Here is a 41,770-nt window from a genome sequence, read left to right on the forward strand (position 1 = left end):
TGCCTGTTCCCAGAAGCCCACAAGAAACCACCCACAAGAAAATTCACTCTTTGTGGAACAGGCATCTTGCCTGTTCCCAGAAGCCCACAAGAAACCACCCACAAAAAAACTCACTCTTTGTGGAACAGGCATCTTGCCTGTTCCCAGAAGCCCACAAGAAACCACCCACAAGAAAATTCACTCTTTGTGGAACAGGCATCTTGCCTGTTCCAAAAGGAAACTTATATTTCATTTCACAGGGTACATTTACTTAGCTAACTTTTTTTCCAAACGCAAGATATTTCCCCTAGCATTAGTACGGTAAACCCAAGTTTGCCTACCATCCGAAACCACAACCCGCCAACCTTCAACAATCATTTGACCGCAAATTTCATCGGCTTTCGAGAGTCCTAAACAAGTATTCGGCCAACTTTGTCCGCTTGATTCAGTTACTTTCAACTTGTCAGCAGCAATGCCAGTGGAGTCCGACAACTCTCGGCGAACTGCTTCTGCTACGGTTGCGGGCAATTGCTTCGGGGGATTTTTGCGCGTACCCTCGGCAAAATTCCTCGGTTCGGAAGTGAGAGTATTAAGTGCCAATACCGAATAGCTGATGTTTTGGGGCACCGCGGCTGAGGAAAATTGCTGCGCGGTTTGCTGCTGTTGCTTTTCCAACTGGGCCAGGGAATCTTTGAGAGCGCCCGCGTTAGCTGCTGCGGTGTGTCTTAGCGCCGGATACATTTCCCATACCAGAATTCCTGTGAGCACCAAAGCCAAGATTACTGGATTGGGCTGCTTTTGGTCTCGGTTTTTATTTTTTTGAAATTTATTTTGGGAGATTCTTTTCATAATATGCCCTCTGCCTCACTTTACACAATGCGCGATCGCTCCTGAACACTCAACTGCAGATACTTACTTAGACACTATTGCTGGTGCTATTGGTTCCTTTGTGCAGAACCGATTTGACTGCTGGTGCGTGGGGCGCAAGTATTTTCTACTCGCCGCCTGCAGTTGTGTTTCAGGAAACTTGCACTACCCAGTTATTACTTAATTTTTACTTGTTGTCTCCGGGTATTAAGAAAAATTTATGCTTAAGTAAATATTCTTAAAAGCCTCTACTCCTGCCCCCGAATCTCAGTACAAATTACTATTCTTCGTTCCAAAACTGCTAAACGTGTTTTAGACTGGAGGAGGCGAGCTCAGCCAAGGATATCACAGGGATGCCACAAAAATTGTTGCCACTGGACGAAAACGCATTAGAAATTAAATCAGCTAAGCTGTTCGGCATTTAAAAGAGGATAGTAGGGTGCGTCATTACAGAATTGTTTCTCGCATAAGCGCATAAGTGTTCACTCCTGACGCACCCTACAAGCCTCGTTACTGGTTTAAATGCTCCACAGCTTATCGCTGATTAATTATATTAGCATTCGGGTTTTCTAGAGTGATCGTCCCCGCAACTACTTTAGTAGCGATCGCTACTTTTTTAGTACAATATTCTTAAAATCTATCGATTATGAACAGAAAATCCCTGGGAATCCATTTAATGAATCGGCTGAGCTATCCTCAAAAATTTACCTTAATTGGTTTTCTATTTGCAATACCGTTAACCTTGGTCATGTACCTGCTAATTTCCGAAATTAACAGCAGAGTTGATTTTGCCCAAAAAGAAATCTACGGAAATGAATACCTGCGGCGACTGCGCCAGTTGAGGGAATATATACCGAAACTTCAACTCTTAAATTATCCGAATCAGAGGTTAAATCCTAGTTTAAGCAATTCAGAATTCAGAACAGATTTAAAAGCCAAGATAGACAATAAATTTCAAGCGATGGCTAATACAGATAGCCAGCTTGGAAACACATTAATATCCAGTAAAAAATTTAATAATATTTATCAAGATTGGCACAACTTCAAACTTCGCCACAGCCATTGGAGTTTAGAAAGTTACGATTTTTTCTATCAACGTTTAGCTACAGATATTGATAGACTGAGCGCTCGCGTCGGCGATACTTCTAATCTCATTTTAGACCCGGATCTAGATACCTATTATTTGATGGATGCTACTTTGCTGAAACTTCCAGAAATCCAAAAAATATTGTCAGAGATTAGGCTGATCTCTCAAATAAACAACTTGCGTTCCGATGCCACACCTGAAGAAAGAGCGAAACTGATTACTTTGGCAGGCAAATTGAGAGAAATTAATCAGGATTTAGCTATCAATATGGAGGTAGGATTTAGCAATAATCCTCACGGGAATCTGATCCCGAAATTAAGGGAGTATTTAACAAACTTTAACTCGGTAGTAGAGCAGCTAACTGAGCAACTAGATAAACTGATTAAGCCCACAGCATTAGTGGAATATTCTGCCTATCTTGATGGGAGCGATCGAGTTCTGAATTATAGTTTTGAACTGTGGGATAAAACTATCAAGGAATTAGACTTTCTCCTGCAAAAACGCATTGATAGTTTCGTTGCCAAGAAACGCATAATTTCTATTGTTGTGTTAATAACCTTAGCCATAGTTATTTATTTATTTGTAAGTTTTTATAGAAGCGTTATGCAAACTGTGTTTGTCCTTGACGAAGCTGCAAAAAAGATGGCAAGCGGCAATCTTGACCACAAAATTATTTTGGATAACAGAGATGAACTGGGGCAAGTTGTGGGTGCTTTTAACAAAATTGCCGATGCCTTAGTTGGTGCAAATCAAGAAATTACTGTTCTCAACGATCGCCTAAAAGCAGAAAATATGCGAATGAGCGCTGAACTAGACGTTACTCGCAAGATTCAGCAGATGCTGCTGCCCAAAGACTTAGAACTCAATGAAGTTGTGGGGTTAGATATTGCGGGATTTATGGAAGCTGCTGAGGAAGTAGGGGGCGACTATTACGACGTACTCCAACACAAAGGTAGAGTGAAAATTGGCATTGGAGATGTGACGGGACACGGATTGGAGAGCGGTGTTTTAATGATTATGGTGCAAACGGCAGTAAGAACTTTGCTCGCCTACAATGAACCAGACCCAGTAAGATTTTTAAGTGCTATTAACAGTGTAATTTATGATAACGTGCAGCGGATGAAATGCGACAAAAATGCTAGCCTTGCCTTGCTAGACTATGAGGAGGGGATGCTGAAGTTGAGCGGCCAGCACGAAGAAATGATTGTTGTGCGGTGTAACGGTTGTGTAGAGCGGTTTGATACAATCGATTTGGGTTTCCCGATCGGGCTGGATGTAGATATTGCTGAATTTGTTGCTGAGAAAATTGTGCATTTGCATTCAGGAGATGTGGTTGTGCTTTACACTGACGGGATTACGGAAGCTAAAAATATGGATAAACTGCTTTATGGTTTAGATAGGTTAATTGAGGTAATAAAAATTCATTGGCAGCGTTCTGCTGCCGAAATTAGGCACGCTGTAATTAAGGACGTGCGATCGCACATCGGCGAACAAAAAGTTTTTGATGACATCACATTGCTGGTACTCAAACAAAAATAACTACTTGAATATCCCTCCTAAAGTTTAAAATATATTCAGTGATCCCCCTCATCTCAAACTTTAGCTCTCACATCGATATGACTCAGATTTTCGGAGATTTCATCGAGCAGCCCGCTAGCCAAGAATACTTAATAATTGGATTTTCTCCGAGTTCGGTTCCTCTCAAGCAGCGGTGGCGGAACAACGGTTTGTCTGCTGATTTTCTGGCTGATTACCTGACGACTTTTTTTCCGGGCAACCAAGATGAACCCTCGACAATTGAAAGACAAGCTGAAATAAAAAGTGCTGTTAGCTACATTGCCAACGAGTTATTGGAAAATGCCATGAAGTTTAATGATGAAACCTCCGACTACCCGATCGATATTAAACTGCAATTAGAGAGCGAGGGAGTGATTGTCTCAGTGGCTAACAGCATCTCTCCGCAAGCGGTGGACAAGTTTCAGGCTTATATTCAGGAGTTGCTGGCCTCGGAGCCAAGCGAACTTTACCTTCAGCGGTTGGAAAAAAATGCTGCTGACGACAACAGTACCAATTCGGGATTGGGTTTGTTGACCATGCTCACCGATTATACCGCCAAACTTGGCTGGAAATTCCAGACCGTGCACAAAGACCCGGAAGTAATTGCGGTGACAACTATGGTGCAATTAACAGTTTGACATACCTCCTCGTCCTTTCATGAGCGAAGATTCCTTAACGCTTCACAGCAACGCGCTACCAAAGTAGTCTTACCGTTGCTCCACGTCCGTTTATAGTCTCCCAATGCCCGCTAGGCGACTATGTTTCGTTGTACTCAAGCAAAAAGCTTGGTGTCTTCAGGGTTGCAGTTAAGCATTGCCCCTCCGAACTGTCTAGGTGCGCTCCGCTCTCATCGTAGCTATTTCAACGCGTCTTGAGCCTGTAGACTTCTCTATTCTAGCTCAAAGCCCTCGTAGAAGGACGGGGTTTTAGACCCATTTCTTTGATAAGCAACGCTAGCGATCGATAATATCTAAGGGACTTTTTTTTGTGGCTATGGAAATTAATACAGAAGATTACCAGATCTGTTACGATCCAGCAACGGCAACCGTGAGTTTTATTGGATCTCTAAGGCTGAGCGGGCCTGCTGAGTACGCGCCGATAGCGCAGTTTCTGACTAAAGTTGCCGACTTGGAACCGACGAAAATTACCCTCAATTTGCAGCAGTTAGAATTTTTGAACAGTTCTGGCATCAATATGCTATCGAAGTTTATTATCGAGATCCGCAAAACAGCCAGGGTGCAAATGGCGGTGCAAGGCTCTCAAAGCATAGCTTGGCACGGTAAATCTTTGAGGAATTTTCAGCGCCTGATGCCTGGTTTGCAGTTGGAATTTCTATAAAAACACGATTAATTTTAGGGTGCGAGATGTTAAGCAATTTTTTGTTAGTCGAGGCGCAAATTCTCGAGTTATGCTGGAAGAACAACCATCTAGAGAACAGCTACTTTTAGAGATAGAAAGATTGCGCCAGCAAGTGGAAGACTTGAAGGAGGAAAAAGCGGATCTGGAAATCTTGCTGGAAACTACTGCTGAACATTCCGATACGGTTGAAACTGAGTTACGCTCTCGCGCATTCGAGGCGGTGCGCGAAGGCGAAATCAAGCTGGCTCAATTTCTCGAAGCGATTCCGGTAGGCGTGGTAGTGCTCGATTCTCAAGGCAAACCTTACTACGTAAATCACGCCGGACAGCAGTTACTCGGTCAAGGAGTTTTGCCCTTAAATTCTGTTGAGGATTTGTCAGAAAGTTATCAAATTTATATCGCGGGAACGGAGACAATTTATCCTTTCGAGAATTTGCCGCTCGTCCGAGCTTTAAGGGGCGAAAACGCGACTGCTGACGATCTGGAAATTCATCGAACCGACAAGAAAGTTCCCCTAGAAATTTGGGGAAGGCCAATTTTTGACGATGGTGGCAAAGTTGCTTTTGCGATCGCAGTTTTTCAAGATGTCACGGAACGCAAAGAAGCTGAATCCCAGCGCCATTTATTTATTAAGGAACTATTTGACCTCAACCAAAATTTAGAAAAATCCCTGGATGCCGAATCAGACTTAACTGATGCTTACGGTAGATTTGTGCCGCACCAATTTCTAAATTTGTTGGGATATGAAAGTATTATAGATGTCCATTTAGGCGACCAAGTGCAGCAGGAAATGTCGGTGCTATTTGCGGATATTCGCGACTTCACGACGCTTTCAGAAACTATGACTCCCCAAGAAAATTTTAAATTTATCAATGCTTACCTTTCGCGAATGGAGCCTGCAATTACTAGCAATAACGGGTTTATTGACAAATACATTGGCGATGCAATTATGGCTTTGTTTAGTGACTTTGCAGATGATGCAGTGAAAGCGGGTATTGCAATGCTAAATATCCTGAAAAATTATAACGAATACCGTCAAGGCGTCGGCTACGTCCCGATTCAAATTGGCATTGGCATTAATTCGGGTTCTTTGATGCTGGGGACAGTCGGAGGTATAAGCCGAATGGACAGCACTGTGATTAGCGATGCCGTTAATTTAGCATCTCGGATTGAAGGATTGACCAAAGATTACGGCGTACCTCTTTTAATTTCTCAGCAGACTTTGGAACGGTTGCGAAATCCCACCGATTATGCAATTAGAATTGTGGATAAAGTACAGGTAAAAGGAAAATCTCAATATGTCGTAGTCTATGAGGTATTTGATGCAGATCCGCCGGAAAGTTTGTCGGCAAAGCTAGCAAATTTGTCTGTATATAATGAAGCTATGTTACTGTGCGAGCGGAAAGAATTCCGAGAAGCAGGAAAATTATTTGAAGAGTGTTTGCGAACAAATCCCAGCGATCATGTAGCTCGCATTTACCTGAAACGCTGTCGGGATTGGCGATCGCTCCTCAAAGGAATTTAAAGCAGCTTACTCGATTTTAGATTTTAGATTGACTCCATATAGCAATTCTCGCATCACTTGTGAATTTCTTACTTTCTCCCCGCAGGTTCGGGGAGGGTTGGGGTGGGATAAAAAATTTACGACTCCTGTAAGGATTGATATATATCTTAAGAGTGATGACTGACCTCTGGAATCTGTCAAAGGTTTGACATACTCCCCAGCTATCAAGGCGAGGGGATTCTAAGCTCAAACAGCAATTGCAGGCACAGCCTGTCTAACATCGCCTAACTTAACGGTTGACGCCCCAACCGCACAAATATTTATTGCAGCGTTCTCGTCTCTGCTGTTCACCTTCTGGCAGGACGGACATCGCCATTCACGAACTGATAAATCCAATTCTTTCAGAACGTGTCCACAGTGGGAACAAGTTTTACTAGATGGATACCAGCGGTCGATAAAAACTAATTGTTTTCCTTTCTTTTTGGCAACCCATTTGAGAATTTGGAGGAAATCGCCAAATGCAAGGTCTGAGATTTTACGTCCCCAAAGCCGTTGCATTCCTTTTAGATTCAACGTTTCAAAACACAGCACGTCAAACTTATCAGTTAATTCGTGAGCCAATTTCCAGAACCAATCAGAGCGACGATTTACTACGTCCTCGTGCTTGCGAACTAGATTGAGTCTTGCTCTTTCCCGGTTAGCTGAGCCTTTCCGTTTTTTGGAATGTTGACGATTCGCTTTCTTAATAGCGCCGAGGGATTGTTTCAGGAATTGTGGTGATTCGATTTTCGTTCCATCTGAGCAGGTGAGAAACGTTTTCAAGCCGAAATCAAAGCCAGCGATTCTACTCGTCTCGACTTTGGTTTCAGGTTGTTCAACGCTGTCAACGACCACAACCATGAATAACTCTCCCAATGGAGTGCGCTTAATGGTTAAGGTTTTGACCTTCCCCGCTATCTCTCTGGAATTCCAATACTGATAAACGCGATTCCCAATTTTAATTAGATTACCACCTAAAAATTTATAGCCAGCTTGCTTGAGAGTGAACGATTTGTATTTGCGAACTTTCTTGAAACCGGGAGGTCTAACTCCTTTCTGGTGATGCTTAAAAAACAGTTGGTAGGCTTTCTCGATTCGCTGGCAGATATCCTGTACAGCCTGAGATCCAACCTGCTGCCAGAACGCTTTACGCTTTCTGATTTTAGCAATATGACTTTGAAGCTTGCTGCAATTCAAATGCTTGCCCCACATCCGGTAGTACCGTTTATGGAGTGCAATGCAATGGTTGTAGATCACCCCGGCAGCATTGATACTTCGCTTGAGATGTCTATTTCGCTTGCTTTGATATAGCTTAAACTTCAATGTTTTCATGCTAACCATGATCTCATAACGGGTAGCGATTGGGTAGCAAAATGATTAAAGAAAGATTAAGTATTCGCATTGCCGTGAGTCGGTTAAAAAAGTTACGGAGAATTGCCAAACAGAAAGAAAAAACAATGACCCAGCTTGTAGAGGACTGGATTGATACACTTAAAGAGGAAAAGCCGTCAAGCGAAGGACGGGGCTTTAGACCCAGTTCTTTGGTAAAATATAAATAGCTTTATACCTGTTACTTCTGAGGCTTCTCAAAATAGAACGGCTGAGGGCGGCAAAACCAGCGATCGGTAATTTGGTGCCAGAACGGTGGCAAGGGCTGAAGCTGTCTCAGAAAAAGTTGGCGGATGAATTAGGGTTTAAAGCTGTAACGTGATTCTTGGACAAAGTTACCCATTGATGGAATTGTTGGGTAACTCTCTAGCAAGTCTCTCGATAACGTCACTAAGACTGCTTGCGGTAAGCTGAACTCGTTTTTCCTCTAGCCACTTAGTAGCAGTCTCGGTTAGGCTGAGGTTGACCTTACGCTTAGGCTCGCTGTAAATCTTTTTTCTAGGCATTTTCTTGTTCCGTATTAATTCCGCATACAATAAGAGTAAGGCAGAAATGAGGTAAAAGCAAATGTTACTTAGTTTCAAGACGGAATTAAAACCTAATAACAAACAGGTGACTAGATTTCGGCAGCATTGCGGAGTAGCAAGACACGCTTACAACTGGGCAAATTCAATCATCCTTGAAACATTGACACTCAGGAAGACGGATAAAACTATTAAGATCCCTTCTGCAATTGATCTACACAAGCGTTTAGTGGCAGAAGTCAAACATGAGCATCCCTGGTATTACGAATCTTCCAAAGCCAGCCCACAACAGGCTCTAACTGAATTGAGAATAGCTTGGGATAGATGCTTCAAAAAGGTATCTAAACAACCTAGATTCAAAAAGAAAGGTGTATCGGGGGACTCCTTCTACCTAGAACAAGGAACCAAAGCAAAGCCAGGAATTAATAACGACGGCAAGCGTGTCAAGTTACCTAAGATTGGCTGGGTTAGGCTGCACGAACCATTACCAATTACGGCAGTTCACAACTGCGTAATCAGTCGAAAAGCTGACAGATGGTTCATTGCTTTTAAATACGAAATTGAGCAGCCCGCAACTCTACGTGACCGTCCTACTGTCGGAGTTGATATCGGCATCAAGCAGCTAGCTGTTTGTTCTAACGGCGAAGTCTTTGCCAACCCTAAAGCCTATCGTCGGATGAACCGTAAAATGAAACGTCTGCAACGGCGTGTCTGTGCGCGAGTCAAAGGGTCTAACAACCGCAAAAAGGCAATCGCTAAACTAGCCAAGCTGCACCTAAAAGTGTCAAACATCCGAAAAGATGCTATTCATAAGCTAACAACTTACCTCGCCAAAAACCACGGTGAAGTGAAGATTGAAGATTTGAATGTTAAGGCATTTTTGAAGAACCACAAGTTAGCTGGTGCAATCGCCGACTGCGCCATGTACGAATTCAAGCGTCAACTTGAATATAAAACCGAAAAGTTTAACTCAAAATTGACGCTCATAGATCGATTCTTTCCTAGCAGTCAAATCTGTTCAAATTGCTGTAATCATCGGCATAAAATGCCATTAAGAGTCCGAGCCTTTGAATGTCCCAGTTGTGGAAATATTCAAGACCGTGACTTGAATGCGTCGAAAAATATAGAACGTTGGTTTGAAGGAATATTTATTCCAGAACGTTCAGAATTGGCGGTGAGTTCCACCGTGTCAGCCTGCGGAGTAGACAAACCCGACAGCAGTCATGTTGTCGCTACTGTGAAACAGGAAGTTAACACCACAAGCACTCATGTCTAGCTATGTCAAGATTTGGGTAGCTATGGGTAAGTTTTTCAGAACGGATGACCTTTCCCACGATTAATCGTTGGGAAAATGGACAGGCTAAGCCTTCTCGCTTGGCACTCAAGCAAATTTAGATATTGCTGGATGAGTTAGGTAATTCCCCAGATGCAACGCTTGGCGAATGCAGTAAGGCGCTGCGAGCAAGATATTTTTCGGATAAGGAGTACAAAGGGTGAGTGTAGAGGAAATCAACAGCATTTTCAGAGATATTCGACTACTTCCCTATGGTGTGGCCACCCTATCCGTGGCTTTGGCACTGGCGCTAACCCGATCGCTTTTACCGTGGCTCTACCCAACCACGACGCCCCTGTTTTTCATCGCCGTGATGGTGAGTGCCTGGTATGGCAGTTTCGGGGCAGGGTTTCTGGCAACAATTTTATCCACGCTGGCAATCAACTATTTTTTTATTGAGCCGTTCTATTCCTTACAGATAGTTAATGTAGAAACAATTGTTCGGCTGGGTATGTTTTCGATCGCCGCAGGATTGAGCGCTTCACTCAGTTTATCGTGGCGCAATGCTCTAAAAAATGCGAAAGCAGCCTTGCAAAATTTACAGGAGGCAAGGTTCCTAGAACAAAAAGCCCAGGTTCGGGGCCAAGTCGCACAAGCTGCGGCGAGGGAGACAAAAGAACAGCTAGAAACGGTACTTTCTACCATCAACGATGGGTTTTACATCCTCGATCGCGATTGGCGCTACACCTATGCCAACGATCGCTACTGTGAAATGGTTGGAATGCCGCGGTCAGCGATTCTGGGTGAGAACGTTTGGGAGCTATTTCCTGCAGCCGTTGACACCGATGCTTATGTGCAATTTCATCGGGCAATGCGGGAACAAACGCCACTCCAGTTTGATTATCTGTACTCACCTTTGAAAGGTTGGCATGACCATCGAATTTACCCTTCGCCCAGTGGACTGACCGTTTTGCTTGCTGACATTACCGATCGCAAACAGGCGGAACTCATCCTAATCGAGCAGAAACGACTGCTGGAGTCGATCGCATTCGGACAGCCACTAGACGACTGTCTGGCAGCCGTGTGTGACTCAGTATCCAGGCTGAATCCGGGTACCCGCGCGGGCTTCATGCTAGCGGATGCTCAGGGGCTGACTTTTAACAGATCGATTACTCCAGACTTTCCACCGTCTTTTGCTGAAGGACTCCAAAATGCTCCGATTAACGATTTGTGCATTGGAACGTGCGGCGAAGCAGTGTATAGCGGTCAGCCCGTGACCTGCGCCGACATTGCCAAGGACGATCGCTGGTCGCAAGCATGGCGAAATTTATGCGTGGCTCATGGCATTCTAGCGTGTCATTCTCAGCCCGTGTTCAGGCAGGACAATCTACCTATGGGGTCGCTGATGCTTTGCTTTAGCGAGGCGCGGATGCCGACTGATTGGGAACATAAACTCGCGGAGTTCGGCACCCAAGTTGCCAGCATCGTCTTCGAGCGCGATCGATCGTTCCAGGCGTTGCGCGAGAGCGAAGAACAGCTCAGACTGGCTTCCGAAGGCGGCAATTTGGGTTTGTGGTATTGGCATAGGGAAACTGACACCCTGAGTTTGACGGACATAGCCAAAGGGATGTTTGGTTTACCCGTGGATCGGGGAATTTCCATGAAGGTGTTTTTAGAAGCGGTGCATCACGACGATCGTCCATTCGTTCACACCGTACTCAATGAGCTCAAAGCGAATCAACCGCATACTGAAATTGAGTATCGGACGCTGTGGGCAGATGGCACCGTTCGTTGGATTTTGGCAAAGGGCGATTGCGCCTATAACGCTGAGGGCATGATAATTTCGACGCGCGGCGTATTAATCGACATCAGCGATCGTAAACAAGCAGAAGAAGCTTTGCGTCAAAGCGAAGAGCAGAGTCGCAACATTCTAGAGAGTATTGATGATGGATTCTTTTCCCTTGATGAGAATTGGTGTTTCACTTATGTGAATCGGTCAGCGGAAATTCTGCTAGACCGGACTGCCAGCGATCTGATTGGGAAAAATGTGTGGGAAGAATTCCCCGGACTTAATGGCAGCGAGTTTGAGCAGGTTTATCGGCGCGTGGCAAACGAGCGCGTGGCTTTGTCAGTCACGGCTTTTTATCCCGATCACGATCGGTGGTATGACGTTCGCACCTACCCTGCAGCCAACGGGATTACCATTTATTTCCGAAATGTCACCGCTCAAAAACTGGCCGAGGAGGTATTGCAACAACGAGAAGCAGAACTTCGTTTAGTCACCAATGCCGTGCCTGCCTTGATTTCCTTTGTAGACTCAGACCAGCGCTATCGCTTCAACAATCGAGCATATGAAGAATGGTTTGGACATCCGGCAGCGCAAATCTATGGCAAGCACCTTCAAGAGGTTTTAGGCAAAACTGGCTATGAAGGGATTCGTCCTTATGTTGAGCAAGTCTTGGCAGGACAGGAAGTGACCTTTGAAAGCCAAATTCCCTACAAAGATGGTGGAACCCGTTATATCAATGCCACCTATGTTCCCCGCTTCAATAGCCAGGGAAAAATTGAAGGGTTTGTAGCATTCGTCAACGATATCACCGATCGCAAACAAGCCGAAGCCACACTACGGGAGAGTGAGGCACGGTTCCGGCTGATGGCAGATGCCGCCCCTGTGCTGATTTGGATGGCTGGCACCGATAAACTCTGTAATTACTTCAACCTCCCGTGGCTAAACTTTACGGGACGGACGATCGAGCGAGAAAAGGGCAATGGTTGGACAGAAGGAGTCCACCCCGACGACCTCGATCGCTCTTTAGACACGTATGTGACTGCCTTTGATGCCCGTCAACCGTTCAAGATGGAATATCGCTTGAAACGCTGTGATGGCATATACCGTTGGGTTATGGATGAAGCTGTTCCTCGCTACGGATTGGAAGGTGAGTTCTTGGGCTACATCGGCTCCTGTGTTGATATTGAAGACCACAAACAAGCTGAGGAAGCCCTGCGCGAGAATGAATCCCGCCTCCGTCTGATCTTTGAAAGCGCCAAAGATTATGCCATCTTCACCCTCGACCTTAACGGCATCATTGCCAGTTGGAACTCAGGGGCAGAAAGGTTGTTGGGCTATACCGAGACAGAAGCAATTGGTTGCTCGAGTCGGATGATTTTCACGCCCGAAGATAACGAACAAGGACAAGCCGAGTACCAGAGGCAAATGGCTCTACTGCAAGGACGGGTCGAAGACGAACGCTGGCACGTCCGCAAAGATGGGAATCACTTTTGGGCCAGTGGATTGATGATGCCCCTGCTTAATGAAGCGGATTGTCCGCAGGGATTTGTCAAAATCATGCAGGACAAGACTGCACAACGGCAAGCAAGTGAGCGCCTGCAATTGCTGTATGAAACTACCCGCGATCTGATGAAGACAGAACAGCCTCTGGCTTTGATGGACACGCTATTCCGCAAACTTGCAGTGCAACTCGATCTGCACTCTTACTACAATTTCATGGTGGAAGAAAAAGACAACCGCCCGATGTTGCATTTGAGAAACTATGATGGCATCTCTGAAGAAAGGGCGCAGGCGATCGACTGGATCGAAGTAGGGGACTATCTCTGTGGACTGGTTGCCCAAACGCAGCAGCAACTTGTCTTGAATCAAGCCGAACTCTTCACTCATCCGAATGGTAAAGCCGTCTCTGAACTGGGCATCACGGCTTACGTGGGTCAACCGTTAATCGCTCAAGGACGGTTATTAGGAACGCTCTCCTTTGCCAGTCTGACTCGGACGCACTTCACGCCTGCTGAAATCGAGCTGCTGGGATCTATCTGTGACCAAATCGCGATCGCTCTGGAACGGGCAAATCTGAACGATTCACTGCAGCAGCAAGCGGAACAGCTAAGACAGGCAAATCGGATCAAGGATGAGTTTTTAGCGGTACTATCCCATGAATTGCGATCGCCCCTCAATCCTATTTTGGGCTGGTCAAAGCTGCTGCAAACTGGCAAGCTGGATGCGGCGAAAACCGCCCAGGCGTTAGCGACGATCGAACGGAATGCCAAGCTGCAAACTGAATTGATTGAAGATTTGCTTGATGTCTCGAAAATTCTCCAAGGCAAGCTTAGTCTTAATATTCGTCCAGTTGATTTAGCTTTAACTGTGGAATCGGCGATCGAAACTGTCAATTTGGCTGCTGTTGCCAAATCCATTGACATTCGGACTGTGTTAGATCCTCAGATCGGACAAATTTTGGGAGATTCGGGCCGTTTGCAGCAAATAGTCTGGAATCTTGTTTCCAATGCGGTCAAATTCACCTCGGCCGGGGGGCGCGTTGAGGTGAATTTGACTCGTGTTGGCGATCGCGCTCAAATTACGGTGGCGGATACAGGGGTTGGCATCGCACCGGAGTTTTTACCCTACGTGTTTGACTACTTCCGCCAAAAAGATGGCGCTACAACCCGCAAGTTTGGTGGCTTGGGATTGGGGCTGGCGATCGTGCGGCATTTAGTCGAACTGCACGGTGGCACGGTTGGGGCAGATAGCGCCGGTGAAGGGTTAGGAGCTACCTTTACCGTAAGACTGCCCCTATCACCGAAGGTAAGACAAGAAAACTCTCTTGCAAGACTTTCGGAACGATCGACTGCGGATGAACCGTTATCGGGGATGCGGATAGTTGTGGTTGATGATGAGCCGGATATGCGAGAGTTGATTTCCTTTTTGCTAGAAGATGCAGGTGCAGAGGTACTGACTCTTGCTGTCCCTCAAGAAGTCCTCACAGCGTTGACTAATTTCCAGCCAGATGTCCTGTTGAGCGACATTGGTATGCCGGGGATGGATGGCTATATGCTGTTGCGGCAAGTGCGAGCTCTGCCGCCCGAACGGGGTGGGCTGATTCCCGCGATCGCCCTGACTGCCTATGCGGGCGAGGTTAATCAACAGCAAGCTTTGCAAGCTGGATTTCACCGACATCTGGCAAAGCCGATCGAACCGGATGAATTAATTAAGACGATCGTCGCACTTCTTAGCAAGAACACTGATGGCCCAGCAAGCTCTAAGGATTGATGCGAAGGAGTTCCAACCGATCGAACATTACCAAGCTTTTAAGTTGCTGTGGTTAGGCAGCGATATTTGTATTATCTTCTGTCCGGTCGATTCCCTCCGCTTCGCTTCGCCCGAAATGAGGTAGGGGCGGGTTCAACAACCATATCTGCCAATAATTGACAATCTCAAAAACCCGCCCGGCCGGGATATTATGGTCAATCGCTCGGACGTGATATTACAGGAGAATCTATCAATAAATCCGGTTTCTAGTCTAATAGTGCGTAAGTCCTGATAATATAATCAATAATTTGGAGTGTCAAAAAAAGACGATGGGAATTAACAAGCAGCAGCCTAGAATACATATAAAACCTTCAGTGATTAAAGCGATAGCTCTGTTCTTTCTGTGCTGCTTGTTAACTGCAAGTTGTGGACAAAGAACACGTCCATCGGTCACTGCGACCGGCGAAAATGCTAATAACCGCGTTACTATTGGCACAACCTTGAAATTGCGGACGATCGACCCTGCGGACGCTTACGAAATTATCTCAGGGCAACTGCTGCAAAATTTGGGCGACACTCTCTATACTTACAAGTCGGGGACTACTGAGTTAATCCCCCATTTAGCCACAGCAATGCCAAAAGTTAGCCAAGACGGATTGACATATACCATCCCCTTGCGTCAAGGAGTTATTTTTCACGATGACACACCGTTTAATGCCGCAGCAATGGAGTTCTCCTTGCAGCGGTTTATCAAAAATGGCGGTCGTCCGGCTTTCTTGTTGAGCGATGCCGTAGAATCTGTGAAAGCGACGGGCGAATACGAATTAACTTTTCAACTCAAAAAGCCTTTTGCTGCTTTTCCTTCTCTCTTGACATTCGCTGGTAGTTGTGCAGTTTCTCCAAAAGCTTACGAGATTGGGGAGGGTAAATTTAAACCCGATACGTTTGTGGGAACGGGACGCTACAAGTTGGCAACTTACGGCAGCGATTCTCTCAAGTTTGATGTGTTTGACAAGTATTGGGGCGAAAAACCAGTTAATCAAGGAATTGACCTTTTGCTGCTTTCTAGTTCGTCAAATTTGTTCAATAGTTTTCGGACTGGTGCAGTTGATGTGGCTTATTTGTCTCTGGATGCAGACCAAGTTCAAAGCTTGGGCGAGGGAGCAAAACAAGGGAAATGGCAGGAAATTGCGGGGGAAAGCAGTACGGTTAGTTACATGACGCTGAATACTAAGTCTAAACCGTTGGATAAGTTAGAAGTGAGACAGGCGATCGCAGCAGCGATGGATCGCCCCCTGATTAATGAGCGCGTACTGCGCGGACAAGCACAACCGCTTTACAGTCTGATCCCTACAACCTTCGACGTTCAAAAACCGGTTTTTAAAGAACTGTACGGAGATGCCAACAGTACAAAGGCTAAGGAACTTTTAACGAAAGCTGGATACTCAGCCACCAATCCTTTTGTTCTGCAACTTTGGTATCCTTCAGCTTCCACAAAACGAGCTTTAGTCGCGAGTCTGATCGAGGCGCAAACTAAACTCAAAATGGACGGGATAATGCAGGTAGAAATTAACAGCGTTGAATCTCCGACTTTGTTTCAAAACATAGAGAAGGGAATTTATCCTGCGGTTTTAGTGGATTGGTACGCCGACTTTTTCGATGCCGATAATTACATTCAGCCGTTTTTAGATTGTGCGACGGGTTCGGCGGCTGGGGGCTGTGAAAAGGGTGCTAGCCAAGGTCAGGGTTCGTTCTATTATAACGATCGGGTCAATGAACTGATCGACAAGCAACGAAAAGAAGCAAATCCTGAAACCCGCAAAGCTCTGTTTGCGGAAATTCAAGACATACTAGGTCAAGATGTACCTTTCATCCCTCTTTGGCAGGATAAGGACTATACCTTTGCTCAGAACAGCATCACCGGAGTCCGTCTCGAACCGACGCAATCTTTTCCTTTTTGGTTCCTGAAAAAGCAATAATTATTTACAATAATTTTGGGGGAGTTGAAACGTCAATAATTATTGCATATTTTGTGCACAACAGGGTGATGATTGTCACAGTTTATCAAAGAGACTGATCACCCAACCCTCTTTAATAATGTGCGATATTATTAACAGAGAGATATTGCTGAGGGTGGTATATGAAATTTGGGATTTTAACAACAACAGGGGTGCTAATTGCGATCGGTTTGGCATCGGGAGTAAAGGCAGAAAACGTATCCCACGTCAAGCAATTATTAGAAACTAAAAAATGTAGCCAATGTGACTTGACAGGAGCGCAGCTTGCTGGTATCAATCTGAGCGGGGCAGATTTGAGCGGTGCGAATCTGAGCGGTGCAAATTTGAACGGTGCAAATTTGAACGAAGCCAAACTGAACGAAGCAAATCTGAAACAAGCTAAATTGCAAGGTGCGAGTTTAATTGCGGCTAAAATGCACGGGGCTAATTTGGAGGGTGCTGATTTGAGCCGCGCTAATCTGAGTTTGGCGGGTTTAGTGATTGCGAGTTTGAAAAATACCAACCTCACCAGCGCTAATTTAATCGGTGCTAATTTAGAAAGCGCCAATTTGGCGGGTGCAAATCTGAGAAATGCTCGCCAGTCTGTAGCCAATTTAGCGAATGTCAGCCTCAGAGGTGGCAGTTTGTCGGGAATCGACGTACAGGGAGTCAACTTGCGGGATGCAAATTTGACCAATGCAAATTTGAACGGTGCAAATTTGAACGGTTCGGACTTGACAGGTGCCAATTTAAAGAATGCCAATATGGCAAATGTAGATTTGAAAAACGCTTCTTTGCCGTAGGACGATCGCCACTTGCTATATCAAATTCTGGTGCTTAACAAGCTTAATATAATAAGGTAGGGGCAATTCTGAAATTGCCCCTAAATTTTTAATTGTAGGATTTATCTTGTTTCCCGTCGCTGCGTAGCGTAGATGATTGTTCGGTGTGCGAAGCTTTTTCTTGGCGTCTGCGATTGCTTCATATTTGGATCTAGGATCAATCTGCCTCGTGAGCATCTTGGGCGAAGCGGATAATGTCATCATCGCCGAGGTATTCACCATTTTGGATTTCAATCATCACCAAGGGAATAACTCCTGGATTTTCTACGCGGTGAGCAGTATTCATGGGAACGTAGGTTGACTGTTTCTGCATGAGAATCGTCTCTTTGTCGTCGCAGATAACTTTAGCGGTACCGGAGACGACAACCCAGTGCTCGCTGCGGTGATAGTGCATTTGGGTGCTGATGTGATGCCCCGGCTTGACTTCAATGCGATTGATCTTATAACGATCGCCCGCGTCTATGACTGTAACTTGACCCCAGTAGCGGGTTTGTGTGCGATCGTCAATTTTTTCGCTTGTCTCCACTGTTTCCACCATGCTGTTTATCTCGCTAACGGTGTCTGTAAAAATATCTGTAGTTGAAAGTATAGCAGGGATTGGCTAAGTGCGATGGATTTAAACATCACTCAATTAGCCGCCACTCGCGAGCATCCACAAATTGCGACAAATGCCCCACATTTGTTGTAGCAATTACCACCTGATTTCCTTCACTAGCCTCCAATATTGCTTGAGCCGCCAAAATCACATCCCCGTCAAGTGCATTGGCTTCTGCGGTTGGTCTTCCTCTCATTCTCGCTTGCGCCCACAACTGAGCGGCAAAAAGCATGACTTCTGTAGTCAAAGGACGATATGTAAGTTGTAATTTCAGTTCATCAAGCCGTTGAATACCTGCTAATTTACCTGCGCGGATCAACTCCCGTCGCACTTCGTAGTCAGCAATTTCAGGCATAATTATTATTTCGCCCCTCCGCATTAAAGAGTTTAGCCAAACTTGGCACTCTTGAATTTCAGCAGAGGATGCTTTAGGGTTTGTCACCATTCCTAATGGGCCAGAGTCGAGAATAATTACTCTACTCATGGGAATAATGGCCGATTAGAAAGGCGGTCTTCATCTAAAGCTTTACGGAGATATTCAGCGGTTTCTGTTTGTTCTTGTTCATCTCCCTCCTCAATCCATGAATTGATTAATTCAATTGCACCTTTATTTCTTTGTATCCGTTCCTCCAGCGACAGTTTAGTAATGTCTATTTTCTCAGATGTCTGGGGAGGCTCGGACAATATGGGCGTTACTGTCACCGTTTCCATAAATAAGCGCATCATCTGAAGTAAATTCGGCCAATATTCTCTGGGAGTTTGCTGAATTACGCGGAGAAATTCCGCGATGGGCTGGCTTAAGGGGCGATCGCTTTCTTTGTCTTCAACCGTAGGAGTTTCGGGCGCTGATTCTACTGTCCCTGGGCTTTCGCTGCTTAAACCTTGTTCGGACATAATTACTTTTTTCCTTTCTCTCATTTACTCATATTATAAACAAAGGGCGGGCAATAGCCCGCCCCACTTTTTACTTGCTCAGCACACCATCGGGAATCCCCAAAATATCCTCAATGCGAGGCATATCTTCCAAAGCAATCACTCGTCCTTCATCCTCAAAACCAGCAATTTGATCGAAATTCAAATAGCGATACAAATCACCAGCAAAAGGATCGATTCTCTTCGACACAATGTCATTGTATTCTTGGACTGTAGGAATGCGACCTAACAGCGAACAAACGGCCGCCAATTCTGCTGAACCGAGATAAACTTGCGCGTCTTTGCCCATGCGGTTGTTAAAGTTACGAGTAGAAGTTGAAAACACAGTTGTCGCATCTTTAACCCGCGCTTGATTGCCCATACAAAGACTGCAACCGGGCATTTCTGTACGCGCTCCAGCGGCTCCAAAAATGCTGTAATAACCTTCTTCTTTCAGTTGCTGTTCATCCATGCGAGTTGGCGGACAAATCCACAGGCGAGTTTTCACTTCCCCTGCACCTTCCAACACCTTCGCTGTGGCGCGGTAGTGACCGATATTTGTCATGCAGGAACCGACAAATACTTCGTCAACCCGATCGCCCGCAACCTCACTCAACAACTTAACATTATCCGGGTCATTGGGAGCAGCCACAATTGGCTCTTTAATCTCGTTCAGATCGATTTCGATGATTTCAACGTATTCGGCATCAGCATCCGCCTCCATCAGCACCGGATTAGCCAGCCATTCCTCCATTTTCGCCACCCGGCGCATCATCGTCCGCGCATCTTGATAGCCCCGCGCCACCATGTTTTTTAGCAGCGCGACATTGGAGCGAATGTACTCGGAAACAGTCTCCACGCTCAATTTAATCGTGCATCCGGCGCAAGAACGCTCGGCCGACGCATCGGTCAATTCAAAAGCCTGCTCGACCTTCAAATCGGGCAAACCTTCAATCTCCATAATCCGCCCAGAAAAGACGTTTTTCTTGTTCTGTTTCGAGACGGTTAGCAAACCTTTTTGAATTGCTACATAGGGAATTGCATTCACAACATCCCGCAGCGTTACTCCGGGCTGCAATTCGCCTTTAAACCGCACTAAAACTGATTCCGGCATATCCAAAGGCATGACGCCCAATGCCGCAGCAAATGCCACCAATCCCGAACCAGCAGGAAAGGAAATTCCCAAAGGAAAACGAGTGTGAGAATCGCCGCCAGTTCCCACTGTATCTGGCAATAACATCCGGTTCAGCCAAGAGTGAATAATGCCGTCTCCGGGGCGCAAAGCTATGCCGGCGCGCTCTGCCATGAAATCGGGCAATTCATGGTGAGTTTTGACATCAACTGGTTTTGGATAAGCGGCGGTGTGGCAGAAACTTTGAATTACCAAATCGGCGCTAAATCCCAAACAAGCAAGTTCTTTCAATTCGTCGCGAGTCATTGGCCCTGTGGTATCTTGCGAGCCGACTGTTGTCATGACTGGTTCGCAAGATGTACCGGGACGAACGCCGGACAAACCGCAAGCTTTGCCTACCATTTTTTGTGCTAAAGTGAAGCCTTTGCCCGTATCTACTGGGATTGTAGGACGGGTAAAAATAGTGCTAGGTTCTAGTCCTAAAGCTGCGCGGGTTTTGTCGGTTAAAGTTCGTCCAATTAATAGCGGAATTCGGCCGCCGGCGCGAACTTCGTCTAGAATTGTGTCGGGTTTGAGGGTGAAGGTGGAGATAATTTCTCCGGCTTCGTTGGTGATTTCGCCTTTGTAGGGATGGATGGTAATTACCATTCCTGTTTCCATTTTGGAGACATCACATTCGATCGGCAATGCGCCGGAATCTTCAGCGGTATTGAAGAAGATCGGGGCGATCGCACCTCCTAAAATATAACCGCCACTGCGCTTGTTGGGCACAAACGGAATATCATTGCCAATGTGCCAGAGCACGGAATTAATCGCCGATTTCCGTGACGAACCGGTACCGACAACATCACCAACATAGGCTACGGGATGACCTTTTTGCTTCAATTCTGCAATGGTTTGCAAAGCCCCTGGCATCTTACTTTCGAGCATCGCCAAAGCGTGTAGGGGAATGTCCGGCCGCGTGGTAGCATGAGGTGCAGGCGACAAGTCGTCAGTATTGGTTTCTCCAGGAACTTTGAAGACTGTAACGGTAATCGCTTCTGGCAATACAGGACGGCCTGTAAACCATTCGGCATCCGCCCAAGAATCGACTACCTGCTTGGCGTAGGGATTGGTATCAGACAAAGCTATAACGTCGTGGAAAGCGTCGAATACTAACAACGTTTTGCTCAGTGCCCGGGCGGCGGTGGCGGGAATGGCGATTTCGGCAGTAGGATTGAGCAAATCGATTAAAGATTGGACGTTGTAACCGCCCATCATTGTCCCCAGCAGGTAAACTGCCCATTTGGGAGCAATTAGGGGGCTGTGGATTTCGCCTTTAGCAATGCCAGTTAAAAAACCAGCTTTGACGTAGGCGGCGCTGTCTACGCCTGGGGGGACGCGATCGCGCAATAATTCTATTAAGGTTTCTTCTTCTCCTGCCGGCGGATTTTTCAGCAGTTCACACAGTTCCGACGTTTGCTGGGCGTCTAGGGGCAGCGGTGGAATTCCCTCATGGGCCCGAACGGCCGCGGTACGGCGGTAAGATTCAAGCATTTGTCCTCTCTCCTCGGATAGTATTCGGTGGTTGGCAAGTAGGTGGCTTTACTTTTTAGATTAGGAGCTTCCGCTGCACATTGGGTAAAGTACCTCGCCATACATCAAAACTTAACGCAACTTTAAAAACAGTAGATTTTCATACCAAAGACAGATGTGGTCTTTAACGAGAGAGCAGCGTATCAAACTTCAGTCGAGCAGTTTAGGGCCTTCAGTTGCATAGTTCTGGTTAAGATTAATGTGTTGTGGGCTACTGTAGATCCTCCTCTGCATCTGAAATCGTCATTTACCAATAGTCTGGACTGTTTGTAGTTCGTAGTGTGAAACCCTTGATTTTCCGTTGGTAGCTCCATTGGCGAATCGCCTTGAAACTTTTATTCTACGAATGCTAATTAAAAACCGTCCGCAGTATTGATTGACCACAAGTTTAAAAAAGTTGTCCTGCTAATGGATCGATTAAACAATGGAAAGTTTTATCCCTGAAAAGTCTGAAGACTGTCACGGCTGGGCCTCCAAGCCAGACTTGTACAAAGAGCTGCAAGGAGCCAAAGAATTACTGCTGACGATCGCCAACTCGATGCCAATACCCCTGATCGTGAGCAGTCTGGCGGACGGCACAATTATTTATAGTAACGATTTATGTCGTCAGGCTTTCGGGTTCACAGGATTTAAGTCGATCGACCGCCAAAAAGCCGAAACGCTCTACCACAGACCTGCAGAGCGCCAGGAATTGCTGTTGCGGCTCGCCCGCAACGGACACGTCCGCGAGACAGAAGTCCGGTTTAAAAAAGCTGACGGCACGCTGTTTTGGGCAAGTGTATCGATGCGGTATCTGACATTGGTGTCGGGGAAAGCTGTTCTGTCGGTGTTCACCGACATTACGGATCGGAAGCGAGCGGCCGCCAAGGAGCAGGAATTGCTCACGTCAATCCACTCGCGAGCCCGCCAGCAAGCGGCCGTCGCTTACTTGGGGCAGCAGGCCCTGGCCGAAACAGATTTGTCCGCACTGATGGACAAAGCTGCGGTTTTAATTGCTCAAACCCTGGACGTTGATTATTGCCAGGTGTTAGAACTGTTGCCCTCTGGTCATGCTTTTATGCTGCGAGCGGGGGTTGGCTGGCAGCCGGGCCTCGTCGGCAGCGCTACTGTTGCCGCTTCTGCTCGATCCCAAGCAGGTTACACATTGCTAGTGGGCGAACCGACGATCGTCGAAGATTTGCGGGTGGAAACGCGCTTTAGCGAGTTGCCGCTACTGCATAACCACCGGGCTGTCAGCGGCGTTACTGTGATCATTCCCGGCAATCGGGGACTGGGGAGGAACTGGGGACAAGTAGAACCAGCGGACAGTTCATCCTCGCAGGCCTGGGGCATTTTGGGGGTTCATACCAGCCAAGGGCGGGTTTTCAGTCAAGATGACGTTTATTTTGTAGAAGCGATCGCCAACGTGTTAGCTGCGGCGATCGAGCGGATTATATCGCAAGAGCGCTTACAAATGATGGAACGGGCGATCGAAAGTTGCAGCAACGGCATTGCAATCACCGACGCAACCGTAGCAGATAATCCGATTATTTATGTCAATCCCAGTTTTGAGCGGATTACGGGTTATCGCAGAGACGAGTTAATGGGCAAAAATTGCCGATTTTTGCAAGGCACAGACACTGACAGCCCCGCTGCCAAAGAATTGCGAATTGCGATTGAAGAAGGCAGAGAAGCTCAAGTTATATTACGCAACTTTCGGAAAGACGGCACGCCTTTTTGGCACGAATTGTCGATCGCTCCGGTTTACAACTCGCGGCGACACTTAACCCACTTTATTGGAGTACAAACAGACATTACCGACCGCCAGCGTTCGGAAGAAGAATTATTTTTAAAATCTCAAGCTTTAGCAGCTTTTAGCGCTAATCTCAAACACTTGCACCGGATTACAACTTATCATTATCAAAACTTTGAAGAACTGGTTGACGATTATCTAACAGCCGGCTGTTTGATGTTTGGACTTTCTATGGGCATCATGGCTGAAGTTGACCGCGAAACTTTTATTGTCCAGGCAGCGAAAACAGATTTAGGATACTTCGTGCGAGGCTTAGAATTGAACCTCAGCGATACTTACTGCGCCGCAGTAATTAATCTCAACAAAACAGTTGCGTATTCTCATATAGGAGCAAATATTGAGATGCGCGAACATCCTGCTTATCTAAGCTGCAAATCAGAATCTTACATCGGAACGCCGATATTTGTCAACAATAAAACTTACGGTACGTTAAGTTTTAGTTCGCCAGAAATAAAGAAAAGAAAGTTCAAGTACGAGGAAATAGAAATTATAGAATTGATGGCTCAAAGTATTGGTAAAATTCTGGCGGTTCACCAAATGGAAATCGAACGCCAGCAAGCTGAAAAAGAGCGATGCGAGTTGATAGTATCTCTCAAAGAAAGTGAAGAACGCTATCGCCGTTTAGTAGAACTATCTCCCGAAGCGATCGCCGTTCACAGTCAAGGGAAAATCGCCTACATCAATGCTGCCGGCGCGAAACTCCTCGGTGCGAGTTCTCCCGAAGCGCTGATTGGCTTTCCCATATTGCATTTCGTCCATCCAAATTATGTGGAAATAGCCACAGAGCGCATTCGGCTAGTCGAGACAGAAAATCAGCCACTCGACCTTGCCGAACAAAAACTAATGCGGCTCGACGGACAAATAATAGACGTTGAAATGGCCGGTATCCCCGCTATTTATCAAGGCTCGACGGCCGGCCAGATTATTATCCGAGATGTCACCGAGCGCAAGCGAGTAGAACGGGAACTGCTGCACGGCGCTTTTCACGATGCGCTGACGGGTTTGCCCAACCGGGTTTTGTTCATCGACAGGCTAGGACAAGCCATCCGCCGATCCAATCAGTCCCCCGATTACAAATTTGGTTTACTTTTCCTAGATTTAGACCGCTTCAAAGTCGTTAATGATTCTTTAGGACACGTTTTAGGAGACAAACTGCTAATCGCCCTCGCCCAGCGACTGCAAACCTGCGTCCGGGTTTCGGATACCGTCGCCAGACTGGGGGGAGACGAATTCACGATCCTGCTAGACCACATTCAGAGCCTCAGCGACGCCACCCTCGCAGCTAAAAAGATACAAAAAGAACTGACGAAGCCGTTTCATCTCGAAGGGCACGAAGTATTTACCACCGCTAGCATTGGCATTGTTTTCAGTCGAGGCGAAGCCACCCCCAGTGGCGAATTAAATTCGTACACTCACCCGGAAGAATTCCTACGCGATGCTGACATCGCTATGTACCGCGCTAAAGCTTTGGGTAAGGCCCGCCACGAAGTGTTTAATTTGGCGATGCACGACCAAACTATGTCGCTGTTGCAGTTAGAAACTGACCTGCGGTTGGCTATTTTGGGCAAGGAGGAATTAGGAGAGAGCAAGAATCAATGTTCGCACTTTATTGTGCACTACCAACCGATTGTTTCGATCGCCAGCGGTGCGCTCGAAGGTTTTGAGGCCTTGGTGCGCTGGCACCACCCGGTTCGGGGTCTAGTTCCGCCGTCTACTTTTATCCCTGTAGCTGAAGAAACAGGTTTGATCGTGCCTCTGGGAGCCTGGGTGTTGCGGGAAGCTTGTCAGCAATTGCGGATTTGGCAAGAAATGTTAACCGAGCAACAGGGAAGAAGTCCAATGGAAGTCGGAACAAGGCCCTTTGACTCGCTTCGGCTGCACTCAGGGCAAGTCGCTCAGCGTAACCAGAAGGAAGAAGGCGCTTCGACTTCGCTCAGGGTAACAACAGAGGAGAGGGCAACGGGCAATTTAGGGGATTTAACTGATGTAACAGATACAGGGCATGAGGAACACGGAACTTTTACTGAGCGTAGCCCCAGTATTGGTCACAGGGAAGAAAGAATCGGTAAAAAATTACCAATTCCCAGTTACCAATTCCCGATTACCGATTTCCACTCCTCTATTACCAATTCCCAATTCCCAATTACCAACTCTTCGGCTACGTTCAGTACAACTTCCCAGCTACCAATTGCGAATTTTAAATTACCCATTATTGATCCTTCGCAATTAACAATGAGCGTCAATCTCTCTCCTAAACAGTTAGGTATGCCGAATTTAATCGAGGAAATCGATGAAATTTTAGCAGAAACTGGCTGCGATCCGAGCTGTTTAAAATTGGAGATTACTGAAAGTGCGATCGTAGAAAATGTGAAAAAAGCCAATATTGTGCTAGCCGAATTAAAAGGTAGGAATATTCGATTGTCGATCGACGATTTCGGTACTGGCTATTCGTCTTTAAGTTACTTGCACCGTTTTCCGCTGGATACACTGAAGATCGATCGATCTTTTGTGAGCCGCTTGGGGGCTGTCGAAAATGGTGACGACGGGGGTCAGCCTTTGCAGATTGTGCGGGCGATCGTAACTTTGGCTCACAATTTGGGATTAAATGCGATCGCCGAAGGTGTAGAGACAGGCGAACAGTTAGCACAGCTTCGAGAATTAGACTGCGAATTAGCTCAGGGATATTGGTTTTCTAAACCTTTGGACAGTTCTGCCGTGACCGAAATCCTGATAAATCTCGGTAATATAGAAATTAGGGACTGATTGAGCTACAGATTGGTAAATAGTGCCTCACCCTGTGAAGACATTTTTGCTACAAACTCCTAATCTCAAAACTGATGCACCAGGGAATAAATTGTGCATCAAAATTAGATTTTAGGTGATGATATCAAATCTGTTAGGATCGGAATTATTCATCTGCGTGAATCCGCGTCCATCCATTGTCATCTGCGGTTAATACATTCTCTTTTTTTAACCGCAGATGAGGGCAGATTAACAGATATTCACGCAGATAAATGAGTTCAATTCCGGTTGTACCGTCCGTGATTGTTGAGTATTGATATCGTTTCCGGTTGCATCGGAATGATTTAACCGCAGAGGGCGCAGAGAACGCAGAGGGAGAGAATACAGAGAGGAGTAATTCCGATGCTACCGGATTTGATATGACTGGATTTTATCGCAGAAGGAAGCAGGAAGAAGCAATATAATCAATCGTTTCAGCCATTAACAACGTCCTAACTGTCTTGGCGGTTGCTATATCAGGACGATGCTACCGGATTTGATATGGTTGAAAATTACCAAACTGACCACGAATTTCAAAGGTGGTACCGGCCACGTGGTTTATCCGTGGAATCAATCCAACATCGGAAATCGAAAATCCTCAAGAAAGAGCATTTATCTCGCGCAAGTCAATCCAAAATCTAAAATCTAAAATCTAAAATCGAATGACGCACAGTAACGCTTTCGCAATTGCCAATTACAACTTACCAATTCCCTATTAACAATTAGCTTTGAGGGGAATCTCGATCGCCAATTCTGTACCCTGGCCCGGCGAAGAAGTGCATTTCAGCGACCCGTTGTGTCTGTCTGTAACAATTTGATAGCTAATTGACAAGCCCATCCCGGTGCCTTTACCCACAGGTTTAGTGGTAAAAAACGGGTCAAAAAGCCGAGTGCCGACAGTCTCCGGTATTCCCGGCCCGTTGTCAGCAATCCGAATGATTACTTTGCCGACTGGCGATAGTTCAGTGCGGATGCGGATGTTGCTGGGCTTTTGCCGCTTTTCCTCAGCAGAACGGCGCATATCCCGTTCTTCTAAAGCATCCAAAGCATTGCTCAAGATGTTCATAAATACTTGATTTAATTGTCCGGCATAACATTCTACCAAGGGCAGTTGAGCGTATTCTTTAATTACCTCAATTTCTGGATGGTTGTGTTTAGCTTTGAGCCGGTGCTGCAAAATCATCAGGGTGCTATCTATGCCCTCGTGGATGTTGACGGCTTTCATTTCCGCTTCGTCCATGCGGGAAAATGTGCGGAGAGAAGCAACAATTTGTTGAATTCTGTCTGCACCGACTTTCATTGAAGAAAGCAACTTTGGCAAGTCTTTCATCAGAAAGTCGAGTTCAATATTGTCTACTTCTTCTTGAATTTCCGGGACTGGATCGGGATAGTGGTTTTGGTAAAGTTCGATCAGGTGTAGCAAGTCTTGGGTATAGTCGTTGGCGTGACTGAGATTGCCGTAAATAAAGTTAACTGGGTTGTTTATTTCGTGGGCGACTCCTGCCACAAGTTGACCGAGACTCGACATTTTTTCATTTTGAATTAACTGCGATTGAGTGCTGGTTAATTTCTTCAATGTTTTTTCTAATTCGAGAGCTTTATTCCGAGTTTGGGCGTAAAGATCGGCTTGGTTGAGGGCGATCGCCAATTGAACTGTAACCGCTTGCAATAATTCTACTTCGTCGTCACTCCAGGGTCGCACAGCAGCGGAGTGGGCGCAGGTAACAACGCTCACTACTCCCGAAAGTGCCTGCATGGGAATTGCCAAGACAGATTGGTAGCCCAGAGAGTTAAGAGAGCTTCTCCAAATAGGGTCTGCGATCGCTCCGACATCATCGATTTGCAGCGTTTCTAGACGCAACATCTGTTCTCCTATAGTTCCGAAATCAGAAGCTTTATAGCAACCTATTAAATCTGGAAGTTCTCTTGTGCGAGATTCTTGAATAATTTCCCAGTATGGTTCGTCTCCGTCGCAACGATACCAGCTAAAGTTGCAACGATCGATCTGCATGAAAGCCCGAATTTCTTGGACGGCGACAGCAATAATGCTGTCGAAATCGAGGGAATTGCGGATTTGAGTAGTGAGGTTGTTGAGCAGTTTTTCTCGCTCGGCTTGCTGTCTGAGTCTGGCTGACGATTGCCTTAAGGCAATTTCTCCCCGCTTGCGATCGGTAATGTCTTCGGTGACAGCTAATAGATATTGCGGTTTGCCATCAGCATCGAGTATTGCTGTTTTCTTGCTATGAAATATCCGCGTTTCTCCTTGGCTAGTTTCAATTTCTTCTTCGGCGATTTCTAAAATTTGCCCGCTATCGATCACTTCCCGGTCTTTGGCGGTGAAAAAATCAGCTTGTTCTGTTGGGAAAAAGTCGTAATCATTTTTGCCGATTACTTCTGCTGCACTGAAACCGAGTAACTGTTCAGCTACTGGGTTCCACAGAACAAACCGCAGTTCTTGGGCATCCTTGGCAACCACTCCTACGGGTATGGTTTTGAGCACTGACTCCATAAAATTTTGAGCGTGTTGCAGTTCTGCTTCTGCCTGTTTGCGATCGCTAATATCTCGGACGTTGGCAATGACGGTGAGATTGCCGTTGAGATTAATTCTCGACAGGGCAACTTCTGCATCAAAGGTTGAACCGTCGTTGGGACGCCTCGCTTTCCATTCCACGCGGGGTGTTTCGCCTGCTAATACTCTTTCCCAAAGTTCTTCCATTTGTTCAATGGGATTGTCGGCGCTTGAATAGTCGTTTTTAATTGATAATTTTTTTGCTTGTTCGGGGCTCACTCCGTACATTTCTAACATTCGATTATTGACATCGAGAATGTTTCCTTCTAAATCGTGAATGAAGATAGCATCGTAGACATTGTTAAATATGGTTCGCAGGTTTTGCTCGGAAACTTGCAGCGCTGCTTCTGCAAGTTTTCGATCGCCAATTTCTTGTTCTAATTGGGTGACTGCTTGGGAAAGTTCGGCCGTGCGATCGCTCACTCTGTCTTCTAACTCGACTGCTGCTTGCCGCAGGGCTGCTTCGGCGGCTTTGCGATCGGTAATGTCGATCACCGTACCGAACATTTTTACCACCTTGCCGTTGACATCGGTTTCGGCTTGACCCACGGCGTTCACGTGTCGCAAGATGCTGTCGGGACGGTAAAGGCGAAAGTCAAAATCAAAGGGGATGCCCGCTTCGAGTCCCCGCTGCACTTGAGTTTGCCACAATGCCAAATCTTCTGGATGAATCTGAGCGACCTGTTCGGCTAGGTTGGGCGCGATGGGGGCTGGTTCGAGTCCGAAGATGCGGAAAAGTTCTTCCGACCAAGTGATGGTTCCGGTGGCTGCGTCGAGTTCCCAATTTCCGACGTGGGCGAGTCTCTGGGCTTCTTGTAGCTGTCGCTGGCTGTTGCGGATGGCGGTTTCGGCAACTTTGCGATCGGTAATGTCGAACAATACGCCGCAAAATACGATTTCGCCGTTCTCGCTGCGGGTGGGCATGGAGTCGCCCTGCCACCAGCGAATCTCGCCGTCGGGCTTGACTAACTGCCCTTCGTAGTGCCACAGGGAGAGGTTTTCTATGGCCTGGTTCACCGAAGCGATGTAGCCTTCCAAGTCTTCGGGATGGACGCGGGAAATGAATGTATTGATGTCTTGCATCATTTCTGCTGCGGTAACGCCACTGATATCGAAGATGCGATCGCTCATGTAGTCAATGCGCCAAATTCCGTCACGGTTGCAAAACTGGAACAGAGCTCCGGGCATGGTGGCTGCGATCGTCCGAAACTTGGTTTCGCTGGCACTGAGTGCGGCAAAAGTCTGTCGCAGTTCGGCTGTGCGCGCTTCTACTCTGCGCTCTAGTTCTGCGTTGGCGTGTTGTAAGGCTGCTTCTGCTCGCTTGCGATCGGTAATGTCGGCGGCTGTACCTGTGGTGCCGAGGAAGTTTCCGGTTTCGTCGTACAGGGCGATCGCGTTAAACATCAAATGTTTCATGCTGCCGTCTTTGGCGATTTGGGTGGTTTCGTACTGGAAAATTGATTCTCCGGCAAACAGGCGGGCGAAAACTTCTAAATCTTTCTGGCATTGTTCTGGTGTCACAAAGTCGGAGAAGGGCCTACCGATCATTTCTTCTGGTTCGTAACCGTAGATGTACTTAACTGCTGGGTTGACGAAGGTGTAGCGTCCTGAAGCATCTACCGACCAAATCATGTCTTGGGAGGTTTCTACCAGGCTGCGGTATTTGCTTTCGCTGGCTTTGACGGCTTCTTCTGCTTGTTTGCGTTCCGTCATGTCGCGGGAGACGCCGACAGTCATGACGATTTGGCCGTCTGCGTTGCGGATCGGTGTTTTGACGGTGCTGAACAGCCGCACTTCTGAGTCGTAGCGCGTCACTGGTTCTTCGGAAATTTGCAGAGTCTGTCCGGTTTCAAATACGAAGGCGTCATCTCTGACGTACTGGAGGGTATTGTCGGGATCGGCGAAAGGTGCGTCTAGGATGTCTTGAAGTTCCTCTTGAGTCATGCCGTAATAGTCGCGGAATGCTTGATTTGCCCAAACAATTTTGGATTTGGGGCCTTTGACTAATACCATATCGGCGATCGAATCGAGAATTTGGTGATATTTTTGCTCGCTGTCGCGGAGTTTCTGCTGTGCTGCTTCGATTTGTGCTATTTGCCTCTGAGTTTGTAAGTGCAGTTCGGCTTGGTGGATGGCAACTGCTAAATGATCGCCTACTTGTCTGGCAAATTCGATTTCGTCTTCTTGCCAATCGCGGGGATTGCCGCAGGAGTGAATGCACAGCAATCCCCACAAATGTTTCCCTTGCAGCAGGGGTACGACTAAGTTGGCTCGGATTTGAAACCGCTTGAGGATTTTGAGGTGACAAGGGCTCAACCGGGCTTTGTAGATGTCCGTGACAGCTTGAACGTAACCTTTGGCATACTTGGCGGCAAATTGTTCGCCGAAACAGTAGTCGCGGACTCTTGCTCCCAAAGATGGGCTGTATTGGGGCAGTACGTCTTCGGACACTACTTCGCCCTCATTCCATTCGGATTCGGGAAAGAATCGGTAGACGGCGACTCGATCGGCATTTAGGAGTTGCCGAACTTCGGTGGCTGTGATTTTGAATATTGTTTCTAAGTCTAGGGATTCACGAATTTTGCCAATCACTCCCATCAGCGCTTGCAGCTTTTTGAACCAGGTTTGAGACTGCGTTTCTCTTTCTAGGTGAGCTAGTTTCTCGCGCAGGTTGCAAACTTCGTAATACAGGTATTCATGAAACATAATGCTTTTTCTTTAGTTATTTTGCGGTTTGGTATCGAGGTTGATGGCATCTCAATAGCGCTCTGCAAGTTGAGTCTGGTAAGTCAAAAAGGCAAAGAACCTATTCTCCTCCTTCTGCTAGCACTTAGCAGCTACTCACACTGCATTTCCGTATTTTTTCGAGATTTGGAGGTCTATCGACCATCTTAGCTCCCGTATATTTACTGAAAAAGTGGCATAATTTGCTACTTCATTAAGTATCAATTATTGAGAATAATGCTAACAAAACTTACACATAAACCCGGTTTATTAACGTAATCAAGTCAGGGAATCTCCGAAAGTGGAAACAAGAAACCCGGTTCCATTTCGCGATCGGGAGGAGCGTCTCTGACTAATTTTGACATTTTTTTTGCTCGCCTTCGGTTTCAATTGTCACCTTTTTATTATTACCCCAAACCCGATTAATGGTTTCCTTGTTTTGGCGATGGAATATTCTGTTGGGCTCGCCTATTTTAAAATTTGTTTGAATTTAGGCGATCGCCTTTTCTAGAGTTTTAAGTAATGCTCGATTTATCTCTCCTAAATTAGATTTTTTACAATCTTTAGGATCTGCCAACGTTTTAGATATTTTTCCTTGCCTTCTCGTTATTTTATCCGAGAGATGGGATTTTTAAAACTGATTTAAATTCACCGAATCAGAGGTTAGTTTTCGGTAAAACAGTTGAGGTAGTTGCAGAATATGGTTAAATTTGCTTAACTCAAGGCCCATTTCCTACCGCAACGCGCCCGCACGCGCGGAGACTTTTTGCCTCCCGATTTTTGCGATTTTAGACAAGTGTAAAAATTTTAGATAATACAAATATTTAGGGTATCACATTTTGGGAGAAAGTAAAGGTATTTCAAGCTGGAGCAATAGAAATGGCGATCGCGAATATTAAAGTTTGGGCAAATTAATAATAAAATCCGTAGAAAGTCGCATTTCGCTTTCTACCTTTAAAGTGCCATGGTGTTGTTGGACAATCAGATCGCGAGTGAGAGATAATCCAAAACCGACTGCTTCTGCTGTTGGTTTAGTAGTAAAGAAAGGATGGCAGTTTTTGGCTTGAATTTCTAGAGAAACTCTGATGGTATTGTCGCGCAGACCAAGTTCAACTACTTTTGCCCTTTTTTGCATTTTCAGCAAGTTTTTGAGAGTAAATTTTATGTTTATCGATCGGTTCCTTGCTACCCATTTTTCGGCGTTTGAAATACAGCCTAACAAACATGATCAATGATATTTATCAAAGGGCGGTTTAAATCAGAGAAGCCTACTTTCGACAGAGCGATCGCACTATCATACTCAGTATAAATTACTATATAGCAATCCTTGCAGGAGTCGTAAATTTTTGACCCCACCCCAACCCTCCCCTTATCAAGGGGAGGGAGTAAGAAATTCACAAATGATGCGAGGATGGCTATATTGAAGCGACGAGCGATCGGCTGCTATGATCAACCAACTCCTACAAGCTTAAGAAGCAGTTTTCAGTATAGCCCTGGCTTCCTCAATATTTTGGGCAACCAATTTGCCCGACTCGATAAAGGCCGATCTTTCGGTATCGCTGAGTTCAAGTTCCACTACTTGTTCGACTCCCTGAGATCCCAAGCGGCAGGACACTCCTAAAAAGATATCTTGCACGCCGTATTCGCCGTGCAAATAAACGCAGCAAGGCAAGAGTCGCGACTGATTAAATAAAATAGATTCTACCATCAAACAGACAGAAGATGCGGGTGCAAAATAAGCACTACCAGTCTTCATCAATTTTACAATTTCTGCGCCACCGTGGCGAGTCCGCTGTACGAGTCGATCGATCGCCCCAGCATCCATAAGTTGATTGATGGGAATACCGTTGACAGTAGAATAGCGGGGCAAAGGAACCATCAAATCGCCATGAGAACCGATGACAGTGGCATTGACTTGAGCATTTGAAACGCCCAATTCCATTGCAATAAAAGTTTGAAAGCGGGCGGAGTCGAGAACTCCCCCCATCCCCATGACTCGGTGTTTGGGCAAATCCGCAGCTTCCCAAGCTAAATAAGTCATGATATCTAGGGGATTTGTGACTGTGATTAAGATTGCTTCGGGAGAATGCTCGATCGCCTGTTTTGTGGCTTCGGTGACAATTCGAGCATTGATTTTAATTAAATCTTCCCGATTGATACCGGGTTTGCGCGGCACTCCGGCGGCAATTACTATGATATTTGAGTTGGCCGTATCTGTATAATTATTTGTACCGACAATTTGGCGATCGTGGCGTTCCACTCCCCTGGCTTCCATCAAATCCAAAGCCACGCCTTGGGGCCAACCCTCCACAATATCTAGCAATACTACATCTGCCAGATTTTTCTCAGCAATTCGCTGGGCTAAGGTACTGCCGACTTTGCCTGCACCAATAATTGATACGCGGTTTGATGGAGAATTCATTGGGTTTTAGGTTTTAGATTTTAGATTTTAGATTTTAGATTTTAGCAATCAGCTTAATTGGGGAAAGGTGCGCGGTGTGCACCCTTCGCTACATTAAGAACAGTGTGTTTAGTTTTGGTGAGTTACTGAAAATCTTCGAGTTGGTCTACCCGCAGCCAAATATTCGGGGTGGGAACTTTGCCAAATTTGACGAAGGCATAGTCGCCGCGAACATCCATCACTTCGCCCTTTGTTTCAAATATATAGGAGGAAAAGCGCTGGTCGCTGGCTTTGGCTTCTAGACTGTTTTCCAATTTTTCGCGTACAGCGCGAACTATGCTGCCTTTCTTGATTGCCATAACTTGCTTGGTTTAGTTTAAAAAACTATACAAATTTTAATCTAGATTTGGCTGCAAAGTCACTCGGCGATTGAAATCGCTACTAAACAAACGAAGTCACTCCAAGCTGACTAAGGAATAAAGGAGTCCGATTCGTGGGGTATATCTAAAATCTAAAATCTCAAGCCTAAAATCCCTTGACTGCTTCCTATGTCTGACAAAGGGGGCAAAAATGAGTCGATCGCCCTGCTAATTTTATACGTTCGATGGTTGCGGAGCAAGTGCGGCAGGGTTGACCGGCACGATTGTACACCCAAGCGACGCCGCCGTAGTTGCCGTTGACACCTTGGACGTTGAGAAAATTGCTAAAAGTGGTGCCGCCGGATGTGATCGCCTTCTGTAAAACTTGAATAATAGCGGTATGGATGCGCCCAATTTGCTCTGCGGTCAAATCCGCGCACAGAGTTGTGGGCATCACTCCCGACAAAAACAAAGTTTCGTCTGCGTAAATATTGCCCAAACCAGCTATCAGTGACTGGTCTAGCAAAGCTGTTTTTATGGGTCGCGCCCGCCGGTGCAGCTTGCGGGCAAAATATTCGGTTGTAAATTCGTCTGAAAACGGTTCGGGGCCTAAGAGTTTCAGACCGATGACAGTGCTCGAAACCTCGGTTTCTGCGGGCACGTACCACATTTGCCCGAAGGTGCGCTGGTCTACAAAGCGCAATTCTTGGTTTCCCTCAAAAAACAGCCGGACTCGCGCGTGTTTTTGCAGGGGCTCGGATCTGTTCACCCACAGCAGTTGTCCGGTCATCCGCAGGTGAACGCCCAGCCAGCCGGCTTTTGAAGGAGGGAAGAAGGCGGGCGCGGGGAGGGCGGGCACGGGGGCACCGCCCCTACATTGAGATAGTTCTGCCAGTAGATATTTGCCGCGTCTGTACCAGCGGGCGATCGACTTTCCTTTGACTTTTGTCAAAAAATCGGTCGCAGAGATTGAGCGGGCGATCGTGCTGTTTAACAACACGTCCCCGTCCAAAATTTCTCGATCGAGGGTTGCTTGATTCAATCCCCGGCAAATAGTTTCAACTTCTGGCAGTTCTGGCACAATTAGCGTTGTTCTGTTCCTTGATTTGGCGAACCTTCGACGCTGCCGGTCACTTCGGCACCGGGTTTGCTGTCGGTTGAAGTTTTCGGCTGCTGGGGGGCGCCACCGCTGCCGGTTTTCCGCGTTTTCTCGTCCAGCGTGGTTTGTTTGCCGCCGGAAGCTACTGGAGTCCCTGTTTTCGCTTTTGCTTTGGGTGCTGACACTTCCACTAATTCGCTTTGGGCGAAGTTGTTGGTGTTGACGCCTGCATAATTTACGCTGTTAAAGCGAACGATAACTGGGTATTTAATGCCGCTTTGGTCTACCGTAGCAACGGTGCCCACTTCTTGATACCAGAAGGATTCTTTGCGGAGAATCCGAACTGTAGAACCGCGTTGAACCATGAGCTTTGTTTCCTTTGCGATGAATAAACGGATAAAGCCATTTTTTTTACTCTAGTCGATCGCGCGACGCATTTGAAGTCTGCAAGGAAATTTTTACCTGTCGCGCCGTTTTTTGATCTGCTTTTTGTAAAGAAAAGTAAATACTTTGCTAGGGCGATCGCTGGGGTTGCAAAATAAATAAACAGACATTATCCGTTAAATACAAGCTGTGCGATCGGATCTATAAAAAACTTTACAAATTGTTGTGGGTGGCGAGTTTGTTACGGGGGTGTGAGGAGGTTGTCGGGGCCGTTAGGTTGTTGCGGGGGCCGCCAGGGGTTTTAAACCCCTGTCTCATAGCTAAAGTCGTCTAAAGACGACTGAATATACAATTGTATTTTTGGGGCTGATTGTATTTTGGGGCGGGCTGATTGTATTTTGGGGCGGGCTGATTGTATTTTGGGGCGGGCGAGACGCCCAACCCCTACTCCCCACAAGAAAATTTAGTTTTTGTGGAACAGGCATCTTGCCTGTTCTTAAGAATCATTGTGGAACAGGCATCTTGCCTGTTCCTAAGAATGGTGCAAGAGGTGAGATTAATTAACCTTGTATTTAATTATATTGTCGCGCTAAAGTATTGCAAAGCGCGGGGAATATTTACAGTATGTCGTTAGTTGATTTAGCTAATACTAAAGTTAGGGTTCTTGGATGGAGTGCGGTGATGGGTGTTGCGCCAATGATTGCCAGCGCGATCGCCAATCCGGGAGTGACAGCAGCATTAGGTGTGATGGCCAATCCAGCCGTTGGGGGCATTTCGATATTAGCAACGATCGCGGGCGGTATAGCGGGGAATATGGCGGCTAACGACTTGGGAAATCTGATCGCCGAAAAGTTGGGAAAAAATCCGAATATTCTTGACAATCGCGATTTGATTGAGGCGGCGGGTGAGGCGATCGCCTATATTTTGAAAGATGTTGCTTCGTCAGATGAATTAATTGCGATCGCCCTGAGTAAAAATTCGTCTGCCAGGGATTTAGATCGATTAGCCGAAAAAACTCCTGAATATTGGCTGAATATTAACACAGAAGGGGTTGATTTGTCAAGGGGTTTAAATATTTCTGAAGACCAACTGACTCGGATTTTTTCGGCGGATGCTGCGGAGTTCGATCGAGTTACGGGATTGACACCGGAAGATTGGGCAAGATTCATCGGGGAATTCGCGGCCAGTGAGGGGAAATCCTTTGATGCAGAAATCGTGGAATTTGCGGCGCAAAGACTGTATGCAACTTTTCCGAAAGCGTACCGCAAAGTGCTGACACAAGATGCAGCCAAGGGAGGAGAAAAGTTTGCGGCGATGCTGTTGAATCTGCACCAAATTGCTTTGGCGGATCTCAAGGATTTGAAGCTGCAAAATCGGGAGATTATCGATAAGTTGGAGGCGGTAGCAACTAAGCAGCAGATTTGTCAAGTGATGGCGAAATTGGGCGCGATCGAAATTGGCATCCGATCTGATTTGGCGCAGATTCGGGCGTTGCTGCAAAGATATATCGATCCTGCCGCGCCGAGTTTGCCGATTTCCCTCAAATCCGAGACGATTATTCAGGACAGAATTAAAGACTTTACCGGTCGGAAATTTGTGTTTGAAGCAATTAACGAGTTTCTGAATAAAAATCGGAAAGGCTATTTTGTTTTGCAGGCGGAACCGGGTGTTGGGAAAAGCGCGATTATGGCAGCCTGTGTGGTGCTGCTGAAGCGACGCTGCGTTACTCATTTCAACTCGCAACCGGACGGGATTGTCAGCGCTAAAACTTTTTTGGAAAATGCTTGCATTCAGTTAATTGAAGGTTTTAATCTTAAAGAGAAGTACCCGCGACTGCCGGAAAATGCCCTGGAAAACGGCAACTTTCTAGGCAGGTTGCTGGGGGAAGTTAGCGCTAAAGTGGGCGGCAAAAAGTTGATTTTTGTGGTGGATGCGCTGGATGAAGTTGATTTGAAGGAGCAAAGTAGCGGCAGCAATGTCCTTTATTTGCCTAATGATTTGCCCGATAACGTTTATTTTATTGTCTCGAAGCGACCAGAATTTCTGCCAATGCCGGCAGCTAACCGGACAGTTTTTGATTTGATGAAATACGATGGAAAAAGTCTCGAAGATGTCGAGGCTTATCTGAGAAAACGCACGGAGAGAAGCGAGTTAATTCAGGATTGGATTAAAGGTCGAAATTTGCAGCGGGAAGAGTTTGTGACGGCGGTAGCCCAAAAAAGCGAAAAGAAATTTATCTACCTCCGCCACGTACTTGATGAGATTGAAGGCGGCACGTACAATGATGTGAATTTAAATGATTTGCCAGCGGGTTTGGAGGAATATTATCAAAAACACTGGGTACAGATGATTGGTCACGAAGACGATCCTCTGCTGGAATTGAAAGTTAATATTATCTACGTGCTGTCGAAAGCTCACGAGCCTGTTGCTCGCCGCTGGATTGCCAAATCGGTGCGCGAGACGGATTTTAAAGTACAGCAGGTACTAAAGAAATGGGATTCTTTTTTGCGACAGGAACAGGTAAACGGGGAAATTCGCTACAATATTTATCACAACACCTTTCGCGAGTTTCTCGAAAAAGATGAAACTGTGCAATCTGCTGGGGTGAATGTGGAAGAACTTAACCGCCAAGGTATTAATAACAGGTTGGAAGGAGCGCCGATATGAGCAAGTTAGGTGTGTGGTTGGCGCAGCAGAGTCAAGGCGATCGGGAATATTTATTGAAATATCAACCCAGGGATTTCGTTCAGGGGTTGAAGGATTTTAATCGTTATTGTGCTTGGTTGACTGATTTCGGTTTTATTGAGATGAAACTGGAGGTGTTGGGGGTACAAGCGCTAATTGATGATTACGATTTGGCGAGAATTTCTGATGTGTTGCTGTCGGATGGGCAAGGTGAAACTCTGAGATTGATTCAAGGGGCAATTCGCAAGTCGGCGCACGTTTTGGATAAGGATAAAACGGAACTGGTAGAGCATTTATGGGGGAGGTTGTTTGATTTTGAAACACCTGAAATTCAGGGGATGCTGGCACAAGCAAAGCAGTCGAAAGATCGTCCTTGGTTGCGACCTTTGAAGGCTAATTTAGAACGGCCTGGAGAAGGCGCACTGCGGACGCTTGTCGGTCATAGTTCCTTTGTAACAGCAGTGGCGATCGCACCCAACGGAAAAACAGCGATTTCGGCTTCCGATGATAATACCCTGAAAATCTGGGACACCGAGACAGGCCGGGAACTAAAAACTCTCACGGGTCATAGTTCCGTAAATGCAGTGGCGATCGCACCCGATGGCAAAACAGCGATTTCGGCTTCCGATGATAATACCCTGAAAATCTGGGACACCGAGACAGGGCGAGAACTGAAAACTCTCATAGGTCATAGTTTCCATGTAAAAGCAGTGGCGATCGTACCCGACGGAAAAACAGCGATTTCCGTTTCTAATTATCCTACCCTGGGAATCTGGGACACCGAGACAGGCTCAGAACTGAAAACTCTCACAGGTCATAGTTCCGTAAATGCAGTGGCGATCGCACCCGACGGTAAAACCGCGATTTCGGCTTCTTACGATAAAACCCTGAAAATCTGGGACACCGAGACAGGCCGGGAACTCAAAACTCTCAGGGGTCATAGTAACAGGGTAAATGCAGTGGCGATCGCACCCGATGGCAAAACAGCGATTTCCGCATCATCTGATAATACCCTGAAAATCTGGGACACCGAGACAGGCCGGGAACTCAAAACTCTCACGGGTCATAGTTTCCATGTAAAAGCAGTGGCGATCGCACCCGACGGTAAAACAGCGATTTCCGCATCATCTGATAATACCCTGAAAATCTGGGACACCGAGACAGGCCGGGAACTCAAAACTCTCACGGGTCATAGTTTCCATGTAAAAGCAGTGGCGATCGCACCCGACGGTAAAACAGCGATTTCCGCATCATCTGATAATACCCTGAAAATCTGGGACACCGAGACAGGTCCAGAACTGAAAACTCTCACCGGTCATAGTGGCGAGGTAAATGCAGTGGATCTCGCACCCGACGAAAAAACAGCGATTTCCGCATCATCTGATAATACCCTGAAAATCTGGGACACCGAGACAGGCCGGGAACTCAAAACTCTCACGGGTCATACTGACAAAATAACAGCAGTGGATCTCGCACCCGACGGTAAAACAGCGATTTCCGCATCATCTGATAATACCCTGAAAATCTGGGACACCGAGACAGGCCGGGAACTCAAAACTCTCACGGGTCATACTGACAAAATAACAGCAGTGGATCTCGCACCCGACGGTAAAACAGCGATTTCCGCATCATCTGATAATACCCTGAAAATCTGGGACACCGAGACAGGCCGGGAACTCAAAACTCTCACGGGTCATACTGACAAAGTAACAGCAGTGGATCTCGCACCCGACGGTAAAACAGCGATTTCCGCTTCATGGGATAGTACCCTGAAAATCTGGGACACCGAGACAGGCCGGGAACTGACAACTCTCACGGGTCATAGTTCCTTTGTAACAGCAGTGGATCTCGCACCCGACGGTAAAACAGCGATTTCCGCTTCTTACGATAAAACCCTGAAAATCTGGGACACCGAGACAGGCCGGGAACTGACCACTCTCACGGGTCATAGTAGCGCGGTAAATGCAGTGGCGATCGCACCCGACGGTAAAACAGCGATTTCTGCTTCTTACGATGAAACGCTGAAAATCTGGGACACCGAGACAGCTTCAGAACTGAAAACTCTCGCGGGTCATAGTAACTCGGTACTAGCAGTGGCGATCGCACCAGACGGAAAAACAGCGATTTCGGCTTCATGGGATAAAACCCTGAAAATCTGGGATTTGCTCACAGGTAAAGAGGTTGCTAGTTTCAGCGGAGAAGCTGCGTTTAATGGCTGTGCTTTTGCGCCTGATGGAGTGACAGTTGTAGCGGGCGATGCGTCGGGCCGGGTGCATTTCCTGCGTTTGGAGGGAATGGGGGATTTGGGCGATGCTGCTGCGCCAAATAATCCCGTTTCTTTGTTTTACAGTGGTTTGGCCCTGGCAAAACAAGGGCAGTATGAAGCCGCCCTAGCAAAATTAACTGAAGTTGCAGAAATAAGACCGGATGCGCTGATTGTTTGTTTGGAACAAGGTAAGGTTTTGTGTGAATTGGAGCGCTATGCAGAAGCTGTTGCTAGTCTCGACCAAGCAAAAGAAATAGCAGGCAAAGACCGCGATTTTTGGTTTTGCCGAGGCTTTGCACTGAGCAAGTGCGACTGTCAAGAAGCCGCGCGAGAAAGCTGGGATTTTGCCATTAACATTCAGCCCGATGACTGCGATTTCTGGTCAGAAAAAGCCGAGGCGCTATTCGAGTTGGAACGCTACGAGCAAACTATTTTATGTCTGGATTTAGCGATTAACATTGAACCCAATCAAGCCTATTTATGGGATTGGCGCGGCAGGGCGCTGCAAAAAAACGGACGCGCTCAGGAGGCAATCTCCAGCTACGATCGCGCTTTAGAATTGCAGCCTGATGATGCTGGTATATTGGCTAATAGAGCTTGGGCTTTACTAACATTAGGTCGTCATGAGGAGGCAATGGCTAATTTGGATAAAGCTTTACAAATAGATCCAAATTGTACAGGTGCTTATTATTATAAAGCTTGCTATTTTGCCTTGCAGAATCAGATTGAGTTAGCGCTGGTAAATTTGCAGCGCGCGATTGAATTGGAACCGGAATATCGAGAGTTGGCAAAAACTGATACCGATTTTGATGGGATTCGCGGCGATGTCAGGTTTCAGGAGTTGTTGGGAAATGGAGTTACCGAAAATTAGGACAGGGCAGTGCCCAGTGTCAATTTAAGGTCAAACGTACTCATAGATTGCTGTTTACCGCCCAGGCCAGATCCCCCCTAGCCCCCCTTAAAAAGCAGGGTGGATTAATTGTCCCCAAGTAAATTATAATAGTCGAGCGCGAGCGGCTCGAGTCCGCTCGCGCTCGACTA

General features: G+C 46.5%; 25 protein-coding genes. 11 read left to right on the forward strand and 14 right to left on the reverse strand.

Annotation, left to right across the window (positions count from 1 at the left end; translation table 11 throughout):
* Positions 1-246: 246 nt before the first annotated feature.
* The gene (locus QUB20_RS16480; RefSeq protein WP_333247436.1) at positions 247-828 is read right to left on the reverse strand and encodes a hypothetical protein; all 582 of its coding nucleotides are present in this window, start codon (positions 826-828) and stop codon (positions 247-249) included.
* Positions 829-1,492: 664 nt separating this feature from the next.
* Between QUB20_RS16480 and QUB20_RS16485 the strand changes: the two genes are divergently transcribed.
* The 4 genes from QUB20_RS16485 to QUB20_RS16500 all read left to right on the forward strand — a co-directional run bounded on the left by QUB20_RS16485 (position 1,493) and on the right by QUB20_RS16500 (position 6,374).
* Positions 1,493-3,472, forward strand: coding sequence for a SpoIIE family protein phosphatase (locus tag QUB20_RS16485; protein WP_333247434.1), 1,980 nt, complete (start codon positions 1,493-1,495; stop codon positions 3,470-3,472).
* 77 nt (positions 3,473-3,549) lie between these two features.
* The gene (locus tag QUB20_RS16490) at positions 3,550-4,128 is read left to right on the forward strand and encodes a DUF6272 family protein (protein WP_333054011.1); all 579 of its coding nucleotides are present in this window, start codon (positions 3,550-3,552) and stop codon (positions 4,126-4,128) included.
* Positions 4,129-4,483: 355 nt separating this feature from the next.
* Positions 4,484-4,828, forward strand: coding sequence for a slr1659 superfamily regulator (locus QUB20_RS16495; protein WP_333156933.1), 345 nt, complete (start codon positions 4,484-4,486; stop codon positions 4,826-4,828).
* 70 nt (positions 4,829-4,898) lie between these two features.
* A complete protein-coding gene (locus tag QUB20_RS16500) occupies positions 4,899-6,374 on the forward strand; it encodes an adenylate/guanylate cyclase domain-containing protein (RefSeq protein WP_333247432.1) in 1,476 nt (491 codons plus the stop codon).
* A gap of 225 nt (positions 6,375-6,599) precedes the next feature.
* Here the strand turns inward: QUB20_RS16500 and QUB20_RS16505 are convergent, their stop codons facing one another.
* Together QUB20_RS16505 and QUB20_RS16510 are read right to left on the reverse strand one after the other, a co-directional pair.
* Positions 6,600-7,724 (reverse strand): transposase, encoded by a 1,125-nt coding sequence (locus QUB20_RS16505; protein ID WP_333247430.1) that lies wholly within the window; start codon positions 7,722-7,724, stop codon positions 6,600-6,602.
* 392 nt (positions 7,725-8,116) lie between these two features.
* Complete coding sequence (locus tag QUB20_RS16510; protein WP_333291488.1) at positions 8,117-8,287, reverse strand: hypothetical protein; 171 nt, start codon at positions 8,285-8,287, stop codon at positions 8,117-8,119.
* Between the two features lie 61 nt (positions 8,288-8,348).
* On the opposite strand from QUB20_RS16510, the gene QUB20_RS16515 reads away from it, so the two are divergent.
* From QUB20_RS16515 to QUB20_RS16530, 4 genes are all read left to right on the forward strand, one after another.
* Positions 8,349-9,581, forward strand: coding sequence for an RNA-guided endonuclease TnpB family protein (locus tag QUB20_RS16515; RefSeq protein WP_333247428.1), 1,233 nt, complete (start codon positions 8,349-8,351; stop codon positions 9,579-9,581).
* A gap of 217 nt (positions 9,582-9,798) precedes the next feature.
* Complete coding sequence (locus tag QUB20_RS16520; RefSeq protein ID WP_333247426.1) at positions 9,799-14,637, forward strand: PAS domain S-box protein; 4,839 nt, start codon at positions 9,799-9,801, stop codon at positions 14,635-14,637.
* A gap of 308 nt (positions 14,638-14,945) precedes the next feature.
* Positions 14,946-16,595, forward strand: a complete 1,650-nt coding sequence (locus QUB20_RS16525; RefSeq protein WP_333247424.1) for an ABC transporter substrate-binding protein — start codon at positions 14,946-14,948, stop codon at positions 16,593-16,595.
* Positions 16,596-16,756: 161 nt separating this feature from the next.
* Entirely contained in the window at positions 16,757-17,416 is a 660-nt protein-coding gene (locus tag QUB20_RS16530) for a pentapeptide repeat-containing protein (RefSeq protein WP_333054004.1), read from the forward strand.
* A gap of 196 nt (positions 17,417-17,612) precedes the next feature.
* Here the strand turns inward: QUB20_RS16530 and QUB20_RS16535 are convergent, their stop codons facing one another.
* From QUB20_RS16535 to acnB, 4 genes are all read right to left on the reverse strand, one after another.
* Complete coding sequence (locus tag QUB20_RS16535; protein WP_445242800.1) at positions 17,613-17,993, reverse strand: cupin domain-containing protein; 381 nt, start codon at positions 17,991-17,993, stop codon at positions 17,613-17,615.
* An 85-nt stretch (positions 17,994-18,078) separates the two neighbouring features.
* Positions 18,079-18,534: a nucleic acid-binding protein gene (locus tag QUB20_RS16540; RefSeq protein ID WP_333247422.1), complete on the reverse strand. Its 456-nt coding sequence runs from the start codon at positions 18,532-18,534 to the stop codon at positions 18,079-18,081.
* Complete coding sequence (locus QUB20_RS16545; protein WP_333291490.1) at positions 18,531-18,968, reverse strand: hypothetical protein; 438 nt, start codon at positions 18,966-18,968, stop codon at positions 18,531-18,533. The genes QUB20_RS16540 and QUB20_RS16545 overlap by 4 nt, the downstream gene beginning before the upstream one ends.
* Positions 18,969-19,014: 46 nt before the next feature.
* A complete protein-coding gene (acnB, locus tag QUB20_RS16550; protein WP_333247418.1) occupies positions 19,015-21,630 on the reverse strand; it encodes a bifunctional aconitate hydratase 2/2-methylisocitrate dehydratase in 2,616 nt (871 codons plus the stop codon).
* A 463-nt stretch (positions 21,631-22,093) separates the two neighbouring features.
* On the opposite strand from acnB, the gene QUB20_RS16555 reads away from it, so the two are divergent.
* Entirely contained in the window at positions 22,094-26,224 is a 4,131-nt protein-coding gene (locus QUB20_RS16555; protein ID WP_333247416.1) for an EAL domain-containing protein, read from the forward strand.
* A 733-nt stretch (positions 26,225-26,957) separates the two neighbouring features.
* On the opposite strand, the gene QUB20_RS16560 is transcribed toward QUB20_RS16555, so the two are convergent.
* From QUB20_RS16560 to QUB20_RS16590, 7 genes are all read right to left on the reverse strand, one after another.
* Positions 26,958-31,517 carry a PAS domain S-box protein gene (locus QUB20_RS16560; RefSeq protein ID WP_333247414.1) on the reverse strand — a complete coding sequence of 1,520 codons (4,560 nt, stop codon included), beginning with the start codon at positions 31,515-31,517 and terminating at the stop codon, positions 26,958-26,960.
* A 913-nt stretch (positions 31,518-32,430) separates the two neighbouring features.
* Positions 32,431-32,757: an ATP-binding protein gene (locus QUB20_RS16565; protein ID WP_333242186.1), complete on the reverse strand. Its 327-nt coding sequence runs from the start codon at positions 32,755-32,757 to the stop codon at positions 32,431-32,433.
* Between the two features lie 246 nt (positions 32,758-33,003).
* Positions 33,004-33,957 (reverse strand): malate dehydrogenase, encoded by a 954-nt coding sequence (gene mdh, locus QUB20_RS16570; protein ID WP_333247412.1) that lies wholly within the window; start codon positions 33,955-33,957, stop codon positions 33,004-33,006.
* Between the two features lie 122 nt (positions 33,958-34,079).
* The gene (locus QUB20_RS16575; protein WP_333053996.1) at positions 34,080-34,295 is read right to left on the reverse strand and encodes an NAD(P)H-quinone oxidoreductase subunit O; all 216 of its coding nucleotides are present in this window, start codon (positions 34,293-34,295) and stop codon (positions 34,080-34,082) included.
* A 187-nt stretch (positions 34,296-34,482) separates the two neighbouring features.
* Positions 34,483-35,376 (reverse strand): DNA-formamidopyrimidine glycosylase, encoded by an 894-nt coding sequence (locus QUB20_RS16580; protein ID WP_333247410.1) that lies wholly within the window; start codon positions 35,374-35,376, stop codon positions 34,483-34,485.
* 2 nt (positions 35,377-35,378) lie between these two features.
* Positions 35,379-35,759 carry a photosystem I reaction center subunit IV gene (locus QUB20_RS16585; RefSeq protein WP_333053993.1) on the reverse strand — a complete coding sequence of 127 codons (381 nt, stop codon included), beginning with the start codon at positions 35,757-35,759 and terminating at the stop codon, positions 35,379-35,381.
* Positions 35,760-36,098: 339 nt separating this feature from the next.
* Positions 36,099-36,263 (reverse strand): hypothetical protein, encoded by a 165-nt coding sequence (locus tag QUB20_RS16590; RefSeq protein ID WP_333291492.1) that lies wholly within the window; start codon positions 36,261-36,263, stop codon positions 36,099-36,101.
* Positions 36,264-36,402: 139 nt separating this feature from the next.
* On the opposite strand from QUB20_RS16590, the gene QUB20_RS16595 reads away from it, so the two are divergent.
* Together QUB20_RS16595 and QUB20_RS16600 are read left to right on the forward strand one after the other, a co-directional pair.
* Positions 36,403-38,445 carry an ATP-binding protein gene (locus QUB20_RS16595; RefSeq protein ID WP_333247408.1) on the forward strand — a complete coding sequence of 681 codons (2,043 nt, stop codon included), beginning with the start codon at positions 36,403-36,405 and terminating at the stop codon, positions 38,443-38,445.
* The gene (locus QUB20_RS16600) at positions 38,442-41,600 is read left to right on the forward strand and encodes a TPR end-of-group domain-containing protein (protein ID WP_333291493.1); all 3,159 of its coding nucleotides are present in this window, start codon (positions 38,442-38,444) and stop codon (positions 41,598-41,600) included. The genes QUB20_RS16595 and QUB20_RS16600 overlap by 4 nt, the downstream gene beginning before the upstream one ends.
* Positions 41,601-41,770: the final 170 nt, after the last annotated feature.

The organism is Microcoleus sp. B4-C2 (genome assembly GCF_036705265.1).
GTDB lineage: Bacteria > Cyanobacteriota > Cyanobacteriia > Cyanobacteriales > Microcoleaceae > Microcoleus.

Coding starts and splice junctions, on each gene's coding strand:
- QUB20_RS16480 (WP_333247436.1), bottom strand. CDS start 828: ATGAAAAGAATCTCCCAAAATAAATTTCAAAAAAATAAAAACCGAGAC.
- QUB20_RS16485 (WP_333247434.1), top strand. CDS start 1,493: ATGAACAGAAAATCCCTGGGAATCCATTTAATGAATCGGCTGAGCTAT.
- QUB20_RS16490 (WP_333054011.1), top strand. CDS start 3,550: ATGACTCAGATTTTCGGAGATTTCATCGAGCAGCCCGCTAGCCAAGAA.
- QUB20_RS16495 (WP_333156933.1), top strand. CDS start 4,484: ATGGAAATTAATACAGAAGATTACCAGATCTGTTACGATCCAGCAACG.
- QUB20_RS16500 (WP_333247432.1), top strand. CDS start 4,899: ATGCTGGAAGAACAACCATCTAGAGAACAGCTACTTTTAGAGATAGAA.
- QUB20_RS16505 (WP_333247430.1), bottom strand. CDS start 7,724: ATGAAAACATTGAAGTTTAAGCTATATCAAAGCAAGCGAAATAGACAT.
- QUB20_RS16510 (WP_333291488.1), bottom strand. CDS start 8,287: ATGCCTAGAAAAAAGATTTACAGCGAGCCTAAGCGTAAGGTCAACCTC.
- QUB20_RS16515 (WP_333247428.1), top strand. CDS start 8,349: ATGTTACTTAGTTTCAAGACGGAATTAAAACCTAATAACAAACAGGTG.
- QUB20_RS16525 (WP_333247424.1), top strand. CDS start 14,946: ATGGGAATTAACAAGCAGCAGCCTAGAATACATATAAAACCTTCAGTG.
- QUB20_RS16530 (WP_333054004.1), top strand. CDS start 16,757: ATGAAATTTGGGATTTTAACAACAACAGGGGTGCTAATTGCGATCGGT.
- QUB20_RS16535 (WP_445242800.1), bottom strand. CDS start 17,993: ATGGTGGAAACAGTGGAGACAAGCGAAAAAATTGACGATCGCACACAA.
- QUB20_RS16540 (WP_333247422.1), bottom strand. CDS start 18,534: ATGAGTAGAGTAATTATTCTCGACTCTGGCCCATTAGGAATGGTGACA.
- QUB20_RS16545 (WP_333291490.1), bottom strand. CDS start 18,968: ATGAGAGAAAGGAAAAAAGTAATTATGTCCGAACAAGGTTTAAGCAGC.
- acnB (WP_333247418.1), bottom strand. CDS start 21,630: ATGCTTGAATCTTACCGCCGTACCGCGGCCGTTCGGGCCCATGAGGGA.
- QUB20_RS16555 (WP_333247416.1), top strand. CDS start 22,094: ATGGAAAGTTTTATCCCTGAAAAGTCTGAAGACTGTCACGGCTGGGCC.
- QUB20_RS16560 (WP_333247414.1), bottom strand. CDS start 31,517: ATGTTTCATGAATACCTGTATTACGAAGTTTGCAACCTGCGCGAGAAA.
- mdh (WP_333247412.1), bottom strand. CDS start 33,957: ATGAATTCTCCATCAAACCGCGTATCAATTATTGGTGCAGGCAAAGTC.
- QUB20_RS16575 (WP_333053996.1), bottom strand. CDS start 34,295: ATGGCAATCAAGAAAGGCAGCATAGTTCGCGCTGTACGCGAAAAATTG.
- QUB20_RS16585 (WP_333053993.1), bottom strand. CDS start 35,759: ATGGTTCAACGCGGTTCTACAGTTCGGATTCTCCGCAAAGAATCCTTC.
- QUB20_RS16590 (WP_333291492.1), bottom strand. CDS start 36,263: ATGCCTGTTCCACAAAAACTAAATTTTCTTGTGGGGAGTAGGGGTTGG.
- QUB20_RS16595 (WP_333247408.1), top strand. CDS start 36,403: ATGTCGTTAGTTGATTTAGCTAATACTAAAGTTAGGGTTCTTGGATGG.
- QUB20_RS16600 (WP_333291493.1), top strand. CDS start 38,442: ATGAGCAAGTTAGGTGTGTGGTTGGCGCAGCAGAGTCAAGGCGATCGG.